Source organism: Paenibacillus sp. FSL R5-0914 (genome assembly GCF_038004525.1).
In the GTDB taxonomy this organism is placed as follows: domain Bacteria; phylum Bacillota; class Bacilli; order Paenibacillales; family Paenibacillaceae; genus Paenibacillus_AQ.
This window is the reverse complement of record NZ_JBBORH010000003.1, coordinates 980,414-1,038,084: the sequence shown is the minus strand read 5'-3', so window position 1 is coordinate 1,038,084 and position 57,671 is coordinate 980,414. Positions and strand designations below refer to the sequence as shown.

The 57,671-nt window shown below is 42.5% G+C and carries 38 protein-coding genes (2 of these 38 running past the window's edge); 12 read left to right on the top strand and 26 right to left on the bottom strand.

The annotated features are described in order from the left end of the window. On the bottom strand, positions 1–7,384 hold the 5' portion of the coding sequence (locus MKX60_RS27795) for a pullulanase (RefSeq protein WP_341061577.1). Its footprint begins 143 nt before the window's first position; the window shows 7,384 of its 7,527 coding nt (coding positions 1–7,384); its start codon is at positions 7,382–7,384; its stop codon lies off the left edge, out of view. A 743-nt stretch (positions 7,385–8,127) separates the two neighbouring features. Here MKX60_RS27795 and MKX60_RS27790 point away from each other — a divergent pair. The 6 genes from MKX60_RS27790 to MKX60_RS27765 all read left to right on the top strand — a co-directional run bounded on the left by MKX60_RS27790 (position 8,128) and on the right by MKX60_RS27765 (position 16,462). Continuing rightward, entirely contained in the window at positions 8,128–9,174 is a 1,047-nt protein-coding gene (locus tag MKX60_RS27790; RefSeq protein ID WP_042186323.1) for a LacI family DNA-binding transcriptional regulator, read from the top strand. A 223-nt stretch (positions 9,175–9,397) separates the two neighbouring features. After that, a complete protein-coding gene (gene pgmB / locus MKX60_RS27785) occupies positions 9,398–10,054 on the top strand; it encodes a beta-phosphoglucomutase (protein ID WP_042186321.1) in 657 nt (218 codons plus the stop codon). Between the two features lie 297 nt (positions 10,055–10,351). Beyond that, positions 10,352–12,670: a glycoside hydrolase family 65 protein gene (locus MKX60_RS27780; protein ID WP_076284195.1), complete on the top strand. Its 2,319-nt coding sequence runs from the start codon at positions 10,352–10,354 to the stop codon at positions 12,668–12,670. Positions 12,671–12,764: 94 nt separating this feature from the next. Further along, positions 12,765–14,447 (top strand): glycoside hydrolase family 13 protein, encoded by a 1,683-nt coding sequence (locus MKX60_RS27775; RefSeq protein ID WP_341061575.1) that lies wholly within the window; start codon positions 12,765–12,767, stop codon positions 14,445–14,447. A gap of 144 nt (positions 14,448–14,591) precedes the next feature. Beyond that, on the top strand, positions 14,592–15,455 hold the full coding sequence (locus MKX60_RS27770; protein WP_179085751.1) for an AraC family transcriptional regulator: 864 nt from the start codon (positions 14,592–14,594) through the stop codon (positions 15,453–15,455). A gap of 155 nt (positions 15,456–15,610) precedes the next feature. Continuing rightward, a complete protein-coding gene (locus MKX60_RS27765; protein ID WP_341061574.1) occupies positions 15,611–16,462 on the top strand; it encodes a DegV family protein in 852 nt (283 codons plus the stop codon). Positions 16,463–16,522: 60 nt separating this feature from the next. Here MKX60_RS27765 and MKX60_RS27760 read toward each other — a convergent pair whose 3' ends face one another. The 8 genes from MKX60_RS27760 to MKX60_RS27725 form a co-directional block, all read right to left on the bottom strand. Beyond that, the gene (locus tag MKX60_RS27760) at positions 16,523–18,163 is read right to left on the bottom strand and encodes a PAS domain-containing sensor histidine kinase (RefSeq protein ID WP_341061573.1); all 1,641 of its coding nucleotides are present in this window, start codon (positions 18,161–18,163) and stop codon (positions 16,523–16,525) included. Between the two features lie 206 nt (positions 18,164–18,369). Further along, the gene (locus MKX60_RS27755; protein ID WP_231573408.1) at positions 18,370–19,071 is read right to left on the bottom strand and encodes an ABC transporter permease; all 702 of its coding nucleotides are present in this window, start codon (positions 19,069–19,071) and stop codon (positions 18,370–18,372) included. Then, positions 19,055–19,975 (bottom strand): ABC transporter ATP-binding protein, encoded by a 921-nt coding sequence (locus MKX60_RS27750; protein ID WP_042186309.1) that lies wholly within the window; start codon positions 19,973–19,975, stop codon positions 19,055–19,057. The genes MKX60_RS27755 and MKX60_RS27750 overlap by 17 nt, the downstream gene beginning before the upstream one ends. Before the next feature lie 117 nt (positions 19,976–20,092). After that, complete coding sequence (locus tag MKX60_RS27745; RefSeq protein ID WP_341061571.1) at positions 20,093–21,028, bottom strand: sensor histidine kinase; 936 nt, start codon at positions 21,026–21,028, stop codon at positions 20,093–20,095. Beyond that, on the bottom strand, positions 21,028–21,741 hold the full coding sequence (locus MKX60_RS27740; RefSeq protein WP_042186305.1) for a response regulator transcription factor: 714 nt from the start codon (positions 21,739–21,741) through the stop codon (positions 21,028–21,030). Before MKX60_RS27740 ends, MKX60_RS27745 begins: the two co-directional genes overlap by 1 nt. 282 nt (positions 21,742–22,023) lie before the next feature. After that, a complete protein-coding gene (locus MKX60_RS27735; RefSeq protein WP_341061569.1) occupies positions 22,024–22,857 on the bottom strand; it encodes a DUF4362 domain-containing protein in 834 nt (277 codons plus the stop codon). Positions 22,858–23,105: 248 nt separating this feature from the next. Then, a complete protein-coding gene (locus MKX60_RS27730; RefSeq protein ID WP_042186303.1) occupies positions 23,106–23,867 on the bottom strand; it encodes a CPBP family intramembrane glutamic endopeptidase in 762 nt (253 codons plus the stop codon). 179 nt (positions 23,868–24,046) lie between these two features. Continuing rightward, the gene (locus tag MKX60_RS27725; protein WP_341061568.1) at positions 24,047–24,988 is read right to left on the bottom strand and encodes an ROK family protein; all 942 of its coding nucleotides are present in this window, start codon (positions 24,986–24,988) and stop codon (positions 24,047–24,049) included. 318 nt (positions 24,989–25,306) lie between these two features. Between MKX60_RS27725 and MKX60_RS27720 the strand changes: the two genes are divergently transcribed. After that, on the top strand, positions 25,307–26,698 hold the full coding sequence (locus tag MKX60_RS27720) for a SpoVR family protein (RefSeq protein ID WP_341061567.1): 1,392 nt from the start codon (positions 25,307–25,309) through the stop codon (positions 26,696–26,698). Between the two features lie 101 nt (positions 26,699–26,799). Here MKX60_RS27720 and MKX60_RS27715 read toward each other — a convergent pair whose 3' ends face one another. The 3 genes from MKX60_RS27715 to MKX60_RS27705 all read right to left on the bottom strand — a co-directional run bounded on the left by MKX60_RS27715 (position 26,800) and on the right by MKX60_RS27705 (position 36,091). Next, positions 26,800–27,231, bottom strand: a complete 432-nt coding sequence (locus MKX60_RS27715) for a GNAT family N-acetyltransferase (protein ID WP_234529879.1) — start codon at positions 27,229–27,231, stop codon at positions 26,800–26,802. 387 nt (positions 27,232–27,618) lie between these two features. After that, the gene (locus MKX60_RS27710; protein WP_341061566.1) at positions 27,619–28,518 is read right to left on the bottom strand and encodes an AraC family transcriptional regulator; all 900 of its coding nucleotides are present in this window, start codon (positions 28,516–28,518) and stop codon (positions 27,619–27,621) included. A 181-nt stretch (positions 28,519–28,699) separates the two neighbouring features. Continuing rightward, positions 28,700–36,091 carry an endo-alpha-N-acetylgalactosaminidase family protein gene (locus MKX60_RS27705; RefSeq protein WP_076300011.1) on the bottom strand — a complete coding sequence of 2,464 codons (7,392 nt, stop codon included), beginning with the start codon at positions 36,089–36,091 and terminating at the stop codon, positions 28,700–28,702. A 268-nt stretch (positions 36,092–36,359) separates the two neighbouring features. Here MKX60_RS27705 and MKX60_RS27700 point away from each other — a divergent pair, with 268 nt between their 5' ends. Continuing rightward, positions 36,360–37,220 (top strand): helix-turn-helix transcriptional regulator, encoded by an 861-nt coding sequence (locus MKX60_RS27700; protein ID WP_042125692.1) that lies wholly within the window; start codon positions 36,360–36,362, stop codon positions 37,218–37,220. Positions 37,221–37,339: 119 nt separating this feature from the next. Here the strand turns inward: MKX60_RS27700 and MKX60_RS27695 are convergent, their stop codons facing one another. Continuing rightward, positions 37,340–39,235, bottom strand: a complete 1,896-nt coding sequence (locus tag MKX60_RS27695; RefSeq protein ID WP_042186251.1) for a PrkA family serine protein kinase — start codon at positions 39,233–39,235, stop codon at positions 37,340–37,342. A gap of 180 nt (positions 39,236–39,415) precedes the next feature. On the opposite strand from MKX60_RS27695, the gene MKX60_RS27690 reads away from it, so the two are divergent. Continuing rightward, complete coding sequence (locus tag MKX60_RS27690) at positions 39,416–40,354, top strand: DUF2161 family putative PD-(D/E)XK-type phosphodiesterase (protein ID WP_341061565.1); 939 nt, start codon at positions 39,416–39,418, stop codon at positions 40,352–40,354. A gap of 433 nt (positions 40,355–40,787) precedes the next feature. Here MKX60_RS27690 and MKX60_RS27685 read toward each other — a convergent pair whose 3' ends face one another. The 3 genes from MKX60_RS27685 to MKX60_RS27675 form a co-directional block, all read right to left on the bottom strand. Then, positions 40,788–40,949, bottom strand: a complete 162-nt coding sequence (locus MKX60_RS27685) for a hypothetical protein (protein ID WP_179085752.1) — start codon at positions 40,947–40,949, stop codon at positions 40,788–40,790. A 4-nt stretch (positions 40,950–40,953) separates the two neighbouring features. Next, positions 40,954–42,171, bottom strand: coding sequence for an aminotransferase-like domain-containing protein (locus MKX60_RS27680; protein ID WP_042186247.1), 1,218 nt, complete (start codon positions 42,169–42,171; stop codon positions 40,954–40,956). 143 nt (positions 42,172–42,314) lie between these two features. After that, complete coding sequence (locus MKX60_RS27675) at positions 42,315–42,971, bottom strand: DNA-binding response regulator (RefSeq protein ID WP_076284210.1); 657 nt, start codon at positions 42,969–42,971, stop codon at positions 42,315–42,317. A 283-nt stretch (positions 42,972–43,254) separates the two neighbouring features. Between MKX60_RS27675 and MKX60_RS27670 the strand changes: the two genes are divergently transcribed. Beyond that, on the top strand, positions 43,255–43,662 hold the full coding sequence (locus tag MKX60_RS27670) for a hypothetical protein (RefSeq protein WP_042186244.1): 408 nt from the start codon (positions 43,255–43,257) through the stop codon (positions 43,660–43,662). After that, positions 43,659–44,726, top strand: coding sequence for a phosphodiester glycosidase family protein (locus tag MKX60_RS27665; RefSeq protein ID WP_341061563.1), 1,068 nt, complete (start codon positions 43,659–43,661; stop codon positions 44,724–44,726). Before MKX60_RS27670 ends, MKX60_RS27665 begins: the two co-directional genes overlap by 4 nt. Before the next feature lie 366 nt (positions 44,727–45,092). Here the strand turns inward: MKX60_RS27665 and MKX60_RS27660 are convergent, their stop codons facing one another. The 8 genes from MKX60_RS27660 to MKX60_RS27625 all read right to left on the bottom strand — a co-directional run bounded on the left by MKX60_RS27660 (position 45,093) and on the right by MKX60_RS27625 (position 54,284). Continuing rightward, positions 45,093–45,347 (bottom strand): AbrB/MazE/SpoVT family DNA-binding domain-containing protein, encoded by a 255-nt coding sequence (locus MKX60_RS27660; RefSeq protein ID WP_039871533.1) that lies wholly within the window; start codon positions 45,345–45,347, stop codon positions 45,093–45,095. A gap of 125 nt (positions 45,348–45,472) precedes the next feature. Further along, positions 45,473–45,937, bottom strand: a complete 465-nt coding sequence (trmL, locus tag MKX60_RS27655) for a tRNA (uridine(34)/cytosine(34)/5-carboxymethylaminomethyluridine(34)-2'-O)-methyltransferase TrmL (RefSeq protein ID WP_042125678.1) — start codon at positions 45,935–45,937, stop codon at positions 45,473–45,475. 123 nt (positions 45,938–46,060) lie between these two features. After that, positions 46,061–47,149: a 3-phosphoserine/phosphohydroxythreonine transaminase gene (gene serC / locus MKX60_RS27650; protein ID WP_341061562.1), complete on the bottom strand. Its 1,089-nt coding sequence runs from the start codon at positions 47,147–47,149 to the stop codon at positions 46,061–46,063. A 110-nt stretch (positions 47,150–47,259) separates the two neighbouring features. Continuing rightward, positions 47,260–48,147, bottom strand: coding sequence for a hypothetical protein (locus MKX60_RS27645; protein ID WP_341061561.1), 888 nt, complete (start codon positions 48,145–48,147; stop codon positions 47,260–47,262). Between the two features lie 150 nt (positions 48,148–48,297). Continuing rightward, entirely contained in the window at positions 48,298–51,036 is a 2,739-nt protein-coding gene (locus MKX60_RS27640) for a GH36-type glycosyl hydrolase domain-containing protein (RefSeq protein WP_341061559.1), read from the bottom strand. A gap of 29 nt (positions 51,037–51,065) precedes the next feature. Beyond that, on the bottom strand, positions 51,066–51,902 hold the full coding sequence (locus MKX60_RS27635; protein ID WP_341061558.1) for a carbohydrate ABC transporter permease: 837 nt from the start codon (positions 51,900–51,902) through the stop codon (positions 51,066–51,068). Continuing rightward, the gene (locus tag MKX60_RS27630; protein WP_042186236.1) at positions 51,902–52,795 is read right to left on the bottom strand and encodes a carbohydrate ABC transporter permease; all 894 of its coding nucleotides are present in this window, start codon (positions 52,793–52,795) and stop codon (positions 51,902–51,904) included. Before MKX60_RS27630 ends, MKX60_RS27635 begins: the two co-directional genes overlap by 1 nt. A gap of 121 nt (positions 52,796–52,916) precedes the next feature. Beyond that, entirely contained in the window at positions 52,917–54,284 is a 1,368-nt protein-coding gene (locus MKX60_RS27625; protein ID WP_042186235.1) for an ABC transporter substrate-binding protein, read from the bottom strand. A gap of 375 nt (positions 54,285–54,659) precedes the next feature. Between MKX60_RS27625 and MKX60_RS27620 the strand changes: the two genes are divergently transcribed. Next, positions 54,660–55,694 (top strand): LacI family DNA-binding transcriptional regulator, encoded by a 1,035-nt coding sequence (locus MKX60_RS27620; RefSeq protein ID WP_042186234.1) that lies wholly within the window; start codon positions 54,660–54,662, stop codon positions 55,692–55,694. Between the two features lie 206 nt (positions 55,695–55,900). Here the strand turns inward: MKX60_RS27620 and glnA are convergent, their stop codons facing one another. Continuing rightward, the gene (gene glnA, locus MKX60_RS27615) at positions 55,901–57,325 is read right to left on the bottom strand and encodes a type I glutamate--ammonia ligase (protein WP_042186233.1); all 1,425 of its coding nucleotides are present in this window, start codon (positions 57,323–57,325) and stop codon (positions 55,901–55,903) included. 283 nt (positions 57,326–57,608) lie between these two features. Continuing rightward, positions 57,609–57,671 carry the 3' end of a 3-deoxy-7-phosphoheptulonate synthase gene (gene aroF / locus MKX60_RS27610; protein ID WP_042186231.1) on the bottom strand. 984 nt of this gene lie beyond the right edge of the window, so 63 of the gene's 1,047 nt are visible here — the last part of the coding sequence; its start codon lies off the right edge, out of view; its stop codon occupies positions 57,609–57,611.

The following is a 57,671-nucleotide window of genomic DNA, read 5'->3' as shown; positions in this document are numbered from 1 at the left end:
TGCTAGATGCATCTGCAAATGTCGTGACACCCACTGCTAGTTCGATCTTCTTACCAGGCTTCACTTCAAGCGCACGGATCACCATAATAGCCATTTCCTCACGGGTAATGGAAGCATTCGGCGCAAAAGTATCCTTGCTTCGACCACTAACAATGCCCAGCTTAGAAGCTGTTGCTACGTATGATGAATACCATGCATCTGACTTGATATCAGTAAATTGAACCGGCCCTTCCGCATTTAAACCAAGTGCACGAACTAGTAATGCGGTAAATTCCGCACGACTAACATTGCTCTTCGGATTAAATTCGGTTGTCGTAACTCCTGAAACAATTTGTTTTGCAGCAAGAGACTGAATCGCATGGAATGCCCAATAAGTAGTTGGAACATCCTCAAACGACTTCACAATCTCTAATACGGCATATTTACTAAAGTGCGTGACTTGTGTAGATATCACATCTCCATTCAGCTGTCCACCTACGTACTCAAGCTCGCCATTATCGCCTAAATAGTAGATCCCCAATAGATCTTTATTCGATTGACCTTTAATCTTAAACGATATCGTGATTGGCTCATCGAACTTCTTAACTACAATCCGGGTACCATCTTTCTTCAGAATGCTAAGTCTCAGTTCAAACACATCGGAAAGCGAAGTTACGGTCCCCACCTCTTTGTTTAAACCATCGACTAATGCTTTTGTAGCAGACTGGACTAATGGTTTCAGCTCCAACAGGATTTGAGCACCTTCCGCATCCACACCTGAAGCTAAACTTGGTATTGTGCTTAACAGTTTGTTAGGGATAGTAACTAATAGATCCCCCACTTTAAATACTAGATCATTAGATCCCAATGTTTTTGCTGCTTGCAACGGTAACAATACCGCTGTCTTACCTGCAGCAATATCGATTTGTACCTTTCCATCTTTACCATTCTTCAAACTGTCCTCACTGACAACTTGCATATCAGCAGGAGTTGTTGGGCTAACTACAGCACCACCTGAGGTTGGTGTTGGTGTCACTTTAGATACAGCAGCTAGAATAACCGTACCCCCACCATCTCTACTTGGTAGATCAATGATTACTTTTTGATCTTCGGATACCGTGTATGTTTTACCGCTGTACTCATCCTTCACAGATGAATTGGCAGCAAACGGTACCGGAATCGTTGCGGATTCCTCACTTGTCTTAGTGTTAATAACCGTCACGACGTTCTCATTATCGTAAGACTTATTGAAGGCTAAATAACCTAAATCATCTGAACCTGCCAGCTTCGTGCGCGTACCTTTGGAATACACTTTGGAGTATTTTGTACGGATATTCAACAGCTTCTGATAATGATCATGAAGTGGCTTTTCTGCAGTCAACTGATCCCAAGGCATGTCTTTACGGTTCTCGCTGAACTCACCTTTAGACATGTCTCCTGCATTTTTGCCCGATTTCCCCAGTTCTTCTCCGTAGTAAATGACTGGCTGTCCCTTGGCTGTGATTTGCAGAGCGACTGCGATTTTCAGCTTGCCTTTATCTCCATCCACATAATTAGACAAGAAGCCATCCTCATCATGACTACTCAGGAATTGAGCCATCATCTTCGTGTTATCAATCTTTAACTCTCGTTCCTGCAAATAGGAATCAACACTGTTAACTTTACCATCAGTAAAGTCTTTCGCAGCATCATTAAATCCAAAATCGAGCAGTCCGTCCATCTGGCCTGTTTCGAGCATTCCACCATTGCTATCAATGGTTCCGCCAAAGTATTCACCGGTCATTTTGAAGTTTGGATCAATTGAAGTCAGTGCATTTTTAAATGCTTTCCAAGTTGTATCTTCTACATGTTTGACTGTATCCACACGGAAATAGTCAATCGTATCTCCACGTTCCGTCCGAGCGTTATCTAACCACCCTGTTTGCCAAGCGATAATTTTTTCACGAACGGCTGGATCTTCCGTTTTGAAATCCGGCAATCCTGCAAGCTCGCCTTTGATTGGATCTGTATCCGCGGATACACCATCCGTACGAAGCATTCCTTCAAAACGTGCTTTATCCTCAGCTGTAATCGTCGGCTCTTTATCCTCAACCTTTAAACCGTAGCCCGTATGATTGAGTACAACGTCGACCATGATCTTGATGCCCTTGTCATGTGCCTTTTCGATCAATTCCTTGAAGGTCTCCATATCACCAAGATGCTCGTCGAGCTTTGTAAAGTCCTTGGCCCAATAGCCATGATATCCGTATTGTTTGAAGCCATCCCCTTTATTAAAATCAATATTATCTACAATTGGCGTAATCCAAAGCGTGTTAATACCAAGTTCTTGCAAATAATCGAGATTGTCGATCATTCCTCGGAAATCACCACCGTGGTATGCTTCCAGTTGATCTTTATCTACATTCTCATTATTTGTTGGATCTCCGTCTTTGAAGCGGTCTGTAAGCGCGAAGTATATACGAGCCTCATCCCAATCAAAATCCAGCTTATCACCTGTGTAGGTTCTCGCTTTTATCTCGAGTTTAGCATTTTCTTTATGTGAATTTCCGTACTGGTCCACGAGCGTAATCGGAATATTTTTGATCCCCGCTGACACCGTGTCCTTCACAGCAACTGTCTGTTTCATCAGCCCCGTATCCAGCTTAACTTTGCTTGGTCCACCAAAATTGGATAAATCCATGTATCCCTCTGAATATGTTACCTCTTCTGAAGTCACTACATTGATGGTTACAACCGCATTCTGATTAGATGTAACTGCTTCCGGATTCACGGATGTCGTAATCTTAACGTCAGGAATATGATACACAACAATAGATTCATCATTCACTGTATTCTTAGGATCTGTAAATTCAGTAGTGATTCCGTTTTTCGTGATCAAGAACGTGTACTTATACGTACCTTCTACTAAATCAGTCAACGTGTAAGTGAACCACTCGTTAGCGGAATCATAAACCATTGGATATGTTTTTCCATTCACTTTTACTTTTGCAGCTGTGATCGCATCCATATTTCCATTACGGAACAAGGCATCATCGCGATATCTAAAAGTAATCGTTCCATCCTTAAGGATAGGACCGCTAATACTTGGTTTGATATCAAACTCCTTCACCCCGCTAGTAACGTTCACTTTAGTGAATAATTCACCAGGCGTCAGCGGAATGATACGGTCATCCCCGTATGCATCCTTATACTTCCAAGGATCATCCCCTTCACCTTTACGAATGACGAACCCTACACTTGTCGCATTCTCAGCAACCTCAATCAAAACACTCGCTGTGCCATTCTTAAAGGTTGTAAAATCAATCTGATCATTTTTAACTCCTGTATTCCAGACCCAGATGTTCCAATCCTTATAATCCTTATCACTACGGGTATAAGTGAACAGAACATATCTCTTATCCGTAACCTTAACTGTAACGGTTGTAGAAATACCGCCATAAGTAATGGTAATTACAGCTGTTCCATTACCAATTGCCTTCACTTGACCTTTATTGGTTACTGTAGCCACTTCAGGCTTATTGGAAGTATAAGTAGCCAATTGCGTAACATTTCTTCTGCTGTTGTCGTCGTACTTCGCAAAAACAGCTGTTTGATGCGTATTGCCTGCTGCCAGCGTGTAGCTTGCACTATCGGTCTCTATAGAAGTAAGCGTAGCGGCTTCAGCTTCCATTTTGATAATCACTGCAGTCAAAGGATCAAGCTTGATTGAACTCGCATTTAAAATGAAACCACTCTGTTGACTAACCGCAGTAACACCAGCTTCATCATTGTCAACAACCACTTGACCACTCGTCAAATCCTCCGATAAAGTCAGAGTTCTTTCTGTGCTATCGCCATTCATGAAGACATAATAGATACCTGTGCCATCAGTAGCTTTGTTTGAATAGCCAATGACAAGATCATCGGTCTTCATTTCTGGTGCAGGAATTAGGTTAACATTGGAATCAACCAGATCCTTGTCGCCCAATCGGAATGCATCGGTAGACTTTCTTAATTCCATCAGCCCTGACGTATATTTTCTTGTCGTGTTCTGTACTGGGAATTGTGACTCATCCGTTGCTTTGGTCCAATCAAACATGTTGACAGCATCCGAAGAATCATACGAATCATGAATAAAATAACCAAAGGATTTGCCTTCACTATCAAACATTTCAGTGTATTTATCCTGAGGAACCGAAGTGCTATTCCATTGCTTGGTACGCCCATATTCCTGGCCTGCATGAATGAAGGCAGTGCCTTGGGAGGTTAGAACAAGCATGTTTCCAAGTCTAATCCGTTTCTGGATTTCAAGCTCATTCTTCTCAATGGCAGGATCTTTCTTGATCGTTTGTGCAATAACATCGTGCAGCGTCAGGTTATCATGCGCTTCGATGTACGGAACGATATCACCTGGATCATCAGCAGGCGTATTTGAGGGCTCCGCCTTAATATTGTTAAAGATTGTCGCTATTGGACGCGCTCCACCTGTGATAAATCTAGGTTGACCTTCGGAACCATAACCAGATTTCAATTCATTACGGAATTCGTCAGAGAAAACACCGACGCTATCCGTTTTATCCATCCAGTCCTGATCTGCCCCTTTTCCAGCAAGGGAAGGATCAGCTGCGGCACCACCGAATGTTCTCCAGCCTTCACCGATAAAAAGTGCCTTCGGATTAATATCTGCCGCGGCATCATAAGCATTCTGAACAGCCTCTGCTGTCGCATCGCCCATCATATCCCAGCGCATTCCATCTATCTTGTACTCTTCAAACCAGTATTTCACGGAATCAACCATCAACTTCTCAGCCATCTTATGGTTGGTGGCCAGATTGTTTCCGAAACCTCCGATAAAGTTGCCATTTGCATCTTGGAACGCATAGTAATTAGGTACGATGTCGTTTAAAAATTCTTTTTTAGCCATATGTGTGTACACTACATCCAGAATGACACCCATTCCAGCTTCATGTACGGCGTCAATCAATCCTTTTAATTCTTTAATCCGCTCCTCAGGATCAGCAGGTTTCTGAGAATAAGCACCATCTGGAGAGAAGTAGTTGTGAGGATCATATCCCCAGTTGTATTCATTGTTTTTAGCGGAATAATCTGTTTCTCTAGTCCCCATCTTCGTTTCGTCCCCGTAATACCAAGCCATTACAGGAAGCAATTGAATATGAGTTACACCGAGAGATTTAATATAATCGAGCTTCTTTTCAAAAGCGCTATAAGAGCCCCATCTTTCGCCACTCAGACTATCTTCGATCGATACATCGGATGTAAAGTCTCTGACGTGGACTTCATAAATGATTGCGTCCTCGCGTTTTTCGTAGCCTTTAATATCAGCATAACCAAAGGTATCCGGGTTCGTCTGTCTTAAATCAACGATAGCCGCTTTACCGACTGTATCCCCGCCAGCACCAGCTGCACCTGTGGTATCCATAGTAAATACCGCCATTGATTTAGCATAAGGATCAAGGACCTTATTGGTTACACCGTCATTCGTCACTTCATATTGATAAAAGAATCCTCTTACATCGTTTGTAGTCGTGCCTGTCAAATCAGTCGGCTTCAAATCAACCGACCAGACCCCTTGATCTCCACTCGTTAAGTCAACACTGCCCACAAGCACGTTGGAGTCATTCTTATCGTACACATTTACGACAACCGAGCTAGCTTTAGGAGCCCACAATTTTAACGTGGCTGTTTTGTCAGCGTTGTACGTAGCCCCTAGATCATCTCCTGTATAATTGTACATTTCATCAAGCATTCTCCAACCACTAGCCGCAGAGACCGTTTTACCTGAATAAGTAACGCTAAGCGGAACTTTATCCAAATCAAAGGCTTTTGTATCAACTTCAATTGAAGTTTTGCTAGTAATGGTTACAGCCGATACAGGAATAGCAACACCGTCTTTATCTTTAACGGTAATCTCATTCTTCAATGCTGCTGCATCCAAGCCGTCAGTTAACGTGAAGCCAAGAAGGATTTTGCTTGTCGATAACACCTCAGCGGACACTAAACCGATAGGTGTTTCACCAAATGGAGATACATATACATTGTTGTCTCCTTCTTTTATCCACAGCTGGTTGTAACGATCCAGTAGAGTAAATCCTTTGTCACCGCCGTCTTTATTATCGCCATTCAACGGGTTCACTACTAGAAACCCAATTTTTTTCGCAGCTTCTTTCAATGGAATATCAATATAAGCACCAAAGCGACCTACTTGATCTGCTTGGAATGGAACTGCATCTTTAGGCCAATCCTTAAGTGAAACTGCAACATCTTCCCACAACCATAATCCATACTGACTTTGATTGGAATCTGATCTCATATAATGGATCCGAACAGTATTTGCCGGAAGCTTAACCGGTTCATAAGGCGTAACTACATCAGAGCCTTCTGTGATCCATACTTCATTAGTTTGTGGAGTATTAATCGAGAAGTTCTTATCTCCTCCATCTTTAGCACCACTTGCACGCTGAAGTGCGATGAATGAGATTTTCTTAGCCCCATCCTTAATCGGCACATCAACATATGCACCATAAGAATCCATTTGTCCTTCAGGGAAAGGGGTCGCACCCATAGCCCAATTATCAGAAGGATTTACAACATCACCCCATAACCACAATCCCTTATCAGTGTAATCACTAGCTTTGTAGTGAACACGAATGTGCCCTGCTGGAACAGGTGTAACCTCTACAGGTCCCGAAGGAATTTTATATTCTGCAGTTACACTATGATGTCCAGTGTTGTACTTGAAGGTTACCTTAAGATCTAACGGTAGGCTCAACGCTAGATCGCTTTCTGGATAAGACATATCCTCTGCTTCTGTGACTCCTGGAACAGAAACCTTATATGTGTAATCTCCCTGCGGCACAGTAACAACTGTACTGTACACACCATCAAAATCAGGATCTGATAACGTGGACAACGCCTCTGCTGGCAGGTTTCCTGTCAATCTTGGCAGTTTATTCGCAGCAATTGGCGTGTAGTACGTAGAATCAGCTATTTTATGAGTGATGTCATTATAATAAAAGGTTACAGTCGTTTCTGTTTCTAGCTTGATGTGGATATCGCCTTTATTATCAACTCCATTAGGATTGGTATAATTTCCGTAGCCATAACTCTCATCAAAACTATCGTTCAGAGCAACCTTATAATTATATTCTCCTGCTGGCAGAGTCCCAGTAAAAGAATACAACCCATTGTCTGAGTAAGTCATTTGGGTGACTACTGATCTCTCATCCCAATCCTTGCCGGGATTTTCCGCCCCAGTAGAAATAAACTGTGATTGCAAATCACCGACCAATACTACCTTTGTCGTTTCTGCTGAAACCTTAACTGGGTGTAAGCCGAGACTGGAGAACACAAGAGCAACGATCATGAAGATCGCGAACGTCCTCTTACCCCATAAATTTATTTTCATTTTTGTAAAACCTCCCATAATTATGAATTCCCTTTGTGCAAGCGGATACATAATTTCTCGAACCCCGCCAATTATTCTGAGGTTATGAAATCACGCGTCTTCCTTCTGTGGTTGGAGAAGGTCTATGTGTGCGGCTCGTCAAACCGGATTAACAGCATCATCCTCCCATCAAAGTTAAAGATCAAACCAAAACCATGAATTTAGTGCAAACGTTTGCAAATAGTCGTGCACAAACCTAAGTACATAAAATTCATTCCTTAACACAACTGATAACGATCCAAAATCGCCCAATGTAAACGCTTGCTATATTTTGATTTACATACTAATGCTGTATTTATGGTATTGTCAACCAGTATTTTTATGTGTTTAATGAACTCAAATTATCATAAAAGTAAAAATAAAGAAAAGTAAACCTGATAATCCCATTTAGTATTTATCCGTTTTTTTGAATGTCTCTCTAATTCCATTTCTCGAATCGAATTGTTCCAAAAAATTCAAGCCACACGTTTGCATTTACGAAATGCTCCTTTCGAAGAAATTGGATATCTTTTATACATATTAAGATCAATCTTGCTAAATCATTCATACTTTTTTGGTGAAAACAAACAATTTTACGCATAAAATTCTAATACTCTTTCCAAAAGTAGCAATATTGCCCTTCCAAATGACTTTATCTATTTACAATTTAGAACTCTTAGATTAATATTACTGTGTAAAGCAAACGGTTCCATAAGGAGGTTTCTATGACAGTTACCATTAAGGATGTGGCCAAGAAAGCGGGAGTATCTCCCTCCACGGTATCCCGGGTATTGTCCAATCACCCCAGAATCAGCCTGGAAACTTCCCGCAAGGTCAAAGCTATTATGGAAGATATGGGCTATACACCTAACATGATGGCTAAGAGTCTAGTGTCGAAAACTACAAATAGCATATGCTTCAGTCTTCCTAAACCAGCTGAAGAGCTGTTCTCAAATCTATTTTTTATGGAATTAATCCGAGGGATTGTTACACAAGCTAGCCGTTCCGGCTACGACGTGTTAATTAGCTCCGGAGCAAACGAGAAGGAAGAATTGGAAGCCGTTTCAAGACTTCTAAAGGGTCGTCGAGTAGATGGTGTTATTCTGCTTTACTCTCGTACAGATGATGCTGTTATTGATTTTCTAGAGAGTAACGATTATCCATTCGTACTGGTAGGCCGAAGTGATCGATATGAGAATATTTTATCTGTCGATAATGATAATGTGATGGCAGCATATGATGCTACAAACCACCTCATTTCAATGGGTCATGAACGTATTGGCTTCGTAAGTGGACCGCCTAATCTAATTGTTTCTCGCGATCGCCTCGCAGGATACCGTAAAGCATTGCTGAATAGCGGTCTTGAAATGCGTGATGAATGGATTGTAGAAGGTGAATTTCTACAGGATAGCGGATATAGAGCGATGTCTTTTTTCATGAATTTGCCTAATCGGCCTACTGCTCTAGTTGCAGTGGATGATATGGTATCGTTCGGAATTTTACGCGGATTGAATGAGCTGAAATACAAAGTGCCTGACGATCTCGCTATTGTAAGCTTTAACAATATTCCATTATCTGAATTATCCAGCCCTCCAATCAGTAGTATTGATATTGGAATTTATCATCTTGGCTACACTGCATCTCAGGTACTTATCCAGAATATCAAGAGTCCGAACCACGATGCTGGTTATACAAACCGATTTGTTATTCCACATCGCTTGATCGTGAGAGAGTCATCCATGTACTCTCATGCTAAGAACAAAACCGAATGAATAAGTGAAGCGATCAACGCTTCATTTATTTTTTGAAAATCTGTACAAACGTTTGCGCTAAATTACTAAAACTTCTTGATCCAGTTCTTTTCAGGGTGAATATTCGAATCTGAGGTTAAGATAAACTTAACATCTTTAGCAAAGCTTATACGAATTGAAAGCAAATTCAGATACGATTACCCAATGGATCACGATACTGTCACAAATTTTAGGAGGTACTACAATGACGGAAATTAAAGCCTGCTTGTTCGATTTGGATGGTGTTATCGTTGATACTGCCAAATACCATTATATCGCATGGAAAGAGCTTGCAGATGGATTAGGGTTTCTCTTCACAGAACAAGATAACGAACGCCTTAAAGGAGTCAGCAGAACTGCCTCGCTAAATATTTTGCTGGAAATCGGCGGACTAACTATCGATGAAGAAGAGAAAGCTAAGCTTGCAGAACAGAAGAATAATCGATATGTAGAATATATTGCGAAAATGGACAGCTCAGAGATTTTGCCAGGTGCGCTTGATTTTCTGAAAGAGTGCCGTGAGAATGGCATCAAAGTTGCCCTCGGTTCTGCTAGTAAGAACGCAATGACGATATTAAATAATACCGGATTGACCCCTTACTTTGATGCAATCATCGATGGCACACACACAAGTGCTGCTAAACCTGATCCGGAAGTTTTTCTTTTAGGAGCTAAAGCACTTGGCGCTGATCCTAAACACTGTGTTGTCTTCGAAGATGCAGAAGCAGGAATTGAAGCTGCGTCGCGTGCTGGAATGTTCAGCGTTGGTATTGGTTCACCGGAAACGCTCAATGCGGCGAACATCGTCGTTCCATCGCTCGCTCATATGAGTGTGTCACAACTCAAAAAATCTTTTGCTTAAAGTCTAACGAACATTAATCAACTGAAAGTGTTAATGTGATTCGCCCTGCTGCATTCCACTTATAAATGAAATATGTATATCTAGAGGTACGCTTGAAGTGGAGATGGCGAAAGGATTGTGTAGAAGCGCTAGCGTTCGCCTTTGTCCCCAGATGCTCACCTTTAATTCTTCAAATTTAAGCATCTGGGGACAACAGCGATCGGAACAACCTTTCGCCAGCGGAGCGACTCACAAGCACCAAAGTAGAGATATAGTTCATTATATATCCCCACAACATATTTAAAGGAGCCGGTTATCGTGAAACAATATTTAACAATTGATGAATGGTCCATTATTGAAGAATCCTTTGATCCACAGACACAAGAAATCTCTGAAAGTGTATTTAGCCTTGGCAACGGATTTATGGGTGGTCGAGCTAATTTTGAAGAGCAATACAGTGGAAGTAGCCTACAAGGCAGCTACATGGCTGGCGTGTACTATCCTGACAAAACACGGGTCGGCTGGTGGAAGAACGGCTATCCTGAATATTTTGCTAAAGTACTGAACAGCACAAACTGGATCGGTATTAACATCGACATTGAAGGAACTCCTTTAGACCTGGCAAAATGTACGGTTTCCGATTTCCGTCGTGTTCTTAACATGAAGGAAGGTACGCTTTCCCGTTGTTTCACTGCCACACTCGAAGATGGTAAGGAAGTTAAAGTTGAGAGTATCCGATTCGTCAGCATGACTCGTCAAGAAATCGGTGCTATTCGTTACTCCATCATTCCTGTGAATTTCTCAGGCAAGATTACGATCACTCCTTATCTCGACGGTGACGTGAAGAACAAGGATTCCAACTACGACGAGAAATTCTGGAATGAAGTTGAGAAGCAAGCAGGCACTGAAGGTGGACACCTCACCCTTAAGACTAAAAAACTCGATTTCCATGTAACCTCTGCTATGGCTTTTGATATCCTTGTCAATGGTGAGAAAGTCAACGCTGATGCTGAAGCTATTGAACAAGAGAAATATGTAGCCAGCAAAATGAATGTATCCGTACAATCTGGCGATCAAGTCGTCATTTATAAATATGTTGCTAACGTAACCTCGCGTAATCACGGTCTTGGACAATTGGTCGATGCCGCTCAAACTGCTTTGCAAGCTGCTAAGGAAGCTGGTTTTGTAACCCTTCTGACAGAACAAATAGAAGCTTGGAGAGAGAAATGGAAAGAAAGCGACATCATTATTGAAGGTGACGTTTCGGCACAGCAAGCGATTCGTTTCAATATTTTCCAGCTAAACCAAACCTACAATGGTGAAGATGACCGTCTGAACATTGGACCTAAAGGCTTTACAGGTGAAAAATACGGCGGCAGCACTTACTGGGATACAGAGGCGTATTGCGTTCCCTTCTATCTCAGTACAGCAGACTCCTCTATTGCTCGCAACCTGTTGATCTACCGTTACAAGCATTTGGAGAAGGCTAAGGAAAATGCTCGTAAGCTTGGTTTCGCAAAAGGCGCATTGTACCCAATGGTTACAATGAATGGCGAAGAGTGCCACAATGAGTGGGAAATTACATTTGAAGAAATTCACCGTAACGGTGCTATTGCTTATGCGATTTACAACTATGTGAACTACACAGGAGACAAAGCTTATCTTGGTCAATATGGCCTTGAAGTTCTGGTGGAAATCTCCCGCTTCTGGGAAGAACGTGTTCACTATGCAAATCGTAAAGACAAATACGTGATGCTTGGCGTAACGGGACCTAATGAATATGAAAATAACGTAAATAATAACTGGTACACCAACCGGATGGCTTCCTGGACTATGGAATATACCTTAGAAGCTCTGGATTATCTGAAAAAGAACGAATCCACACGCTATGCAGAACTAGTTGATAAACTAGGACTCCAAGAGAGCGAAACTGCAAAATGGAATGATATCATTGCCAAAATGTATTATCCTGCAGATGAAGAAATGGGTATCTTCTTACAACAAGATGGCTTCCTAGATAAAGAGATTATTCAAGTCAAGGATCTGGCAGCTGAGAACCTGCCGTTAAACCAAAAATGGTCTTGGGATCGTATCCTTCGTTCTTGCTTTATTAAACAAGCAGACGTTCTGCAGGGATTATATTTCCTAGGGGACCGCTACGATCTGGATACCAAAAAACGGAATTTCGACTTTTACGAGCCGATCACTGTTCATGAGTCCTCCCTATCCCCTTGTATCCACTCTATTCTAGCCAGCGAACTAGGATATAAGGATAAGGCTTATGAAATGTACTTGCGTACTTCAAGACTGGATCTTGATAACTATAACAATGATACCGAAGACGGCTTACACAGCACTAGTATGGCCGGTACTTGGATGTCAATCGTACATGGCTTCGGCGGATTACGTGTTCATGATGGCAGACTGACTCTAAGCCCATCGAACCCAGGTCACTGGACAGCGTACTCTTTCAAAATCATGTTCCGCGGCTCCCGTCTAAAAGTAAGCGTTTCGGACGCACAGGTTACGGTTACGAATGAAACTGATATTCCAGCTTCTATTACTATCTATGACAAAGAATATACCGTGAACGGACTAAGCAGCATCACTGCTGACAGCAATTCCGTCACAGTATAAACCGACACCACAAGAGACCCTTTGAAGCCAATAGCTTTTTAGGGTCTCTTTATTTTTTTCCTAAATGGATAACTTATATAAGGAGTGATTATTAATGAAAAGAACCTTTTGGAAGGAAGCTGTCGTTTATCAAATTTATCCACGCAGCTTTCAAGATAGTAATGGTGACGGTATTGGAGATCTGCAAGGCATCATTTCACGTCTGGATTATTTGCAGAAGCTCGGTGTCGATGTAGTTTGGTTGTCACCAGTATATAAATCGCCAAATGATGATAATGGTTATGACATCAGCGATTACGAAGATATTATGGATGAGTTCGGCACGCTAAAAGACTGGGAGGAACTACTGACTGGACTGCATGATCGTGGCATTAAGCTAATGATGGATCTTGTAATCAACCACTCTTCTGATGAACATCAATGGTTCGTAGAGTCACGTTCGTCAAAAGATAATCCATACCGTGATTACTACATATGGCGTCCAGGTGGACCGAATGGCGAACGTCCAAACAATTGGAGTTCCATATTCAGCGGTCCGGCTTGGGAACTAGATGAGACTACCGGTGAATACTATCTACATCTGTTCTCACGCAAGCAACCGGATCTCAACTGGGACAATCCAAAGCTGCGCGATGAATTATACAAGATGATTACCTTCTGGCTCGACAAGGGTGTGGATGGATTGCGGATGGACGTCATTAATTTGATTTCTAAAGCAGAAGGGCTACCTTCCTTCCAAATCGAGGGCGAGGCGCCAGAGGAACTTGCTTGGGGTGGCGATTACTTTATGAATGGCCCCCGAGTCCATGAGTTTTTACATGAAATGAACCAAAAGGTTCTTTCAAGCTATGACATTATGACCGTCGGGGAAACGCCAGGGGCTTCAGTAGAGGATGCCGTTCTTTACACAGACGAAGATCGTGAAGAACTTCAAATGGTATTCCAATTCGAGCATATGGACGTAGATTCCGGCCCAGGAGGCAAATGGGATGTAGCCCCATGGACATTAACTAAACTGCGCGACATACTTCATAAATGGCAGGTCGGTCTGGCTGACAAGGGTTGGAATAGTCTGTACTTAAACAATCATGACCAGCCGCGTATGGTTTCACGATTTGGTGATGATGGGAAGTATCGCGTAATATCTGCCAAAATGCTCGCTACCTTACTACATACACTTAAAGGCACCCCTTATATTTACCAAGGTGAAGAAATTGGGATGACGAATGTAAAATTCACAACGCTGGAAGATTATAAAGACATCGAAATTCTGAATATGTACCGTGAAAAAGTAACTGAGGGTGGCGCAGATCATGAAACGATTCTGAACGCTATCCATGTCAAAGGCCGAGACAACGCACGTACCCCAATGCAATGGGATGCATCTGCTAATGCTGGATTTTCAGAAGGAGAACCATGGCTCAAAGTAAATCCGATTTACAAGGAAATTAATGTGGAGCAAGCATTGGCAGACTCTGATTCAATCTTCTACTACTACCAGGAATTAATTGCTTTACGCAAAAAAAATCCGATTATGGTATATGGAGAATATAAGCTACTACTGCCTGATCATGAGAACCTTTATGCTTATACAAGAACTTTAGAGGATGAACAATGGCTGATCCTGCTCAACTTCAACGAGGCTCCTCAAACCGTTGATCTCTCCGCTGAGCTGAGCACCGCTACTGATTTAATCATTGGAAATTACCCGGATGAATCACCCACACGAGAAATTCTGCGTCCTTACGAAGCAAGAGTGTACAGATTACAAAGCTGACTCTCTCCACCTTCCTGAGTTATACTATATAGGATGATTTTGTTAAGATCATTCTTCCATCAGCAACCTGTCATTAGAGAGCAAGGAATAACAGGATTTGCAAATGGTGGCATGATAGTATGAACTCAAAGGGAGATGGCAGGCTTGGAATGGCTTATCCGCATGAAAGAAGCTTTAGATTATATGGAGAGCAAAATGGAGGAAACCTTTAATATAGAAGATATAGCAAAGGTTGCTTATTCCTCCCCTTTTCACTTCCAGCGTATGTTCTACATGCTCACCGGAGTATCAGTCAAAGACTATATCCGTAAACGGAAACTAACTCTGGCGGCACAGGAACTCGCTATTTCTAAAGTTAAGGTGCTAGATGTCTCATTAAAATACGGATATGACTCTCCCGAGTCGTTTGCCAAAGCATTCCGCAAAGCACATGGAATTACTCCTTCTGCTGCGCGGGAGTCAGGGGTTCAGCTCAAAGCCTTCCCTAGACTCTCCTTCCATCTATCACTGAAGGGAGATAAAGAAATGGACTACAGAATTGAGACAAGAGACGCTTTTAATGTTATCGGACTAGTAGAGGAAATGACAACGAAAGATGGGGAGAATTTACGCCGTATCCCCCAGCTGTGGATTGAAGCTAACGAAAATGGTACGTCGGATAAGCTGATTGAGATCGGTGTTGATAAGGACATCCTTGGTATTTGTAAAGATTTCAATCACGAAAAAGAAACCTTCTCCTATTGGATTGCTGTCGAAGCCTCTCCAGAGACGGACGCTCAGGGCTTTGCTTCTACGACGATACCAGCTGCGAGTTGGGCTGTGTTCACCTCAGTAGGGCCAATGCCGAATGCTATTCAGCAAGCATGGTCACGGATCTTTCAGGAGTGGTTCCCTGCAACAGGCTATGAGCATACAGGAGGACCCGAGTTTGAGCTATACCTTCCGGGAAGTCCTGATGCAGAGGATTATCGCTGTGAGATCTGGATACCGGTTATGAAAAAAAATTAATGCTTACTTAGACTATTCGGAATTCCGGATAGTCTTTCTTTCTTTCAGAATTTCTACGATTTCATTTTGAGAATCGGCTTAATCTTGGTATAATAAATAGATTATGTGATTCAATAATGACTATTGTCGTCCGATTATCGGTGAAGGAGAAATTCATGTCTACTGTAAAAATATTTTCAGACAGCACTTCCGATTTGCCTCAAGGCTGGAAGGATACTTTTAATATCGGCATCGTTCCCCTTTACGTAGTGTTTGAAGAAGGAACCTACAAAGATGGTGAAGATATCACACCAGAAGAAGTGTATCGCCGTGTCGCAGCAAGCGGAGTATTGCCAAAGACAGCCGCGCCTTCGCCAGCTGACTTTATCGCCGCTTTTCATCCGGTAATTAGCCGTGGAGATGATATTGTATATATCAGTCTCTCCTCATCACTATCCTCTACATATCAGAATGCACTTTTGGCTGCTGGGGAATTCCCAGAGGGGCGTGTACAGGTTATTGATTCACAGACCTTATGTGGAGGCATCGCTCTTCTCGTTATGAAAGCTGTCAGAGCCGCTGAAAAAGGTTACAGTGCCATTGAGATTGCAGCTATGCTGAAGCAGAGTCGTAATCTTGTAGAAACAGAATTCGTGGTAGATACGCTAGATTACTTATATATGGGTGGACGCTGTTCAGGTATGCAGAATTTCATCGGTAGTCTGCTAAAAATTCGTCCTGTTCTTAGACTTGTAGACGGCAGCATCGTACCTACTAGTAAAATTCGTGGCAAAAAAGAAAAAGCCGTGGAACAAATGCTCCAGAACGCCTTGGTTAACGTCGATCGGATGGATAAAGAGCTGCTCATCGTTGTTCATACCTTAGCGGAAGAAGATGCTCGCTATCTAGAGACAGCGATACGAGAGAAGACTCAAGTGAATGAGATCGCTATCCTCAACGCAGGTTGTGTTATTGGTAGCCATTGTGGCCCACATACTGTAGGTCTCATGTATATGCTTCAAAATTAATAATCTAACGCAAACCTCCGGCCATTGCTTCGTAAGTCAATGGACCGGGGATTTGTGCGTTTACCCCTCCTGATTTGAAGTTGAATTTAACTCGACTTCTTTTTTTATGAAGGGTAACATAAACCGGAACGTTGAACCTTTATTCTCTTCACTTTCTACAAAGATTGTCCCACCCATCAGCTCAACCAGCTGCTTACAAATAGCGAGTCCCAACCCTGTACCGCCATATTTACGGTTGATGATCGGGTGCAGCTGTGAGAAGGATTGAAATAATAAATTGAGTTTATTATCGGCAATCCCAACACCTGTATCACGGACAGAGAATTCCAATAAATATTCTTTTGAATCCGAAAGTGGAATGTTCTTAACCGATAGTGTAACGCTCCCATGTTCTGTGAATTTCAGAGCATTGCCTACCAGATTGACAATAATCTGTCGCAAACGGATCGGATCAGCCAGTAACGTTGTTGGAACACTCGTATCCGCCCACCACCGCAAGGCCAGCTTCTTCTCTTCGGCTTTAGGCGTAAATAAATCAATGATGTCCGATATCATCTCTCGAAGTTCAAACGATTCGGTTTGCAGTGGCATTTTACCCGCTTCCATCTTGCTGAAATCAAGAATGTCATTCAAGATCTGTAAAAGCGTGTAACTACAGCTTCGTAAAATCTCGACATACCCCCGCTGTTCTTCTCCAAGATCAGTTTCAAGTAAAAGATCTGACATCCCTATCATTCCATTCATCGGTGTCCGAATTTCATGACTCATCATCGCTAAGAAATCAGATTTGGCTTGCGCCGCTTGTTCCGCAGATTCTTTAGCGCGAATGATTTCTTTCGCATTCGTGATATCACTAAAAGCAATAACTGCTCCTGAGATCATCCCCCCATCCATAAGAGGCGACACCCGATAATTGACAAAAAAGCTGGTTCCATCCTTACGCCAGAAGATCTCATCGTCTTTCCTGCGGATAATTCCATCTGCAATTGTAAGACTGATCTGACAATCAGGGGTTGAATAACGTGAGCCATCGCCTTGGATTTGATGAATATATTCCATCAGCTTCAGGCCAACCAATTCTGTAGGCTGGTAACCTAACATATCTGCTCCCTCACGGTTAATAAAGAGCGTTCGCCCTATATTATCTAGTACGAATATTCCAGCTGAGACGGAGTTCAGAATAAGGTTCGCTCGTTTATCTTCGACTTCAGCAGCAAAAGTAGATTTGAAGTTTGACTCTAGTTCTACCTTATCCGATAATTTAGCATGAAAAGAATCTGCTAATGCGTTTAGCCAGTCATGTAACCCTTCCGAATAATGATGATAGTTGCTGTTATCCACTTGTATGATCGCGAATGCACCTACAATTCCCTCGTCTATCGTTATAGGAATAAAGTTTCCCTTCACAACGTCCGCTTTGGGATTGTTCAGATCTTGCAATTCAAAGCTCGAGGGATTCCCTTGCAGGGCAGCCTCAAAACTTGCTACATCAACAAGGTATATTCTTTTAAGTGCTGTCAGACCTATATCTTGGAACGATGCTTCTGCACTGGATTCTAGATAGAACGTACGATTCGTTCCCACGCAGCGACCTTGCCTATCCAACACAAATATCAAATTAGGATGATGGTCATATAACGATTTATAAGCGCTCTCTTCCGAAAGCAATCGTGTTAGAATGGACGTCCAGTCTTTATCCACAATTCATTTCACCTCAGGCTCTCTCATCCATTATCATTACCCTAAAATGAGCGGAAATCATCTCAAATTTTAAATTCTTCTATTTTGACCATTATAGCAAATATACTTTAATCGGTCGCAGATAAACACTAAATCCCCCTTTAGAACCCAACCACGATGACTTACACATCGTACTGAGATTCTTAAGAGGGATTTCTATAAATATTTTAGGCTATATCTTTATGGTCAATATTGCGAATCGCCATATAGGCAATACCTGCTCCTATCAAGCCAAGTGAGATCGACACCGCCGCTAAATTACCTAAGCGTGCTTGATCAAATCCACCAGAAATTAGGGACGTAACTAACACCGCCGAGACGATGGTGGCAGGGACTGATTTTTTCTTCATTCCAAAGTACAAAGGAATCAAAGCAATGCCCGCTGCGTAAAATGCGTTTGCGCCTAACTTGATCAGCTCTGAAGTGATCATGGGAAGGTTTAACTCACCCGGAATAAGCCCTACAAAAGAATTGAATCCTATTAGGATAGCGCCAACCACAATGTCTGACACGATGATGGCAACAAATGTGAAGGCGAACACTATCAATATTTTCGCAGTCATTAGCTTTTTACGTGAGATAGGGTACATGAAGAGAAGAGTAATTGTGTTGTTCTTATACTCATCAATCACCAGCTTGCTAATAATAACGGAAGCGAAAATAATATAAGCAGCCTTAACAAAAACGAACACACCCTCAAACATATCTGCGTAAGAAGCGAACGACGGTTCATTCTCATTTCGATCAACGAATAAAACCATAATCATAAACCCAAGAATAGCTAGATTGACGATTGCTGCCCCTGTAAGAAGAGTCTTTAGCTTATTCTTCCGAATCTCCAAAGATATTAATTTAAGCAACGCCTTCACCCCCAATCAATTGTAAAAAATAATCTTCCAGCGTATGTTGTTTCTTGCTGATGCTCTCAATCTCCACGTCTGCTAGCACTAACGCCTTATTCAGATCACGTTGTGAGATTCCGCCGTCATAGATTCTTACTGTAATATGATCAAGTACTTTGAAGTTATTGAGGCCAAGCTTGTGCTCCAACACGTACACTGCTTTGTTAATCTCATTCGTAACCACTTCGATATATTCTGTATTTTGACCGCGAATGGAATCCATCGCCACCTCTTCTACCAGAGCACCCTGCCGGATCACACCGATAGTATCAGCAATCTGCTCGATTTCCCCCAGAATATGACTAGATACAAGTAACGTCATTCCATATTCACGGCTAAGCATCCGGAACACTTCACGCATCTCTTTGATTCCCACAGGGTCTAGTCCATTAATCGGCTCATCCAGAATGAGTAGCTCCGGTTTCGTCATAAAGGCTCTGGCAATACCAAGGCGCTGCTTCATCCCAAGCGAAAATTGCTTCACCGGCTTTTTATCAATACCCGTAAGCTTTACCAGCTCCAGCGCTTCACCAATCGCTTGCGGATCATAATAGCCCATGTATTCTCCATGCAGGATCAGGTTTTCTTTGGCTGTCAGCTTATCATAGAACACTGGATATTCAATGATGCAGCCCATCCGTTTGAGCATTTCATACGAATGATTTGTCATTTTTTCATTAAAAAACTCAATCTCACCACTCGTCGGTTTAACGAGGTTCGTGATCATTTTCATGACCGTTGTTTTTCCGGCACCGTTCGGTCCAAGAAAGCCATAAATTTCACCTTGTTTAATATTCATATTCACATTGCTAACGGCTTCTTTGCCTTGGTAGGTTTTCGTTAAATTTCTTGTTCGAAGTATCGTAGTCATTTCCGTGCTCCCCTTTGTTTTCGTCTCGTCTTCCTTAGTTCTTATTGTACACAGCAGAATTTTCTTTTTTATTACTCGATTCTTACAAAAATCTTAAGCTGTACACAATTTCATTCTTTAGAAGCTTAATCTACGAAAAGAAAGGGTAAATACTGTTCTCACAAACGGTTGACTAACCAGTGTAATGGTACCATTCATCTGCTCCGTTAATCTTTTGGTGATCGTCAGACCCAGACCACTCCCTTGATATGATCGATTTCTCGAATCCTCCAGTGTATAGAGCCGTTCGAATACTTTATCCTGGTGAACTTCACTAATGCCTTTTCCCCTGTCCCAAACATCTATGTATACTTTGTTCTTATCACTATAGAGTTTCAAACCTAATACGCCTCCGGCATCCCCGTAAGCAATCGCATTCGATAACAAATTGGTCAATATCCGGTCAAGCGCCTCTTCGTTTCCCATGAAATAAAGCGAGTCATCAGGGATTTCTATCTCCACCTCACTGCCCTTGGCGCTAAGGATATCATAGAAAGAGAGAATATTACGTCTGCACACCTCACCTGCCTCAACACGTGTAAGATTGATTTCCCGATCCCCTGATTCCAGCTTAGCCAAGTCAAAGAACTTGTTCATCAGATGGATCACTTCATTTGCTTTTTGGTGAATCGTATTCATCATACGTTCCCGTTCCTCGGCTGGCATATGTTCATCCTGAAGAATCGTCTCAATATAACCGAGTACTACCGTTAGCGGAGTCTTAAGATCGTGGGAAATGTTCGACAGCATATTACGCATGGACTTCTCCAGCTTCACGCGCTCAATGCTTCCTTTATGATTAATGTCGAGCAGCCGATTTAGATCAATCAGCACACTTTGCAGCTCCACATTACTACTGAATAACAGCAGTCTTTCGTGTGAACCTTCAGCCATGATGCTACTTAGCTTGTCATGAATATATTTCAGGTCTCTGGAAGCTTTACGCGAATGCTGATATTGCCATACAATGACGACGAGCAGGAGTACAATGACCACACTAAGCGCCATGCTCATTATAGCTGCTCTCCCAGCTTATACCCGATCCCCCACAACGTCTTGATGAACTCTGGATGGGAGGGATCATCTTCTATTTTTTCGCGTAATCTTCTCATATGTACATTAATAACGTTCTCATCTCCGAAATAATCATCTGCCCATACGCTAGCATAAATCTGCGCTTTGGTGAAGACCCTGCCCGGATGCGTAACGAACAGCTTAAGAATATGAAATTCCTTAGACGTTAACTTCACTTCTTCCCCGTTCTTTAGCGCAGAGAAATTATCCAAATCTACAGTCAGGCCACCAATGGAAATCTTTTGCTTCGCAGGAATTGGAGCTTCCGGTTGGATGGTGGGAGTAGCATAACCCGCTCTTCGAATCGCAGCCTTCACTCTTGCAGCTAATTCGATCATTGAAAATGGCTTGGTAATATAATCATCCGCCCCAAAGCCAAGTCCAAGCGCTTTATCCACATCGCTGTCCTTGGCTGACATGATCAACACCGGAACTAGACTTGTCGCACGGATCGTCTGGAGAATATCAGTACCGCTGCGCTTGGGCAGCATGAGATCTAATAATACAAGATCAAAAGGATTACTAGTACGGAATGTCCTTTCCGCTACTTCACCATCAAACGCCGTTTCCACTTCATAGCCCTCTTTTACTAAATAGGACCTAACCATTTCACTAATTGCTTCGTCATCTTCAATTAACAATATTCGGTGCATGAATGCTGCCTCCAATGATCTGAGAATAAAAATTAGTTAAAAACTTAAGGTATTTCTTTAAGGTAAACATGACTGCGGTGAATGTTTGGACTTCCGGTCGCTGTTGTCCCCAGATTTCTTGATTATATACCGTGTTTCACGGTTGAAATCCGGTGACGGCCCATTCTTCCGAAGCGAGCTTTCCTACGGAAAGCTTTCAGGCGAACGCTATCGCTCCTACTGTTCCAAACTTCCCCTCCGCCACTCTTCCTTTTTAGAATGTTTTAGTTCAACTTATTTAAATTATTCGTAATGCCCCTTAACCTCAGGCAGTTGCTTATAAATGCTTCCAGCCTGCACGATCTTAATGATCGCTTGAGCTAGTTCAGTCATCTGACCATCATCCTCAGTATTCTGGCATTCCGTCCACTGATAATGACGCTCTCCACTATTAATCTGAACCGATAAATCGTAACTTACAGCAGGTTTTCGATTACACTCGGTAGATAACTCTTTTTCACCTAAGTAATTCGCTAGTACCATTTCTTTATAGATTTGTCCTCGTTCCTGTTCAGAAAGCTCAAAATCGCTAACCTCGACTACTTCCCCATTCTGGAGATCTTTGACCAACTTCTTCTCTATCGTATTCATTTCGTTCTTTTGGTTCACACCATACTTTAAAACAAACTCAAACTTATCTTGTTTCGTTACGTCAAAAGGAATCTGTAGCAGCTCGATCTTTGCTTGTTCGCCCTCGCAGCCCGTTAAGGTATACGACAGAAGTTTATCCGTTTCGTTTCTAACAAGGTTCTGACAAGTGTATGTGGTTACTTGGGGACTACCAAACGTATCTTCGGAATTATCATGCCGCATTTCAATCCCTTGGTCAGTATATTTCAAGTCATTAAAGATCGGATCACCCTCAATTGTGTAATGAACCACACGCTGCTTACCCGCTTTATTTTGGATAAAAGCATCCAACTTCTTAAGATTCTTAACAATCATTCCATGGCTGTTTATCACATCTTCTTGTTCATTAATGGTAGTTGTGAATTTGTCTTCTCCATTGGATGGCTGGTTAAAGCAACCGGTTACTATAAGCGCTATAAAAATCAGAAGAATACCGCTCGATCTCATCGATCATAACCTCCTTAAACACTCCATAAGTAGAATCTTTTGTTAAAGTATACCAATAATAACGGGGGCTGGGTATCCCTTCAGAGGGATATCTGATGATAGAGAGATTGATAGAAATTTAAACCAGATAGCAAAAAAAGCCGATTGGATATCCAATCAGCTGTGCTTTTGTACCTCAGAAATCTTCTCAATATATATCGCACTATATGCTTAACCTCTTTGTGAGTCTACGGAAATTCCTCCGGCTCTTAATGCAAGAAATGCATCAGGAACGGTGCTGCTACTGCGCCACCTAACATACTAGTCCCAAATATTGCCCAGTCATTTAAAATATGTGCAATGATCGACGTCCAGATATTCTTTGTTTTCATGTAAGCAAGCGTTAGAATAATTCGAGCGATTCCGATTCCCAGAATGGCCTGAGCAAAATTAAAATTGTACGTTTTTAAGTGTAGTGCACCAAAAATGAGCGCTGTTACGATTAATGCAATAAACACGGACGCCTTGCGTGACATTTTAAAGCCAATAAAGCAAAGCTGCATAATCGCCAGGAATGGCAAGATCGTTAACAATTCCTCGCCAATTAATTGAAATCCTGAGAAGAACAATGTCCAGAGCTTCTCACCTGTTGAAAGGGTATCCCCATGACCTAGCACCGCATTTACTGTTACAGCTCCCATCGATGAAAGCAGCGCGGCTACCCCCAACGTTACGATGAAATTAATAATAAAGAATAAAATCCCGTATAATACATGACTTACTTCAGGCTTTTTGAAGAGAATTCCTAACTTCCCTTTGGTTGCCCACACTAATGCGATTAACGGAAACAGCGTGAATAGAAACGGAGCAATCTTGCTCTGCACTTCATTAGGCAGAAAAGGAATCTCTACTGTCATTGTTAAATAGCCTACAACGATACTTGCAAGGATCACTACCCATTTGCCAATAGGCATGAAATACGGCTGTCCATTATACAATGGATAATCTACGGTTTGTTTTACTTTTGTCATGTTGCACGACCTTCCAACGCTTATTATTATACTGTGAATCCTATCACTGGAATATGAACTATAAATGAACCGACAAGTTCATTTATAATCCCTGATGAAATGCTCAATTTCTGGCCAAAGATGGAGCATAAAAATAACCAGTCACCGACATCGATCGGTAACTGGTTATCTTTGAATTATCAATTGAATCCTAAGGAATCGTCAAATAATCTCGATATTCCGATAAGCGTGTGTTCGAACACATTTTCTGAAGTAAATATACCAATAGATGAATCAGCCAATCCCTTCTGGAGGGCGGGACTAAATAAATCGATGCTCTTGGCAATCTGTCCGCCAATAACGATGCGGTTTGGCTGATAGTCTATAACATAGGACTTTAGCATCCTAGCCAATCGTGTACCGAATTCTTCAAACACCTTGCAGCACAAGCTATTCCCGTTTCTTGCTTGTTCTGCGAGTTCCTTCACGTCCATTCCTTTTTCTAGAGCTCCCATCTGCTCAGCCAGGCGAAGAATTCCGCGACGTGAGAAGGCGTTATCTATGGTGCTCTCCAGGAAAGGTTTATCAAAAAGCCAACCGTCCTCGGGAACCCCTGGTCCTTCGTTCAGGATCAATACACGATCAATAAATGCGGAGCCTAACCCTGTCCCTAAAGTTAATGAAATATATCTTTCATTTGGAAATAATCTGCTTACGCCTAAGGCAAACAGCTTCGCATCATTCTCAAATCGAATATCTGCCTGCAGCAGGTGCTTCGCCCATTCCTTATGTTGTAAGGTATTGAACCGGGTATATAATACTTCTCGTATATTCTTACCATACAACGCCTCATATTTACTAAGCCCCTGAATATAACAGATACCTTGCTGATAATCAAAGGGCCCGGGAAAGGCGAGACTGATGCGCCAAGTACAGTCTGAGGATTTCCCTAGTGTAACGGAATAGAACTGATATTGATCTTCAAATATAGAAATAAATTGGTCTATAATCACATCGGCAGCTTGGTCAGCGAAGGAAGGATGTTGCTTGCAGCTAGCCTGTAGCAATTCTCCATCCACGACCAAACCAGACTTAATAAAGGTTCCTCCCACGTCTAAAGCGATCACGACTTTAGGCTTCAAAGGAGACTCACATCCCAGACCTTGGATACGCCAGCTTTCACTACTCGTGCGCCATAACCATTCTATTCTTCTATTGAATTAATAATTCTCCACGATAATTAATATGATGGTATTTTGATAACTGCAAGCTACTTACGAATCACCTTGAGAAAATCATAAAGATATATAACGGATTCTCCCTCCCGTCATATTGCCCCTCCCCTACCCATATACATAATATGAACTACATTGATCGACCCATCTATATGAAGCCAAACCCCATTTCGTGAGGGTTTATTCAGGTTGGATCTACAGAATTATAGGAGGGAGCACAGAATCATGCCAAGCGAAGAAATTAATGCGTTGGAGCGGGCGATTGCTGAAATTACGGAAATAGCTACTGGCTTCGGCTTGGATTTTTATCCCATGCGTTATGAAATATGCCCTGCAGATATTATTTATACATTCGGCGCTTATGGAATGCCGACACGATTTGGTCACTGGAGCTTCGGAAAAACATTTCACAAAATGAAATCCCAATACGATTTCGGGCTGAGTAAAATATACGAGCTCGTCATTAACTCCAACCCTTGTTATGCCTTCCTGCTCGACGGAAACTCGCTGATTCAGAACAAGCTGATCGTAGCTCACGTGCTGGCGCACTGCGATTTTTTCAAAAATAACATGCGTTTCTCCATGTCCAACCGGGATATGGTCGAGAGCATGTCGGCTACAGCGGACCGAATCGCCGGCTATTCAGTAACCTACGGCACCGATGCTGTGGAGAAATTCATTGATTCGGTGCTGGCCATTCAAGAGCATATAGATCCCAGCCTGATTCAGCCGCGCAAGCTAGGTAAGACCCATCTGCTGGAAGCCAAAATGAAAGAACTCAAGGATACCCCTCCGGGTGGCTCCAAATCATCTAATCCGTACGACGAGTTATGGAATCTAGACAAGAGTAATTCTGGACCTCAGGAAGCACCTTCTGGCAACCGAGCTTTCCCACCTGAGCCGGAAAAAGATATTGTCTGGTTCATCCAGCAATATTCCACCGTCTTGGAGGATTGGCAGCGCGACATTATGACGATGCTCCATGATGAAATGCTCTACTTCTGGCCACAAATGGAGACAAAGATCATGAACGAAGGCTGGGCTTCGTACTGGCATCAGCGTATCGTCCGTGAACTGGATCTGACCGTTGAAGAAACCGTAGAATACGCTAAACTGAATTCCTCCGTCGTGCAGCCCTCACGGCAAAGCCTGAATCCATACTATCTTGGTCTAAAAATCTTCGAAGACATCGAACGCCGCTGGGACCGCGAAAAAATATTTGAGGTACGCGAGCTGGAGTCCGATACCTCTTTTATCCGCAGCTATCTCTCCAAAGAACTGGTGAACGACCTCGATCTTTATGTTTTTGAGAAAAAAGGGCCGGAATGGAAAATCACCGACAAAGCATGGGAAAACGTACGTGATCAACTGGTACTCGCTCGAGTCAATGGCGGGTCACCTTACTTGGTCATAGAAGATGCCGACTTCGAGAAGAATGGCGAGTTATTTATCACCCACCGCTATGAAAGTATCGAGCTGGATCTGAAGTACCTGGAGCGCACACTCCCGCATATCTACTCATTATGGGGGCGCACCGTTCATCTACAGACCGTCGTGGAGGACAAAAAGGCGCGGTTCTCGTATGATGGCAAAAAGGTGCAGCGGAAGTTTATTTAAAAGAGGAATAAGTGAGTAGTGCTCTATTGCTTGAATAATAAAGCGGCAGAACTGGACGCGTAGTACGTCCCTGGTCTGCCGCTCTTTATTTGGTCTGTTGATTACTCGGATTCATTTAACATCTTTGAAAAATATTTCGGAGCCTCAGTAAATCCTTGTCGGGCATAAAATCTATGCGCATCAGTTCTTCTAGAGTGGCAATGAACTTGAATTCGGTCACAGTTTCTTTTTCTAGCTAAATCAGTGCAATATTCCTCAAGCATCCGTCCAATGCCTTTGCTCCTAATCGCATTACTTACCACAAGATAGCTTATAATTGCAGTATCCCCTGTGAGCCCTAATTGAGGTATGTAATGCATGGAAATGCAGGCGACTACTTTATGATCTTCCTCGAAAACTAATAATTCCTCATCCGGATGCAGGACTAGCTTTTCTATTTTTTCTTGCATGAATGCTTCTGTCTCTGGATAACCCAACTGCTCTAATAATTCGGATATGTCTTTCCAGTCCTCTACTTTTGCTTCTCTAATCATCTGTTTCACTCCCCGAGATTATCAAGTTACACGTCTATTTAATCTATTAGACTACGGGAGGGGATAAACGTCAATCATGTCCTAATCAATTCATTTTAGCTACAATAAATGAGAAAGCCCGCAGCGTGTAACCCGCTGCGGACCTTCTTACGTCGACACCCCGTATCGACTGAATAATTAGAACATGGCAAATGCTGCAGAGGTGAAAGTAACGTAGGGAAGTTTGGAACTGTAGGAGCGTAGCGCTCGCCTTTGTCTTCGGATGTTATCCGCATAAGCGGTAAAAATCAAGAACATCTGGAGACAACAGCGACCGAAAGTCCAAACATTCCCGTAGTTACTGTCATCACCGAGGAGCTTTCCCTTTGCTTTATTATTTCGTTCAAATTATACTGTCGATTTTTTCACTGGAACATAGATCTCCATTACCGTATCCGGACGCGAGTGGCAGCGTTCATCATAGAATTCGAAATCCAGTTTACTATCATCATAATCGTAGCCACTATCCTTAAACCATTCTTCGAAGATATACTTCCATGTGCTTTTTATAACCTGTGCAAACTGTATTTGCTCTGTATCCGTTGATGTATCCACTGGCGGCGTTGTGAACACAGCATATTCGGCTTCTGGCACATCCATCGTCAACATATCATCTTCCACCTTGGAGTAGTCCTCTACAATAACACCTAGAAGATAAGTCGCATTACCATTATCTGAGGAAGGAATACATAAGCCGACTTCTCCGTGTTTAGGCGGGTTTAGTATTTTATACATTTTGGACTCCAGATTCTCACCCTCATAATGACTCCAAAAAGATGCAATATCCTTGGTGTACATACTTCCAGCAACATTAGTTTGGATCCCATACCCAGCGACCTTAAATGCAGGCTTGCGAACAATAACAGGGTTCATTATAAAACCTCCGATTTCAATTAGTGTTTTTCCTTTAGTAAATCCGTCCATCCGTGCGGCATACTGTGTCGGGCTATAGCCAAAAGCCTTGCGAAAGGCCTTAGTGAATCCACTTTGTGTCTCAAAACCATAGTCCAGCGCGATATCAATGATTCTTCTACCGGCAAACAATTCAATGGACGCTAAAGATAATTTCCGGCTCCGCACATATTCCATCACGGACATTTCCTTGCATAGGCTAAACACTCGGCAAAAATGATACACCGAATATCCGACCTCAGCGGCTATTTCTTCTACTGAAATATTTTCTTTGATATGAGCTTCAATATATTCAACACATTTCTCTATATCTTTACTGTAATTCAAGTGCAGCACCAACCTTCCCCCGTACGGTGATTTCATTATATCAACTGGATGTGAGAATCGTTGTTCCTGTTTTGCTGAGCTATGTTCAACCCCTTTTCTTTCTCTTTAATAAGCGCAAAAAAAAAGGATGAAGCAGCCTGATTAAGCCACTACATCCCTTTTTCACTTTTACCAATTCGATTGAATATTCCTAACCTAAATACGTTAATAATCTGCTGATCATGACTGCAGCTTCCGCACGAGTCAAATTACTCTTCGGATTGAGTTTATGATCAGGGGTCCCTTGGATTAGACCCAATTCGATGCAAGTAGCCAATGCCTGCTTTGACCATATACCTGCCTGATCCGCATCTATATACGTAGCTAGTACAGCTTGCGTAGCATCTGATACTTTAGGTGATTTCCCCTTCAATTCAAGCACTCTTGCCATAATAACTGCCATTTCCTGACGGCTTAGAGGCTTCATCGGATCAAACAAATTACCTACATACCCTTTAAGCAACCCAGCATCTGCTGTAGCAATAACACTATCGCTGTACCATTTATCTTGCGGCACATCCTTAAATGACGTTAATCCTTTTACTTCAAGACCTAGAGCTCGTGCCAGGATCGCTGCGATTTCAGAACGGTTAATCATCTTGTCCGGAGCAAAATTCTGATCTGTTATCCCCTTCAGGATACCTTTACTCACCAAAGCCTCAATATCCTTATTTGCCCAGTGACCCACGGTATCGACAAAGAATTTAAGTTTGGTTTCAGATCCTTGATCTGATCCGGTTCCTGAATTTGGAGTAGTCTCCGGTTTCGCACCTGAACTTGGGTTAGAACTTGGGTTAGAAACATTGCCAGAATCTTTATCTGATTGATGACTTTCCTTTGCTTTGACCGTTACAATCGCTATCGCTTTCATATCAGTCCCAGCAACCGTGCCTTTTACTTGGAAGCTCCCCGCTTGTGCATAACTCGAAGAATGAATCTCATCCCATACAACCAACGTTTTCTGTATCGTATGATTGCTCAGGGTCACAGTTACTTCCGCAGGCAGTTTCGGCGCCAAGCCAACTTCTGTTTCAATCTTTACATCCTCTATAGCTACAATGGTAAGAGCGAATACAAGACTTTTTATTGCATTTTCAAGCTCTACTCGCGTTTCATCTAGTAAAGTAATCGTAGCGCTAGGGTCCTTCAGAATCTTCTCCGCTTTATCCAGAGCAGCCGCAACGATTGCCCAGGTTTCAGATGAATAATCTGAACTCTTTAATGCTGATGCATCGGTAATCGTTTGTTGAAGGAGATCTTTAGAGATGTCTAGATTACTTCCCTTAATATAAAAATCATCTAGAATAAAAGCAAAATCAGATGTAGCTTTTCCCGAACCTTTGGTAATCATTTTGAAAATTACTTGATAATCATCCTGATTACCGGTTGTAAAGCTTTGCTTGAATGTGATATAACCGCCATTTTCTCCAGCTTTATTGCCTGGATTGGTTAAATTACCTAGCGTTTCCTTTAATACAATCTCTTTTGAAGAACGTGATTGTACCGACACTTCATAACCAACATTCGTTTCTGAAGTATAGATAAATCCTAACTCATATTCTTTATTTGGCTTCAATTTCACGCTAGATTCGTTTGTTTTAATGAGTTTACCCACATCTGTTTCATTCATTTTTAGCGAGTTTTCACCATTCAGAACCCAAGTCATCACAGGACCAACTTTGTTCTCAGCTGCCTGAACGATAGGATTGTTATCGTGTGGATTACTTTGGTCAGTTGCAATATGAATTTGTCTAGACCCACCACCATACTCAAATGGACCCCAACCTTCATACACATTCTCGAAATCCTCATACACAACATAATTTTTATTCGTAGGATCCTTCTCCACTGACGTATGCTTCCAAATACGAACATCATCAAATTGTACAGTACCAACTCCTGAATCAGCTAGCAACTTCACTGTTGCAGTAGTAACACCTTCAGGAACCTTAAATTCAACATTCATTCTCTGCCATGTTGTATCGACATACTTGAAGGATGAGTTATGGATACCGTCCTGCCCTGTCACATGATTAGAATAGGTTTTACCGTTAATTGTAACCTGCAGAGAAGATTTTCTTCCTTTCTCCGTCTGAGTCCACACCCCGACAGTATAATCCTCACCAGGCTGTAGTCCATTAATTTCCTGAGACAAGATACCCGCTTTGTTTCCAACCTCAGCGTATTTATTCCAATTCGATTTGTTCATTTCTTTGCTGGTATCGTATTCGCGATCACCTTGCACTGTCTTGATTGTAATATTACTTAGATCATCAGCTGTCCAGGAACCTGGAACATTCAATTGCTCAGAATTAAAGGCGAAATCCTTAATAAGACTGCCTTCACCCCAATTTGTTGCAGCAGGGACCAATACTAGAGCATCCGCTGATGTAGGATAAAGCACATAAGGTGTATTTTTCTTAGCCTTATTTATCGTGAGAGATCCATCATGAGCAACAACTGTATCGACTAACACTTTGCCTTGTTGTGTCAGCTCATACATATTGAATTGGCTCACATCTTTAAATTCATCCGTCAACTGCCAAGTTGTCGCGTTGCCTGTTGTATTCCAGTGATATAGTCTTGCACCTTCGTTTACACCCAAGATCTTATTGGTCTTCATATCCCAAACCCAAGGAATTAACGAATTCGCTTCACCAGTATGACGCTCTGATTCGTCTGTTGTCGTCCCCGTATCTTTCCAAGAAGATATAAGCTTGCCATTTTTAGATAACTCAATCATATTCGTTAATTTATTTCTCTTAGAGATCACTTCGTTATCAAACGTAATTTGATCCTCTTCATATTTCATAACACCAAAATGTTGCATGAACTTCGTAGGTAATACTTCGTTAAAGAATACAGTTACACCTTGCTGTACATCCGGTTTGGAATCTCCCCACGTTGTCACACCTGGTATTTTTTGTCCTTTGAATAAGGCATTTCCAACGAAAATATCTAGATTATTCTTCACTATTCTTGATAGAATGCTAGAATTCCCCTTATTCGGATATCCTAAATCTGGACCCCAGTGAACAAAATCCACACCGGGCTCTAATGGGCCGGCAAATTCCGTTCCTACTTTTAGTCCAAGATTATTAGCGTATTGCAGCAATTTATAGGCATTGTAATCATTGCCTGTATACACATCAATATAGAAGAAGTCTAATGTAGGATCATTCGGGCTCAAAGAATCCTTCGTCAGATTAAATAAGTTTTTGAACCGTGACTCTAGATTCCCACTCAAGACATCCTTCGTCTGATCAACATAATAAGACGTATCAATCCAATCCCAACCTCCGGAAAGCCTATCTACTGTCGGCCCTTTTGATGATGCTCCATTTAAGTTGGAATAATTCAGTTCGTTAGCATCAAGTTGATACTCTGTTGCATTGAGATGAACACCCACGTTAAGATTATACTTATCGCCCTCATTGATGAGATAGTTTAATTCATCCAATCCACCCTGCCTCACACCAATGTTGGAATAGGATGGAATATCATCATCATGGCCCTCTGCCTGATATCCCTTATGAAGAATCATCTGTCCAAAGCCATCAGTATAATTGTACAGAATTTTACCCGTATCCAACGAATTCAAGAAAGGATCATTTGCCTGGCTAGCAAAGTTGAATGCGATGTACATCATATTGTTCTGCATATCCCGAGCACCAAATGGCTCCTTAAAAATATTCGTCCGATAAGCAACAGCTGCATCCTGCCAATCTGTTTTACCGTCATTATTCCGATCATTTGTCACAACTACCTCATACCAAGGCAGTTCTTCCGTTTCATTACTTTGAAGATGGCGATACGTCCAAGTACCCGGCTTCACTGTCACTTTATTGACAAGTGGTTTCTTTTCCGTGGTCACAATCATTTTATTGCCACCGCTGATTACATTGTCTTCAATCGATGCTCCCAAGCCATTTCCGCTCACCATAGCCATCGTAACGCCTGAAGCGCTACTCTGTTTCATGAGATTCATGTTATCGACCAGTTCTTCTGTTAATCCGTGCCATGCTCCATCCGATTTACTCCATGCATACGTTGCATTTTCCATAGCGCTATTCACATGGATTAGAGAATTGTTAATTTGAATCGAACGGACAACAAACCCATCCGGTTTTTCAGTTATTTTATCAATTTCAAAACGTACGACATGATTCGCTTTCGCCTCAATATGTGCTTCGATGACAACACCAATCTCGTCAATCATCATTGTATACTGATACTTACTATCGCTCTCTTTATTAGATATGGTGCGAGGCACATAATCCATATTGTTGATCTTCAGACTATTCGTTTGCTCCTCGCTAGCCTGTAGTTTACGTTCATCAACTTGATATTCAACAATACCCGGGAAATCTTTATATACTGTAACGTTTAAACCATCTTTAGTGATCGTATCTGTCTCTGAGGCAACCTGAAGCTTAGGTAGTGACTCTAGCTCTACCATCTTTACATTGCTCACTGTCATCTTTTTACTTCCATACCAAGATCGAAGTCCAAGCCAACCTGGCTGCATAGTCATTTCTTCTTCAGATACCGATCCCATATCCGTTGTCACGCCATCGGGGTCCGTAATCTTGAAGCTTATGGTTGTTCCTACTAAACGAAGTTCGATATGATAAAGTGTATCGGCTAGCATCTCATATGAGTTTGAGAAAGTAGCCTCGTTTCCATTTGCAAACAATTTCCAAACGCCGTTAATGTCATGATTAACCGATACATATGCATTATCCGTGGATCCTCTTAATATAAATCCATATCGCCCACCAGTTGCTCCAGCGTCTACATTTGTTTTGTAATCAAAAGTAACCTTCTGATCCATCAATTTAGGGCTATCCTTATCCACGGCTAGTGCTACACCTGGCATGTTTAATTGAATTTGACCATCTCCGTTACTCTCTACCACCGGATTACTACTATCCAGAGAGCCCCAATTCTGTGCCGAATAATTTGGTTGGTATACTCTGATTTCTTCTGCGGTTATTGCATCTACATTCACCTTAATTGCAGCATCAGTTGTGTTATATAAGCCAAATGCCCCTGGGGAATATGCAGATACTGGTACATTACCGACCAATACTCCATTTATATATAGGCTTAATTCCTTCTCAATGACCTGCACACGTAAAATATAATCTTTGCTTATTGCAATGGCATCAGTATTGCCAATGGCAGCTTCGCTACCTTCCAACTGATATTTCCATTTTCCCGCGCTCTCTTGATATATGGTGATATTGCCCAGTTTAACACCAACTTGACCATCACTCTTCATTTTCACTTGATAGATTCCATTAGATACTGCTGTTATATCTCTATTAAAAGCAGTTGCTCCAGCATCAATAGTCCCTGTCAAATATCCATCTATAACTTGCGATGTCGCATGATACCCATCCCAATTAAGCTGAGAATTACCTTCATAATATTCCTCGTAAATCATTTTGTCCGTTTGTGTAGACGTATTCATATCCATAAACTCTTCGGTAAAAAGAATATTATCGATATATATGGTATCCTGAGCAACAACCCCAAAACGTCCTTCTCCGAATTGCTGTCCTGCCGGTAAGCTTGCATACAATTCAGACCCGTTAATGCTTAGGGTTACAGAGGAGTCGGAATATTGTAAACCCACTTTATTCCAGACGAAAGGTTTAGGATTTGAACTACTAGTACTAGTACCAGATGCAACAAAATCAATGATGGTGTTACCCTTTTTCAAAATCCATTTCGCACCATCAAATGTAATTTGAGCATTGTTACCAATAGCAAATCCTATATTGGTATTCGTAGGTTTCACACTAGCCATATAAGTCGCGCTCTGTAGGAGCGGAGCATCAGTATTCCATGTTTCACCGTTCAGACCAGATAACTTTAGAATTCGGTTGCCGCCTTCTGTAATAATGGTAGACGTTGCACCGTTACTCCAGTCGCCTGTTATACTGTCTTGAAAATCATTACTATACTGAATAATTTGTTTGGGTTTTATGATCTGATTTGTATAGTGTATATTATCAATCTGCAATTCTACCGTACTTCGAATTCGAAGACCGAAGTACCCAGCTACTTCTGAGAATTGCGCAAAAGTAATATCACCGATCTCCTTTTTATTCAGAAATACCGTGATTGTTTTCCCTTTAAAATTGAACATGAGATTATTCCATCTGCCTTGGATCGGGTAAGGAATATTTAATTTACTTCCCCAACCCGAGTTAGACTCTGGTATCCAGATGCTAGGGTCAACCCCAATCTCGTTGAATATGCTCGCCGTTTCATTCATTCTAAAACCAAACGCAAAGCCTTGACCGCTACCTAGTTTTGCTGGATTAATCAGCTTGAAATCTAACGAGAGTGTACCCTCTTGAATTTGTGGGGAATCTAGATCTACACCCCGTTCTTTTGTGCCTTTTTTCAGAGAAAGAACTTTATTACCCGTAAGATCGGTCACTACTTGAGCATTTAAACCTGACCAATGAGGTATATAATTAGGATCTTCATAGTCTTGTACATAATCAATGACATTTGAAGGTTTATCTTTTGTACCTACACCTGCAATACGTAACTCTTTAATAGAGACATTTCCTGTTGCAAAACGTTTATATAGACCTACCTGACCAATCTCTGTCGACTGATTCAATAAATCCGTATCCTTATTGTAGTATGTCACTCCGTCTACTATAACCACGAGCTTCGTACCATGAAAGCCGATTTGTATTCGATAATCTATATCTGTTTTCAGTTCAGGACCCTCGAATACTTCCCAATTACCTGAACCATCCGGACTTTGAATTACCCAATCTGTATTGGCATCGTAACGGATAGACACCCCTTGATTCGTATCATTTGATCCTATAACAAAACCAACATTACTTGAAACTGAACTTGTATAGCGCATCGTTGTATCAATAATTCCGGCAGATAGCCATGGAGCTTTATCCCATGTTGCAATGGCTCCACCGCCATCCACTTTAGTTATCGCAATGGTTAGTCCATTATTTACAGAAGTTGTTCCTGCTCCTTTAACGAACGTCATTGGTTCCGGTTCCATTGACTGATAATTATTCGTATATGATACTGCCCCTTGACCCTCTGGAACATTTAATTTGATGTCATTTAAGAAGTCCTCTATGTTCGCCTCTTCAATTGTACCCTCTTGTGTATCCGTTACCGTAATAGTCGCTTCTGCTTTGACATCCGAGGCTTTAACATTACCCTCTACGTTAAAAGTGCCCACCTTCGCATAACTTAAAGGATCGATTTCATCCCAGCTAACCATTACTTCGCCGATGGAATCATCGTTGTAAACTGCTTGTACTACCGAAGGGAGTTCTGGTGGTTCACCAACGGAAGTTTGAACATTTGTTGGAGAAATACGTTTAATTACTTGTTCGTGAACTGCACTTAACGAATCACCAATTTCTCCTTCAGCAGCATAAGACGTACTTCTTGGATATATGATTGATTGACTTGTAGCCATTAAAAAAATCATCATCCAAATCATGAATCGATAAATCTTTTTCCCAACCTTTTTTCGCATCGTACCTTTCCCCCTTATAATAGTCTATTGGATATAAATTAAAACGCTTTCAAATACATTTTTGATTTTAACAATTTTATTCGATTTATACTTTCAAAATATAACCAATATTGAAAAATCCGTTTGAAATACAGAACTAAAATCAATTATTATTCTACCCATACGCCCCACATTAGTTCTGGAATGTTAATAGTTTCAATGATACACTGAGTGATAATAAGTGGTGAATTTTGACACAAATGTCTGAATACTATCAGGGGCGATTATTATGAACCGAGTTGTTGATCTCTTATATCATGAGTCTGATCAGGAATTAATCTATAATGCATTAGAGCGCACCTTGAAACCAGGTTATTTTTTTGGACCTCATTGCCATGAGAATCTGGAAATCTGTTTAATGAAAGAAGGAGAATGTGACATCATTATTAATGGTGAGAGGATTACCGTTCATAAAGGTGAAATAATGGTCATCTTCCCTCATATGATTCACTCTTTTCATGTAAAATCAGATCAAGAAGCCGTCTTCCTACAAGTTCACTTTTCTCCAGAAAACTTTATTGCAGCAGACCCCAAAGTAAATGAATATATCAGATTTTTACATTATATGTCAGATAGACATATAGCCTATACCTTCCATCCATATACGAAACAGATTCTTTCATGTGTGGATCGTATTTGCGAAGAAGTAAATACTGAAGTAAATATGTACCACAAGTCTCTAGCAAATATTTATATCTACGAATTACTGTTTCTATTATCTCGCGAGATTGAAAAAAGTGTTCGTAAAGTATTCAGAATAAATAATCCCATAGCAATTCGAGCTATCCATTTCATTAGACAAAATGTAGAAAACAATATCACACTAGACGATATCGCTAGCAACTGTAATATAACTACCCGATACCTATCGAAAATTTTCAAACAATACGTGAATATATCGGTGAACGATTATCTTTGTATCACAAAAATTGATAAAGCCATGAATTACATATGTAATACAGAACTCTCCATCACAGAAATATCTTCAAAACTCCAATTTTCTAGTGCACAATACTTCTCAACCGTATTTAAAAAATACAGCGGCGTTACTCCAAAGGAATATAAAAATCTTCGTACGAAGGATATATAGGTTAATAATTGTATCTATATAACAAAAAAAATGAGCTTGCTCCGTCATAATCGACTTCGAGCACAGCTCATTTTCATTGTATATCTGTTATTCTTACTACCCTATGTTCATCCTGATGCTTACCGATTCAGCAAGCTTCCCACATACTTCAGCAGCTCATTGGCGCAAATTGGGCAATAGTGATGCCCATCAATAAGTCTAGCGCACACCTCATTGATCCGTTTAAGCTGACTTTCATCCGGCGTTTTGGACGAGGTGGTGATTTTGACGATATCTTTGAGATCTGTGAATAGCTTCTTCTCAATCGCTTCCCGTAGGCGGTCGTGGTTGTTGTACTCGAATTTCTTCCCTTTGCGTGAATACGCGGAAATCCGGATCAGGATCTCTTCCCGGAACGCTTTTTTCGCATTCTCAGAGATACCGATTTGCTCTTCAATCGAACGCATTAACCGCTCATCCGGCTCCATCTCCTCATCCGTCAGCGGATCGCGGATTTTGGACCAATTGCAGAAGGCTTCGATATTATCGAGATAATTCTCAAATAATGTCTTGGCGGACTCCTCAAAGGAGTAGACGAAGGCCTTTTGCACTTCGCTTTTAGCTAAAATGTCATATTCTTTGCGGGCAATGGAGATGAAGTTCAAATAACGCTCCCGCTCCTCTTTTGTAATCGATGGATGCTGATCCAGGCCGTCTTTAATTGCACGCAACACATCCAGTGCGTTCATGCACTGCAGATCACCTTTGATCAAAGCACTGGAAATCCGGTTGATAACATACCGCGGATCTATTCCGGACATGCCTTCATCCAAATACTCCGTTTGCATCTCCTTGAGATCTGCTTCTTTGTAGCCTTCGACCTCTTCACCATCATACATGCGAAGCTTTTTGATCAGATCCATGCCTTGTTTTTTACTTTCTTTCAGACGGGTCAGGATCGAGAAAATAGCAGCGGCACGCAGCGCATGCGGCGCAATATGCACATGGTTCATATCACTCTGGGCGATCAACTTCGCGTAGATTTTTTCCTCTTCCGATACTCTGAGGTTATACGGAACAGGCATCACAATCATACGGGACTGGAGCGCTTCATTCTTTTTATTAGAAATAAACGACTTATACTCGGTTTCATTGGTGTGAGCTATGATCATTTCATCCGCACTGATTAGCGCGAACCGGCCAGCCTTGAAATTTCCTTCTTGCGTCAGTGACAGCAGATTCCATAGAAACTTTTCGTCGCATTTGAGCATTTCTTGAAATTCCATCAGCCCACGGTTAGCTTTGTTCAGCTCTCCGTCAAAACGGTAAGCGCGTGGATCGGATTCCGAACCAAATTCAGTAATGGTCGAAAAGTCGATACTTCCTGTCAAATCGGCGATATCTTGCGACTTCGGATCGGATGGACTAAAAGTACCAATCCCTACCCGCTCTTCTTCTGACAAAATGACACGAGCCACTTTAACCTGCTCAATATCTCCCGCATAATCATTTCTCAGCCGCATCTGGCAGGATGGGCACAAGTTGCCCTCAATACGCACACCGAGTTCTTTTTCAATCTCTGGACGAAGCTCCAGGGGGATCAAATGTAGTGGATCCTCATGCATCGGGCAGCCCTCAACCGCATATACCGCACCCGCATCCGTCCGCGAGTATTGTTCCAAACCTCTTTTTAACAGTGTGACTAGGGTCGATTTCCCCCCACTGACAGGTCCCATCAATAACAGAATCCGTTTACGAACATCTAGCCGGCGTGCTGCAGAGTGAAAATACTCCTCCACTAACTTTTCGACTGCACGATCAAGTCCAAAAATCTCCTGTTCAAAAAACTTATAACGTTTGCGTCCGTTTATGTCCTCTACGCCATGCGACTTGATCATGTCATAAACGCGGGAGTGAGCGGTTTTTGCGGGAGAGGGGTCTTTTTTCAAAAGTTCTATATATTGCTTGAAGGTCCCGCTCCACGCCAAACGGTCGTTCTCAGCCCGATACGAAGCTATTCGCTCAAAAATATCCATTACTCGCTGCCTCCTCTTGCGCTCCTACTTGCTCTCCTATAGCGTTAAAAAGTGTATTACATACCTATGCGGCAAGCGCGGAATAGTTGACCTCTTTTTTGCTGTGCTATAATAGAGAATCATAAAATCGCAGTAAAACCTTAATGAGAACCCGAAAAAAAGAGCTACGGGAGTGACACTATGGCGGTACGACATGAAACGGAGCTGTATGCTCCTTTGAAGGTTTTTTTTGAAAAGCAAGGATACAGCATCAAGGGTGAGGTTCGGACTTGTGATTTGGTGGGTATTCGTGAGGATTTAGAGCAGCCTCTAATCGTAGAGATGAAAAAATCGTTCAACCTCGCCTTGCTCCTGCAAGGCGTGGAACGGCTAAAGCTCAGTCCTACGGTCTATCTCGCAGTAGAACGTGTCCGTGATAAAAAAGGAGCGGTAAACCAGCGCTGGGGCGAGATTAGCGGACTGTGCCGCCGCCTTGGTCTCGGGCTGATCACCGTTGTTTTTTATAAGACCAAGGCCCCGCTGGTCGAGGTGCTCGTCGAGCCGGACGAGACGCCACCTGCGCAGCGCAGCAACAAGCGGCGGCGCGAGCGCCTGCTCTATGAGTTCCGCGAGCGCAGCGGAGACTACAACACCGGCGGCAGCACGCGCGTCAAGCTCGTGACGGCCTACCGTGAGAAAGCGCTGCGTGTCGCGCTTTCTCTGCAGGCAGCGGAGGCGGAAGCCGCCGTCGCTGCCGAGAAGGCCGCTGCGAAGGCTTCGCTCGCAGCGGGCAAACGTGCAGCGGCGAGCACCGCTGCACAGGCTCCGGCGCTGAGCGCAGCGCCGGAGGGGCGTGCTGCCGGGGACACGGCAGCACGGGAGGCAGCGGCGGCTGGCACGCGAAGCGGTGCCCCTAGCGCTGCCTCAAGCGCCCGCTCGGCCGGGATCTCTCCGGCCGAGCTGCGGAAGCGTAGCGGCGTACCGAACGCCGCCGCTATGCTGCAGCACAACTACTACGGCTGGTTCCACCGTGTCAGCCGTGGGCGCTATACCCTGACCCCAGCCGGTCAGGCCGCGCTAGTAGAATACGCCGCTATAACTGGCGGCGTACCCCATGACAGCAATCATCACAGTAATTAGCTTGCCTATACTAAACAAAAAATTCTTTCAATTTCAAATTTTTGCTGGAGCCTTTCTCTGCTTTTGATCTTTCACTCGGACTTTAAACTTATTATTCTAATGCACACGTAACAATGTCTAGGTAACGCCAAAAAGCATCCCATCGACGGGATGCTTTTTGTGTTCCAATCCGTTAAGCCATAGAAACAGAACTTACCTTCGAAGCATTAATCTCAAGCTGACAAGTTGAATTAAGGGGAAATCATCCCTAAAATTCCTCAATATACGCGCTATAAACCGATATTTAGGGATTTCCTCCCTATAAAAGCATAGATTGCTCCATAAAAAGGGCTTTTTCCGAAATTTATAGGGAGAGATTCCCTATAATCTCCATTCCAGAATATAAATCAGCCAGTTATAGGGAGAAATCCCCTATAATGACCTCCCCCGCACTCTACTCCTTGCCTAATGCACCACTCTGTCCTTTATGACTTCCTGGGTGTGTCATACATTGATCTGCCAGTTCATCTGCCCACACATCTACCTGCGCATATGACCGCTCATCAACCTGTGTGTTACTTTTATACGTCCGATCCATCAGATTCCTAATCAGCACCCACCTAACTCCGAGCCGTGAACTCCTTAACCGCCTCGCTCATCAGATTCATACCAAGTAGCAGCTCATCCCGGCCGGGATGGCTGAAGTTAAGACGAATGTGATTTCCGCTTCCATCTACGCTACATAACGGTCCTGGCAAAAATGCCACTCCCTTACCTAGCGCACATTTTAGCAGTGCCATAACATCCATTCCCTCCGGTGGAGATACCCATAGAAACATACCTCCTGACGGCAGGTCGTAGGAGCTTCCTTTCCAAGCTGGACGTTTTAGCAGTTCAACCATTAACTTCAGTCGGGTGTTATATTCTCGGTTCAGCTGCGCAATATGCTCACGAAGATCAAAAGCGGTCACATCCAATAAATGATGCAAGAGCCGCTGATTTAATGCGCTCGATTGCCAGTCTGCCATCTGCTTGGCAGCAGCCATCATCCCGATCACTTCCCGGCTACCTGCAGCCCAGCCCGTCCGCAGCGCAGGCGCAACGGTCTTGCTGAACGAACCGATATATAATACGTGTCCGCCATCACTTATATTTTCCAGCGCATACAAGGATGGATATCTTGTGGCCCAATGCTCACCATACTTCTGGAAATGTAGATCACCATAAGAATCATCTTCTACAATCAGGATGTTATACGCGATGCAAAGATCCAACACCTCACGCCGTCTCTCTAAGCTCCATAGGATGCCACTTGGATTCGTAAAGCTTGGTGTTGCGAACAACATCTTAGGCTTATGCAGTTCAATTTGCCTCCGCAAATGATCTGGATGAAGCCCGTCCAAGTCACCCTCTACAGGAATAATGATGGCACCCTGCATCCGAAGAGTTTGCAAGAATCCTGGAGATGTCGGATTTTCTACTAATACACGATCTCCCGGATCAATATACACCCGCGACAACAAATCAATCGCTTGCTGGCTCCCCGTTGTTAGCAGAACTCCACCCTCAGTAACAGTTACCCCTTTTTCTCTGAGCCAATCCCCGGCAAGCCACTCCCGAAGTGGACCATACCCTGCAGGATCACCATATTGAAGTGCCCCTGCATCTGCAGATATCACCGTAGAGGCTGCTTCGGCAAGCAGCGATAATGGGAACAGTTCTTCCGCTGGTAATTCTTCAGCAAGCGATATCATGGAGCTTCTCCGTGTTTGGGTGCGAATACTTAGAAGCGGTGACGATAGCAGTGTGTGCGCGCGAGCAGAAAATTGGTAAAGCATGCGAAATCCCCCTTCCCTAGTACCAAGTAGAAATGGCTAAGTTATCCTCTTTCGAGGACGATTATCCATTAAACGTGATATGCTTTCTTTCTTCTATTTCAAGAATATTCCGCCTTTCCCGTCATTATGTCGTATAGCTTGGGTTATGCGTAGATTTGCCTGTTTTGTCTTGAAAAGAGAGCAAATTTCTCAATGGCCTGCGCTCGCGTCGAAACATCAAGCTTCACATAAATTTTGCGCAAGTAATTGTCAATCGAACGACGACTTACTGCAATTTCAAGCGCTATTTTATCATAAGTAATCCCCTGAACGATTCGCTCCATAATAAACATCTCTGTCTGCGTCAATTGAAGAACATCATCCAGTCCTTTAGAAGTCGAAATCGGCCAGGATCCTTTTTCTATCCATTCTAGCGGCATTGAAAGAAAACCCACCCGCAAACCCAGGATCAGCTGTAAAAGCTGATGAGGAGAAGATCCTTTGGAGAAGATCCCGCTGGCTCCCAGCTCTATGAGGGGCTGAAGCAGATCCCTGCCGTCTTCATCCGTCATTACGACAAAATGTGAGTTTGGTGAGCTTTTTTTCATATTTAACAGCACACTCTCAATATTACCTTCAGGCATATGATAATCTGCCAGCACTAGCTCGGGATTCTTTTCCCTTACGATGGAAGCGCCTTCGTCCCAAGTTGAATACATTCCTAGAACTTTTAGCTCTCCTCCCTCTTCCAAAATCAATTTTGTCCCCAGCATACTTGTAGGATGACACCCCACAATAACCACCTGCCAAACCTTCATCATTAATGCCCAGACCCCCTGCTTTATATAATCATCCAGAAAGGAAAGCGCCGCAGCGTTTCCGGTTTAAACGCAAGCAAGGAAGTATGATGACTTGTTCGTTTATTCTCTCGCTGGTTACCTTGAGTACGTCTATCAGAAATTCCAATCTATAGAAATTGTATCGCAGTAGTTTAATAGGATGCAATTACTTTTTCTAGTTTTCACACTCTCTTACATTTTTGCGAAACTAGTCAAAGTCTGATAGAATGGGGACTTGAAAAAAAGACCAACCCGAGGTGATCAAATGCAACCGCTAGCGGAAACGTCCCCGGTACACTCGCGCCGTGCTGCTGTGAGAAGCGGCCCTTCCGTAAAATGGTTTTTACTGTTCTGGATCGTGATGATTGGAATTGGTGTATATGCTGTATACAGCTACACAAACCATTTGAAGCAGCAAGTGCTGAGCGAACTTAGCAATCAGAGCCAGCAGCAGCTAACCGTTCTTAAGACCGACTATGAGTCGAAAATTGCCGTTCTCACTGAAGAAGTGAAGGAATTGCAGAATACAGTGCAAAGTTTTAACGAACTATTAACCTTCACTAAAGATAATGCAAGTGCCAAGACAGACAATAGTAACAAGCTATATACGCAATTGAGCGAAGTTAGCAAACAGTTAGAAGCTTTGAAGAAAGAAATGGATCTGATCAAATGATGACGCCAGTCAAAAGAGTGAACCGTTTCTTTATGCTTCTGACCGCACCTTTTTTAGGTTTACTGATATGTATGTGGTGGTATCGACCACCGCTCGAGCTGGATCTTGATGTAGGACAATTCACACCTATCTCAGGGCCTCTGAATGAAACAGCTAACCTAAAAAAGGATTTAACCCTAGCCGAAGGCACTGCATCCTACACCATAGATGCAGTCAGCGCTAGCGCTAAGCTATATAAAGGAACCACTACTGCTATGAATAAGTTAGTCGAGACAGCGAAGACTCAAGCGAGCCGTCCTGAGCTTATCTATAACCGCCGGATATCTGCCAAGCTTGGAATACCTTCTGAGGTCCTTACTAGCGACCGGATTAGAATCGAGCTATATAAGCTGAATCCAGGTAACTATAAGGCCTATGCTTTGAAGATCAAATTGAAGGATCCAACTGCGATGCAAATGAGTCTTGCGAAGGAAGCTACTGGTGGCGCAGAAACCACTATGCACGCTGTACAAAGTCATGGCGCTATTGCAGGTATTAATGCTGGAGGTTTTGCGGATAAAGCCGGAAAACGCTATCCCTTAAGCACTACTGTGGTTGATGGAAAGTATCTCAATGGTTTCGAGCCGACATTCAAGGATCTCAGCTTCGTAGGTCTGAACAAGTCCGGACAGTTAATCGGCGGGAAATTTTACAGTCGCGCACAGTTAGATCAACTCGAACCCGTATTTGGTGCAACCTTTGTGCCTGTTCTACTTAAGAACAACGTCAAAGTACCGATCCCGGAAAAGTGGAAAACATCCCCCAATCGGGCGCCACGTACAGTAATCGGTAATTATAAGGATGATCAGCTTCTCATCTTTGTAGCGGATGGCTATAATGAGCTTGGCAGCTCTGGTGCTCGGCTAGAGGAAATTCAGAACAAGCTATACAACATGGGTGTCATGGATGCTTATAATCTGGATGGTGGAGGATCGTCATCACTCATCTTCAATGGAAGAGTAGTCAACAAGCCATCAGACGGAAATCTTAGAGCTGTACCAACAAATTTCCTGTTTTTTAAATGATTATAGTAAAATGTCTATGCAACATATCACATTTGCGTTTATTTTTATTGATTTGCAGGGTATAATCTTGATAACGAATACATTTGCTAATGGAGGTGCCAGTATGTCGTTCTCATTAACCTTTTGGATCGTAACTATCGTATTTGTGTTATTTATGGTCGGCATCCTTACCTCATCTTACAACGACGACAAAACAAAAGGTCTATAAGCAAGAAATGTCTCAGCAGCCACTTGGCTCTGAGGCATTTTTTTATAAGCCTGAAACAAAAAAACTGCCACATAAGTAGAGAAATCTACGAATGGGACAGTTTCTTTATTTAGAAAACTATTGGCTGTCAGAATTCTAAATGTGTAAATATGTACTTCCTAGGCGTGTCTTGGCAATTGCGTCATTTCTGATAGGCATGCAGCGCAAATATAACGATCTTTATATTCACTCACACCTTCCATTGATCCGCAGAAAACACATTTTGGACGGTAACGCTCCAAGATGATATGGTCACCCTGTACTAAAATTTCAACCGGGTCGCCTTCATTCATCTGATACCTTTTACGCAGGGACTTAGGCAGAACAATTCTACCCAGCTGATCCACTTTGCGAACTACACCAGCAGGTTTCATATCTAACGTACACCTCTCCTGTTCAACTAATAATTTGTAGCTACTATATATTTCGGCTCATTCATTATATTTCGTTATTAAAATGTCGAATCCTGCTGAAAAAAAACAAAAAAAATGTCTTTTTTCTAAACAAGATTAGGAAAATCCAGCTGTCGAAGGGCTTCATATACAATAATAGCTGCAGAATTCGATAAATTCAGCGATCTCACGGCATCACTCATTGGCATGCGCATTTTTGTTTCTTTACCCGCTTCCAGAATTTCAGCAGAAAGCCCCTTCGTTTCTTTACCAAAGACAAAGAAGTCTCCATCTTGAAAATCAAAATCGCTATATCTCTTCTCCGCTTTCGTCGTTGCGTAAAAGAAACGTCCCTCACTGTACTTCTCAAGTACCTCAGCAAAAGAGTCGTGGTATTCAATGTTAACAGCGTGCCAGTAATCCAATCCTGCTCTTTTCAATGTAGCATCGTCTGTACGGAATCCGAGCGGGCGAACCAGGTGAAGATGAGTGCCTGTTGCTGCGCAGGTACGCGCAATGTTTCCAGTATTGGCCGGTATTTCCGGCTCAACTAATACGATATGGAGTGCCATTATATGGTTCCTTCCTCTCTAAAGGCTTAATAGCCAGATGTTTTACTCTAGTGCATAACCATAGCTTCTCCAAACAAACTGAAAACCTTCCACCCATAGGCGGAAGGTTTACGATAGAGTTCATTAACCTTGAGTTTGCCGGAAATGGTTCATGAAATCAGAAAGTGCTTTAACACTTTCGTAAGGAACTGCATTGTAAATGGAAGCGCGCAAGCCACCCACACTACGATGTCCCTTTAAGCCGACAAAACCTTCCAGTTCAGCAGCTTTAACAAACCGTTTTTCGAGTTCTTCCGATTGCATCCGGAAGGTAACGTTCATAATGGAGCGACTGCTCTTCTCAGCAACGCCACTGTAGAAGCCGTCACTTCCATCGATGTGATCATATAATAGACCCGCTTTTTCAAGGTTCTTGGAATGGATACCAGCAAGACCACCTTGCTCCTCAATCCATTTTAATACTTCGTTAACCATATATACAGAGAAAGATGGAGGTGTATTGTAAAGAGAGTTATTTTTGTAATGAGTGCTGTAACGCATGATAGTTGGAATGTTAGAAGGTGATTCTGCGAGTAATTCCTCTTTAGCAATAACTACAGTCACACCGGAAGGACCAAGGTTCTTTTGTGCTCCAGCATAGATCATTCCGAATTGGTTGACATCGATTGGCTGGCAAAGGATATCACTGGACATATCTGCGATGAGCGGAATCGAGCCAGCATCCGGATATTCTGCATATTGCGTTCCTTCAATGGTCTCATTGGAAGTAACGTGAAGGTAGGCAGCATTTTCCGCAGCTTTAATCGAACTCAATTCAGGTATAGCTAAGAATTTCTTGTCTTCGGAAGAAGCAGCAACATGAGCGCCCCCTACCAATTTAGCTTCTTTATAAGCCTTATCTGCCCAGCTACCTGTCATAACATAGCTACCTACTTGGCCATCGGAAATCAGGTTCATAGGGATCATAGCAAACTGTGTGCTTGCTCCACCTTGTACGAACAATACCTTATAGCCCTTCGGATTGCCGAGGAGCGAAAGCAGACGTTCCTGCGCTTCATTATGCACGGATTCGTAGATTGCTCCACGGTGCGACATCTCCATGATAGACATTCCACTTTCTCGGAAATCAACAAACTCCGCTTGTGCGCGTTCCAGTACCGTAAGCGGCAATGCTGCCGGTCCGGCATTAAAATTGTATGCTCTCTTATTCAAAACTACTCCCCACCCTTTCTCTCCTATCAATATGGATATCGCTTATGATAGCAATAATCTCACACACCAGCAAGTATAATTATTCACATAAAAGCTTTGATTACTGCTTATCATGATGTGAAAAAATGATAAGTTCGGCTCCAGGACTTGCTTTCATGCGGTAAAAGACTAATGTTCACAAAAACTTCAGGTGAGACCACATGGCGTTCTCCCCATAGCGCCATTCGTGCTACTGGGAAATCTCCGCTCTCGCGTACTCCTGTTCCACTAGGCTTATGAACCAACTCCCAATTGAACTCAGCTTCAGGACCTCCCCAGCCACTCAGCTTACAGTAAAATGACCGGTCTGGCTCTTCTGACCAAGTAAGGGTATTACCAGATACCTCTAGCAAATTATTCGTGTATTGAGATTCTGGCTCTTCTACTTTGAGCCCATTCGAGAGGCGTAACTCAAAATCCGAACCTATATTCAAACCATCAATTCCTACGAAATTATGGATGTACTCCTCGGTTTGGATTGGCTTATCCCCTTTGTTATGCAATTCATATGCAATTTTCAATTGGTCGCCCTTTATAGAGATCGTTTTGGTCAAAAGCATCGCGTATCCATTACTTTCCATCGGCTGAACAGTATATGTAATCGAATCATCCCTAACCTCCATATCAACAGCAAAGGGGGTTAGTGGATATTCACTATGAAAGCTATAGCTCTGCGAATCCAGCTTTTGTAACAATCCGATTCCGGGCTTTGGAAACCAGCCTCCGATCGGCGCTTCATCATACCCAATTGCCCGGGAAATGCCAAACTCGTTGCATAGTCCACTTCCGCCAGTACCTTCGCCTTCCTTCAAGCTCTCTGGCACACAAAATGTATGGTTACCCTTTTCTAACGTAACTTGTGTGATAAACCCCGTCCAGTCAAAACGAGTCCCTTTATAATCTTCTCCAATATCAGCGATATCCACAGATAATACGCCATTTGACAGCCTGTAACCCATCCTTCACAAACCCCTTTCAATCATTCAACAAATAAGTAAATTAGCCCCATTATATCATTTATGAAGAACCTTAGTTTTTATAATTTTCAAAAAAACGTCTGCAGCCGCTATTCATAACGGTGCAGACGTTTATAAAAATTTCAGTTAAGATTACGCCAGAGTCACTTCAATCACGTGAAGCTTCTCTGTCTGCAGAGCAAGTAGCTCCTCACGTGGAATAATAGCACTTCCTGAGCCGCGCTGCAGCGTCACCTCACTGCCATTCAACGTAACGGAGTGTATTTGGTACTCTCCGTAGTTAAAGCTTCCAGTGGCTTTATAGACCACTTCAAACTCACGATCTGCAAAGATCGTCTTAATTGATGCTTTACCCTCGGAATCAAACTGTTCTTTAACCAATTTAGGTTCTAGCAATAGATCGCCCAGCTTGCCCTTCACACCAAATACTTCAGTGACCATGGTTAGCAAAAGCCAGCTTGCCGAGCCTGTTAGATACGTGTACATCCCTCTGCCTTGCTCGTTAATATATTCAGGAATACCTGGGTAGATACGAGCTTTTTCGAAATCCGTACTCAAGCTGTAAAGAGATTCGAGGACCTTATGACCTTCTTTTACATAACCACGTTTATACAACGCATTTCCGTACATGATGGTCATGTGACTGAACATGGCCCCATTTTCTTTATGGCCAAAAGCAAAACCAAAAGCACGACCCAGATTTTGCTGAATCCCACCGAAACGTGAATTAAGCCTGTATCCAATCTTATCATCAAATAGATTACGATCTACAGCAGCTATAATGTGTGGAATTTGCTCCGGAGCCGCTGCATGACCCATTAGCGGAAACACTTGGCCCGTAAGCGTCATACGAACGCCTTCAGAAAATTCACCCTCTACCTGTTCACCATCGTTATTATAATAACCATTAAACCAGCCATCGCCATTCTCACTCTGTACCCACTCGTTGCTACGCAAATGGTTAAATAACCATTCCGCTTTTTGTTCCAGATCGTCAGCTACTTTATCAATATCGAGAGATACACGAACTCCACTCACCTTATTTGGTGCGGTAGCATAATATCGATCCAATCTCTCATGCTTACCTGATACAGAACCATAGTCCACAGACTCGTTAAGGGTATCCAGCAGTAGCTGCATTTCTTCGGCTAATTCAACAGTTTCCTGACCTTTAGAATTCTTAAGGTTACGCAGCACCCGGGAAATATCCAATAGATTGCTAGCATAGAAAGATGTAAATGCTACACTCTCTCCGCGATCCGCCCCCATATCGAGGCCATCATTCCAGTCTGCGCCTTCGAGCAGGATATTATTATGTTCTCCTACATTAAAGAACGGAACTAGATTTTGCAGCAAAATATGTTCCAGAATTGTACCTTTGTAGATTTCCCCAGAAACTGTTCTAAGATCACTGCCTACAGAGGTATTCCATGAAGTATCACGTTCCTTACAACGACTCATAAAAGTATCCCGGAAATAAGTCTGTTCTTGCAACAAGAAATCAAGATCACCACTCTGATCCAGATAGAGCATCGTTGTTAAAAATGGCCATGCCCCATGATCCATCCATACACGAGGGATATTGTTACGGTCAGCGATAAATTCACCTGGCTGTTGACCGATAATGGTTGCGTTACTGCCATCAATTCTCACACCAGCGTAATTGTTGAAGAGTAGGCTACGAACTTCGGCAGGCTCCATAATGAGCAGTGCCAGACAGTCTTGCCAAAGATCTCGCCAGCCACGTCCGCCTCTTCCATAATCATGATACGGTAAGAAGGAGTTACCATACAGTCTTCTAAGGACTGGTTGGACAGTTACCCATTTCATCCATTGATCTGCATCCGAGTCGCCGGTATGAAATTCAACCATATTCACTTTGTCTGCCCAGAACGTTTTAGTTTCCTCTAGCAGATGATCAAAAGCTTCAGATGTACCATATTTACTCATCAACGCTTCAACGTTAATTCTATCAATATCAATTGCCATAACTACGACATAAGAATGGCTTGCACCAGAAGACAAGGTAATTGAAGCAAAACGAAGACCGCCAACGGCTTCATAACCCTCTCTATCCACGCCTCCACCTTTACCAATCTCTGGCGTAGCATTCAGAATAACAGCTTCTGGCCAGTCAAGACTTCCACCTTCACCGATAAATTCTTCTTGAATCGGGAAGAAACCATCAGGCTGACTGCCATCACCTTCTGCACCAAATACACCGTAAGAAGTGTGATTAATGCGATGACCACGCTCATCGAAAGATAGTGCAGGTTGAACCTCAACACCATAAGCTGAGGTGTAAATCCGGTTCAGCAGGGAAGTTACATGTCTGTGATCGCGCAGATCATCTGCGGAACGGGCATACAAGGGAACTACCGCCGTTGGCGTAAGAGTAAGCTCCTCTGTTCCCGTATTCGTCAACGTAACTTTCATAAGTTCTACCTTGTCGTTACCGCTAGGTACGAAGCTGGTAATCTCAGCTTTGACACCCATCTCAGAGTTGCTGCGAGTCACACGATGCCATAGAAATCCAGCCTCAAGTACTGCATCATCAGCAGATGGGGTGTAGAACGCTGCATTTTGCTTAGCAGAGTTTCCAGCTGCAGACCAAGCACCTTTGCCTTCGACGTAAACCCAGAAATTACGCGAGGCGCGTGAATTATGCAAATCTTCAACAGATAATGGCGGTGTTAAAAATGTATTATGACCTGTTGTCGCCTGACCATGAAGCTTCGGGGTTACAGTCGACATCATTCCCCCCTCATTTACTAGAGGGAAGTATAAGAAACTACTATGATCCGGTTGCTGAAGCTTGAACTCCCCGTCATTTCCTGTGAATTCAAAGCCTTGAATTTTTTTGCGGTCCATTGTCCCCATCCTCTCATTTACACATCTACTTAAGCTTTAACCGCACCTGCCAATGCACCGTCAACAATATACTTTTGAATGAAGGTGTACAGGACGATAAGTGGTGCAGATACGATCATGATACCGCACGCCAACATAGGCCAGTTGTTTCCGTATTGACCGCGGAATTCTTTAAGCCCGAAGGTAATTGGATAATGTTCCGGACTTGGCAAATACATGATTGGACCTACAAAGTCATTCCAAATGGTAATCGCCGTCAGGATAACACCTGTTGCGATAACAGGTTTCATCAGTGGCATAATGATCTGGAATAAATACCGCATATACCCAGCACCATCCATACCTGCAGCTTCATCCATCTCACGGCTGATCCCTTTAATATAACCTACGAACATCATGAAGACGATCCCTGTTCCTCCTGTTTTTAGGAGAATATAACCCAGCTTCGTATCATAGCCCACAAATCCAAGCTCTTGTTTCAAGGTAAGCATCAATTTGAACTGTGCAACCATAGGGTTAGGTAAGAACTGTGACATCAAGAAGAACAAATAAATAAACCCGCTCCACTTCACATAATTTCTCGCCACCGGGAAAGCTCCGAATAACGACACGATTAGTGTTAGTACCGTTGCTACAACTGTGTACAGCAAACTGTTAATGAAATAATTAGAGAAATTACCTTTCAACCAAGCTTCCTTGTAATTATCCCATTGAATACTTTTCACGACTCCGATTGGGTCTAGCAAGTAATCCGAAAAAGACTTGAATGAAATATTTATTACAAACAATAGTGGCATGATATACAAAACAAGCAATACTGCAATCAGAATATAGGAGAGAGTTTTGGCGGTTTTGGAATCTTTCATTAATACTCCACCTCTCTCTTACGCATTTGTTTAACTGCAAATACAACGAAGACCAGAATCATAAGGAACTGCACCACAGAAAGCGCGGATGGAAGTCCCATCTGTAGAGAACCACGGAACGTCTCTTTATACACGTCATAAGCCATCGTTCTTGTGTTAAAACGACCGTCCGTAGTTGCGAGAATAATATCAAAGGTCGACATCGCACCGATAATGGACAAAATAATATTAATGGTGAACGATGGAGCAATAAGCGGGAATGTAATGTTCTTAAAAGATTGCCACTTCGTAGTTCCATCAATATATCCAGCTTCATACAGATCTTTCGGTACGGATTGTAGGCCTGCAAGGAAAATCAGCATGGAGTAACCCATGTACATCCAAATTTGCGTGAATATAATATAACCAAACGCATGGGTGAAGCTTCCAAAGAACATATCTTTATAACCGAACAATGAATCATACAGTTGATTTACGGGACCACTTAGCGGATCGAACATCAAGCCCCATACCAGTGCAACTACCGATACACCGAGCACAACCGGCAAAAAGAAAACTGCGCGATAAAAATAATCGCCTTTCAGCTTCTGATTAATCACTACGGCCATAAGGAGACCGACACCGTTTTGTACGATTGTAACAATGACCATGAAATAAACTGTTCGTATAATGGAATCCCATCGTTCGCCTGAATTTCCGGAGTTAAAAACACTGTAATAATTGTCAAGGCCTACGAAATTCAATTTGCTTCCTGGAACGTTAGTAATATCTGTAAATGAATAAATGACCGTCATCATAGAGGGTCCAAAATAAAAAATAACATACAACGATAATGGAATCATAAGCAGCAGAAGCGGTAAATATCTTTTTATACCTTTTCCGAACGGATACATTTCTCTCACCTACCCAATCCTAATTCAATAAAATGATCGGGGTCTGTACGAACAGACCCCGATGTTGTAGTACATGATGGTGCACAGTATGTTGTAGATGTCTGTTTATTAGGATAACAGCTTATTTAGGAGCTGCCGCTTCCCATTCTTTTTGTTGTACATCTGCAAGTTCTTTAGCGGTTTTGAATTCGCCGCCTGGTGCCAGGTATTCAGTGTGAACGCCTTCAGCAGCAATGTGCTCGCCTACATTGTCGCGGTTAATCATTATGATTTCATAAGCAAGTTCAAAGTCTTCTGCCATGTATTGGGCAAGTTCGTTGTCAATGAAGTCACTGCCAGTTGCGATGTTATCTTGTGTTGGTACGAATCCGGCAGCCTTAACATATTCCGTGTAATTTTCTGGTTCAGAGAAGAATTCCAACCATTTCAATGCGCCTTCTTTGTTCGGACCTTTTTCTGCTGCATACCAAGTTACATCGTATTTGCCGACAAGAGAAGCGTTCTTAGCAGCATCTTCAGTAGCTGGGATTGGGAAATATCCGAATTTCACATCAGGATTTGCCGCAGCGATTGTAGGTGCATCCCAAGTTCCGTCAGCAATCATAGCTGCTTTACCTGTTGCGAAGTACGAAGGTGCTGTTGCATAGTCAATACCCAAGAAACCATCGATGATGTAGTTATCTTGAAGGGTCTTCATTTTATCCAATACTTCTACAGCCTCAGCATCGTTGAACGCCGAAGTGCCTTTCCAAACGCCTTCAATCCATTTTTGTTGGTCGCCGCCACCTAGAATCTTAGCTTGCAAACCGAACACTGGCAGTTTCAAAGGCCATACGTCTTTACCAGCCACTACGATTGGTACAATGCTCTTGGATTTCAAAGTATCTAGAACACTGATGAACTCTGTCCATGTTGTTGGAACAGTCAAACCGTTTTGTTCAAAAATTTCTTTATTATAGAAGAAACCTGACATTGCTACTTTACCGGTTGGGATCGCATACACTTTATCGTTGTAAGTACCCGCTTTGGCAATATCATTCGCATTGTAGTTTTTAACGAAAGCTTCGTTGCTCAGATCAGCAATCAAACCGGAATCAATCCATTGTTGCCAGTCTGGCACTTTCGCTCCTGGTGTCCAATCTTTAGGAGACAATCTCATACCGGACAAATCGGCAAGGACGTCTACGTCACCAGCTGTAATTCTTGCTCTTTGTGCTTGTTTAAATTCATCGTCCGGACCTGTCGTCGTGTACTCAATCTTGTATTCTGGATATTTCTCTTCAAACTTCTTATTAATGTCTGTAATGACCTTGTTAATGTTTTCTTGTTTCCAGTGCAAGATTTTAATAACCTTTTTCTCACCATTTGCGGGCTTGCTTGTTCCGTTGCCCGAAGTAGCCTCACCATTTGTGTTGTTGCCGCTTCCACATGCTGCTAATGAGAGCACTAGCGCTGAGCTCAACAATACCGCAGAAAGCTTCTTTACCATTTTTGTTACCCCCCAGATGATTTGTATGACCTCTTAACGAAACACCATCTTAATTCCTGAAATTACGAAACTTTAGCAATTATAATACAGAAAGCGGTTTCGTTGTTTTTATTATTACATCGTTATTTATCTTTGTAAAGTCTTTTTTTATTCTCTATCTTTGAACTATTCTTGAACTAGAATCCTCCAAAACCCTTTAAAATCAAGGATTTATCTGTTTGATCGCCAAAGATCCCATTGACTATCTACCTATATAATTATAAAATCATTTACGAAAACGTTTCGTAATTCATATTTGAAATCCATAAAAAGTTTAACTCAACTATACTTTTATCATAGATTACGGAGTATTTCGCATTATAAGGAGGACTAAAGTTGGCCTATAACATTAAAGACATAGCGAAAATAGCTGGAGTTTCTGTTTCGACAGTATCTAAAATCATAAATAACTACAGCGATATTTCGGAAGACACCAAGACTAGGGTACAACAAATCATAAAGGAAACTGGATATACTCCCTCCAATTCAGCAAAAACACTAGCTACAAAATCATCGAATCTAATTGGTGTTATTTTTGCAGGAATGCTGAACGTTGACTTTACCCACCCTTTTTTCATCGAAGTTCTAAATTCCTTCAAAAAACAAATGGGACTGTTAGGTTATGACCTGATCTTTTTCTCTAACGAAAAATTTCAAAGTGGCGATACTAATGATTATCTTGCCCGTTGTCTGCATTTTAATGTGGATGGCTGCCTACTTATTACCGGACAAGAGCTAGAAACCTCCATCAGCGAATTGGATAATAGTTCTATCCCATGCATCGGCGTAGATTTAAAGCTGTCAGGCGACAATTCGGGTTATATCATGTCTGATAATTTTAAGTTGTCTACCAAGGTAGTCGAACACTTTTACTTATTAGGCTATCGAGAACTTGGTTATATCGGCAGCTCCTCTGAGTCAGAAATCTCCAATATACGTGAAAGTGGTTTCCGCAAAGCACTTGAAGATTTAGGACTACCGATCAACGAAAACTGGTTCTTAAACGGCAGCAACTTCTTTGAAGCCAGCGGTTATGAGACCATGCGTAGAATGATTTCGAATGGAAACTTACCCAGAGCGATCTTCGCGGCTTCTGATCAGCTAGCTATTGGGGCTATGCGTGCCCTAAAGGAATCTGCTATTGCTGTTCCTGGAACCGTCGCGATTATTGGCTGTGATGATATCGAAGCCTGCAATTACACAACACCACTCTTGACTACGATTAAGCAAAATAAAGATAAGATCGGTCGTCTAGCTGCGTTAATGCTGTATGATCTAATAAACAATCAATCAGGCACGAGCTCTTTCAGCGTCGAGCCAGAGCTCATCATAAGAGAATCCTGCGGAGCTCCTGAGCGGGGTTTAGTATAGATTCCTAAGTGATACCTCTACTTAATTAAAGCGGAACTACTGGGCAGAATATTAAACTATAGAAGCAAAATGAGGATATCCTTAGCCATATCAATGGCCAAAGATATCCTCATTTTTGTTAGGATCAATACAAAAGGTGTTCCTAAGTCATTTCCATGACTTAGGAACACCTTTATTTGTTAAAGCTTTATATGATTTGAGCAATCTTACAGATCGAAGTACAGAGAATATTCATGTGGATGAACACGAATCGCAACCTCTTGAGCCTCGGAACGTTTCAGAGCAATATAGTTATCAATGAAGTCCTTAGTAAATACGTCGCCTTCTGTAAGGAATTCGTAATCAGCTTCCAAAGAATCAAGCGCTTCGCTCAGGCTACCTGGAACGCTGCGGATCTTTTCTTTGTCTGCATCGGACAATTCGTAGATGTTCTTATCCAGAGGACCGTAACCCAGTTCTTGTGGGTTGATCTTGTTTTTGATTCCGTCCAGACCTGCCATCAGCATTGCGGAGAATGCCAGGTAAGGGTTAGCGGTGGAGTCCGGTGTACGGAACTCGATACGACAGCCCTTCGGTGTCACAGCCGCTACTGGAATACGAACTGCTGCAGAACGATTTCCTTTGGAGTATACCAAGTTAACCGGCGCTTCGTAACCAGGAACCAAACGTTTAAAGGAGTTGGTGCTTGGGTTAGTCAAAGCGATCAAAGCTGGTGCATGATACAAAATACCGCCGATGTAGTGAAGAGCCATTTCGCTCAAGTTAGCATAAGCGCCTTTTTCGTAAAACAAAGGAGTGTCTCCGTCAAAGATCGATTGGTGTACGTGCATTCCGCTACCATTATCGCCAAACAGTGGTTTTGGCATGAAGGTTGCTACTTTGCCGTACTGACGTGCAGTGTTTTGTACAATATATTTATAAGTCATGAGATTATCAGCAGTTTTCTTCAAGGTATCAAAACGGAAGTTAATTTCCGCTTGTCCTGCAGTTGCTACTTCGTGGTGATGACGCTCAATGCGTAGTCCCACTTCAGCAAGCAGACGACACATTTCACTACGGATATCCTGTTGGGAATCCACAGGTGCTACAGGTACATATCCACCTTTAACGCCAACTTTAAATGCAAGATTGCCGCCCTCTTCTTTACGACCCGTATTCCAAGCCGCTTCTTCAGAGTCTACGAAGAATGAGGAGCTGTTCATACCGCTCTCGTAACGAACATCATCAAAGATAAAGAATTCAGACTCAGGTGCGAAGAATGCTGATGTTCCAACTCCGCTCTTCTGAAGGAATTCTTCTGCTTTCACAGCAATACCGCGAGGATCGCGCTCATAGCGTTCACCATCAGGAGTGAAAATGTCGCACATAACGTTCAGCGTTGGATGAGCTGTAAACGGATCAATGAACACACTGTTCGGATCAGGCATCATAACCATGTCTGATTCTTCAATACCACGGAATCCTTTGATGGAAGAACCGTCGAATGCTACCCCATTTACAAAAGTTTCATCTTCCACTTCAGAAGCAGGCAGAGAAATGTGGTGAGCACGGCCACCTAAATCTACGAATCGAAAATCTACCCACTCGATATTGTTTTCTTTAATTGTTTGCAACACTTTTTCAACCGACATGAATTTTTCCTCCCCCAAGTTCCGAACATTAAGCCCCTCACAGTATGCAAATGTTCTTGTTTCATTTTTATTTGCTGTCGTCATTATAAATCTCATACCTAACATCGTCAATGCTTATGTCAGGTATTTCTTTCAGCAATGTAAGATATTCTAACGCTTTCGTGAAATCCATTATTTTCGCTAATATTCATAACATTTCTAACTTATCCAATAGCAAAGAAGCCCTACTATCCCGCTGTACCGCGGGTTTAGAGGACTTCCAAGGTTGTTATATTCTTAAAAATTATAGCGCCGAAACGGTTTCTGGTGAAGTTGAAAACTTACGTCCAACAATCGGAGCAAGCTT

Excerpts from the sequence above, each read along its gene's own strand:
- MKX60_RS27790 (WP_042186323.1), top strand. The coding sequence starts at position 8,128 with ATGACAGTTACCATTAAGGATGTGGCCAAGAAAGCGGGAGTATCTCCC.
- pgmB (WP_042186321.1), top strand. The coding sequence starts at position 9,398 with ATGACGGAAATTAAAGCCTGCTTGTTCGATTTGGATGGTGTTATCGTT.
- MKX60_RS27775 (WP_341061575.1), top strand. The coding sequence starts at position 12,765 with ATGAAAAGAACCTTTTGGAAGGAAGCTGTCGTTTATCAAATTTATCCA.
- MKX60_RS27765 (WP_341061574.1), top strand. The coding sequence starts at position 15,611 with ATGTCTACTGTAAAAATATTTTCAGACAGCACTTCCGATTTGCCTCAA.
- MKX60_RS27750 (WP_042186309.1), bottom strand. The coding sequence starts at position 19,975 with ATGACTACGATACTTCGAACAAGAAATTTAACGAAAACCTACCAAGGC.
- MKX60_RS27745 (WP_341061571.1), bottom strand. The coding sequence starts at position 21,028 with ATGAGCATGGCGCTTAGTGTGGTCATTGTACTCCTGCTCGTCGTCATT.
- MKX60_RS27740 (WP_042186305.1), bottom strand. The coding sequence starts at position 21,741 with ATGCACCGAATATTGTTAATTGAAGATGACGAAGCAATTAGTGAAATG.
- MKX60_RS27735 (WP_341061569.1), bottom strand. The coding sequence starts at position 22,857 with ATGAGATCGAGCGGTATTCTTCTGATTTTTATAGCGCTTATAGTAACC.
- MKX60_RS27730 (WP_042186303.1), bottom strand. The coding sequence starts at position 23,867 with ATGACAAAAGTAAAACAAACCGTAGATTATCCATTGTATAATGGACAG.
- MKX60_RS27720 (WP_341061567.1), top strand. The coding sequence starts at position 25,307 with ATGCCAAGCGAAGAAATTAATGCGTTGGAGCGGGCGATTGCTGAAATT.
- MKX60_RS27715 (WP_234529879.1), bottom strand. The coding sequence starts at position 27,231 with ATGATTAGAGAAGCAAAAGTAGAGGACTGGAAAGACATATCCGAATTA.
- MKX60_RS27705 (WP_076300011.1), bottom strand. The coding sequence starts at position 36,091 with ATGCGAAAAAAGGTTGGGAAAAAGATTTATCGATTCATGATTTGGATG.
- MKX60_RS27700 (WP_042125692.1), top strand. The coding sequence starts at position 36,360 with ATGAACCGAGTTGTTGATCTCTTATATCATGAGTCTGATCAGGAATTA.
- MKX60_RS27695 (WP_042186251.1), bottom strand. The coding sequence starts at position 39,235 with ATGGATATTTTTGAGCGAATAGCTTCGTATCGGGCTGAGAACGACCGT.
- MKX60_RS27690 (WP_341061565.1), top strand. The coding sequence starts at position 39,416 with ATGGCGGTACGACATGAAACGGAGCTGTATGCTCCTTTGAAGGTTTTT.
- MKX60_RS27680 (WP_042186247.1), bottom strand. The coding sequence starts at position 42,171 with ATGCTTTACCAATTTTCTGCTCGCGCGCACACACTGCTATCGTCACCG.
- MKX60_RS27675 (WP_076284210.1), bottom strand. The coding sequence starts at position 42,971 with ATGATGAAGGTTTGGCAGGTGGTTATTGTGGGGTGTCATCCTACAAGT.
- MKX60_RS27670 (WP_042186244.1), top strand. The coding sequence starts at position 43,255 with ATGCAACCGCTAGCGGAAACGTCCCCGGTACACTCGCGCCGTGCTGCT.
- MKX60_RS27665 (WP_341061563.1), top strand. The coding sequence starts at position 43,659 with ATGATGACGCCAGTCAAAAGAGTGAACCGTTTCTTTATGCTTCTGACC.
- MKX60_RS27660 (WP_039871533.1), bottom strand. The coding sequence starts at position 45,347 with ATGAAACCTGCTGGTGTAGTTCGCAAAGTGGATCAGCTGGGTAGAATT.
- trmL (WP_042125678.1), bottom strand. The coding sequence starts at position 45,937 with ATGGCACTCCATATCGTATTAGTTGAGCCGGAAATACCGGCCAATACT.
- MKX60_RS27645 (WP_341061561.1), bottom strand. The coding sequence starts at position 48,147 with ATGGGTTACAGGCTGTCAAATGGCGTATTATCTGTGGATATCGCTGAT.
- MKX60_RS27640 (WP_341061559.1), bottom strand. The coding sequence starts at position 51,036 with ATGGACCGCAAAAAAATTCAAGGCTTTGAATTCACAGGAAATGACGGG.
- MKX60_RS27635 (WP_341061558.1), bottom strand. The coding sequence starts at position 51,902 with ATGAAAGATTCCAAAACCGCCAAAACTCTCTCCTATATTCTGATTGCA.
- MKX60_RS27630 (WP_042186236.1), bottom strand. The coding sequence starts at position 52,795 with ATGTATCCGTTCGGAAAAGGTATAAAAAGATATTTACCGCTTCTGCTG.
- MKX60_RS27625 (WP_042186235.1), bottom strand. The coding sequence starts at position 54,284 with ATGGTAAAGAAGCTTTCTGCGGTATTGTTGAGCTCAGCGCTAGTGCTC.
- glnA (WP_042186233.1), bottom strand. The coding sequence starts at position 57,325 with ATGTCGGTTGAAAAAGTGTTGCAAACAATTAAAGAAAACAATATCGAG.